Annotated in this window: 50 protein-coding genes, 8 tRNA genes and 1 pseudogene (2 of these 59 running past the window's edge); 19 read left to right on the top strand and 40 right to left on the bottom strand. The window is 29.6% G+C overall.

Annotated features, from left to right (window positions below; translation table 11 throughout):
• From FVE75_RS01430 to FVE75_RS11635, 4 genes are all read right to left on the bottom strand, one after another.
• Window positions 1-2,175 carry the 5' portion of a PP2C family protein-serine/threonine phosphatase gene (locus tag FVE75_RS01430; RefSeq protein ID WP_147004867.1) on the bottom strand. The gene continues 195 nt to the left of window position 1, outside the view, so the window shows 2,175 of its 2,370 coding nt (coding positions 1-2,175); the start codon lies at window positions 2,173-2,175; its stop codon lies beyond the left edge, outside the window.
• Window positions 2,176-2,566: 391 nt separating this feature from the next.
• On the bottom strand, window positions 2,567-3,211 hold the full coding sequence (locus FVE75_RS01425) for an FHA domain-containing protein (RefSeq protein ID WP_147004866.1): 645 nt from the start codon (window positions 3,209-3,211) through the stop codon (window positions 2,567-2,569).
• A 33-nt stretch (window positions 3,212-3,244) separates the two neighbouring features.
• Window positions 3,245-4,072 (bottom strand): FHA domain-containing protein, encoded by an 828-nt coding sequence (locus FVE75_RS01420; protein WP_147004865.1) that lies wholly within the window; start codon window positions 4,070-4,072, stop codon window positions 3,245-3,247.
• A gap of 16 nt (window positions 4,073-4,088) precedes the next feature.
• Entirely contained in the window at window positions 4,089-4,523 is a 435-nt protein-coding gene (locus FVE75_RS11635) for a DnaJ domain-containing protein (protein WP_147004864.1), read from the bottom strand.
• A gap of 219 nt (window positions 4,524-4,742) precedes the next feature.
• Here FVE75_RS11635 and FVE75_RS01410 point away from each other — a divergent pair, with 219 nt between their 5' ends.
• Window positions 4,743-4,955, top strand: a complete 213-nt coding sequence (locus FVE75_RS01410) for a hypothetical protein (protein ID WP_232052580.1) — start codon at window positions 4,743-4,745, stop codon at window positions 4,953-4,955.
• A gap of 316 nt (window positions 4,956-5,271) precedes the next feature.
• Here the strand turns inward: FVE75_RS01410 and ruvA are convergent, their stop codons facing one another.
• The 4 genes from ruvA to FVE75_RS01390 all read right to left on the bottom strand — a co-directional run bounded on the left by ruvA (window position 5,272) and on the right by FVE75_RS01390 (window position 9,062).
• Window positions 5,272-5,913 (bottom strand): Holliday junction branch migration protein RuvA, encoded by a 642-nt coding sequence (gene ruvA / locus FVE75_RS01405; protein WP_147004863.1) that lies wholly within the window; start codon window positions 5,911-5,913, stop codon window positions 5,272-5,274.
• 28 nt (window positions 5,914-5,941) lie between these two features.
• Complete coding sequence (gene murI / locus FVE75_RS01400; protein ID WP_147004862.1) at window positions 5,942-6,727, bottom strand: glutamate racemase; 786 nt, start codon at window positions 6,725-6,727, stop codon at window positions 5,942-5,944.
• A 71-nt stretch (window positions 6,728-6,798) separates the two neighbouring features.
• Window positions 6,799-8,052, bottom strand: coding sequence for a D-alanyl-D-alanine carboxypeptidase family protein (locus FVE75_RS01395; RefSeq protein WP_147004861.1), 1,254 nt, complete (start codon window positions 8,050-8,052; stop codon window positions 6,799-6,801).
• Between the two features lie 353 nt (window positions 8,053-8,405).
• Window positions 8,406-9,062, bottom strand: coding sequence for a metalloregulator ArsR/SmtB family transcription factor (locus FVE75_RS01390; protein WP_147004860.1), 657 nt, complete (start codon window positions 9,060-9,062; stop codon window positions 8,406-8,408).
• Between the two features lie 297 nt (window positions 9,063-9,359).
• Here FVE75_RS01390 and trxA point away from each other — a divergent pair, with 297 nt between their 5' ends.
• The 6 genes from trxA to FVE75_RS01360 all read left to right on the top strand — a co-directional run bounded on the left by trxA (window position 9,360) and on the right by FVE75_RS01360 (window position 14,421).
• Window positions 9,360-9,671, top strand: a complete 312-nt coding sequence (gene trxA / locus FVE75_RS01385; RefSeq protein ID WP_021743652.1) for a thioredoxin — start codon at window positions 9,360-9,362, stop codon at window positions 9,669-9,671.
• A 154-nt stretch (window positions 9,672-9,825) separates the two neighbouring features.
• Entirely contained in the window at window positions 9,826-10,761 is a 936-nt protein-coding gene (gene trxB, locus FVE75_RS01380) for a thioredoxin-disulfide reductase (RefSeq protein WP_147006425.1), read from the top strand.
• A gap of 348 nt (window positions 10,762-11,109) precedes the next feature.
• Complete coding sequence (locus FVE75_RS01375) at window positions 11,110-12,150, top strand: tetratricopeptide repeat protein (protein ID WP_147004859.1); 1,041 nt, start codon at window positions 11,110-11,112, stop codon at window positions 12,148-12,150.
• A 37-nt stretch (window positions 12,151-12,187) separates the two neighbouring features.
• Window positions 12,188-13,120, top strand: coding sequence for a dihydroorotate oxidase (locus FVE75_RS01370; RefSeq protein ID WP_147004858.1), 933 nt, complete (start codon window positions 12,188-12,190; stop codon window positions 13,118-13,120).
• An 80-nt stretch (window positions 13,121-13,200) separates the two neighbouring features.
• Window positions 13,201-13,935, top strand: coding sequence for an NAD-dependent protein deacylase (locus FVE75_RS01365; protein ID WP_147004857.1), 735 nt, complete (start codon window positions 13,201-13,203; stop codon window positions 13,933-13,935).
• Between the two features lie 21 nt (window positions 13,936-13,956).
• On the top strand, window positions 13,957-14,421 hold the full coding sequence (locus FVE75_RS01360; protein ID WP_147004856.1) for a low molecular weight protein-tyrosine-phosphatase: 465 nt from the start codon (window positions 13,957-13,959) through the stop codon (window positions 14,419-14,421).
• A 528-nt stretch (window positions 14,422-14,949) separates the two neighbouring features.
• On the opposite strand, the gene FVE75_RS01355 is transcribed toward FVE75_RS01360, so the two are convergent.
• From FVE75_RS01355 to FVE75_RS01290, 13 genes are all read right to left on the bottom strand, one after another.
• On the bottom strand, window positions 14,950-15,888 hold the full coding sequence (locus tag FVE75_RS01355) for a branched-chain amino acid transaminase (RefSeq protein ID WP_021743628.1): 939 nt from the start codon (window positions 15,886-15,888) through the stop codon (window positions 14,950-14,952).
• Window positions 15,889-16,055: 167 nt separating this feature from the next.
• A complete protein-coding gene (locus FVE75_RS01350; protein WP_147004855.1) occupies window positions 16,056-17,858 on the bottom strand; it encodes a S1 RNA-binding domain-containing protein in 1,803 nt (600 codons plus the stop codon).
• 61 nt (window positions 17,859-17,919) lie between these two features.
• Entirely contained in the window at window positions 17,920-18,213 is a 294-nt protein-coding gene (locus FVE75_RS01345) for an HPr family phosphocarrier protein (RefSeq protein ID WP_147004854.1), read from the bottom strand.
• 681 nt (window positions 18,214-18,894) lie between these two features.
• Window positions 18,895-19,980, bottom strand: coding sequence for an OmpA family protein (locus tag FVE75_RS01340; RefSeq protein WP_147004853.1), 1,086 nt, complete (start codon window positions 19,978-19,980; stop codon window positions 18,895-18,897).
• Window positions 19,981-20,418: 438 nt separating this feature from the next.
• On the bottom strand, window positions 20,419-22,362 hold the full coding sequence (glyS, locus tag FVE75_RS01335) for a glycine--tRNA ligase subunit beta (RefSeq protein WP_232052579.1): 1,944 nt from the start codon (window positions 22,360-22,362) through the stop codon (window positions 20,419-20,421).
• Window positions 22,363-22,393: 31 nt separating this feature from the next.
• Window positions 22,394-23,026, bottom strand: a complete 633-nt coding sequence (locus FVE75_RS01330; protein ID WP_147004852.1) for an MAE_28990/MAE_18760 family HEPN-like nuclease — start codon at window positions 23,024-23,026, stop codon at window positions 22,394-22,396.
• A 259-nt stretch (window positions 23,027-23,285) separates the two neighbouring features.
• Complete coding sequence (locus FVE75_RS01325; RefSeq protein WP_197735194.1) at window positions 23,286-24,110, bottom strand: DUF262 domain-containing protein; 825 nt, start codon at window positions 24,108-24,110, stop codon at window positions 23,286-23,288.
• 156 nt (window positions 24,111-24,266) lie between these two features.
• A complete protein-coding gene (locus tag FVE75_RS01320; RefSeq protein WP_147004851.1) occupies window positions 24,267-25,556 on the bottom strand; it encodes an Eco57I restriction-modification methylase domain-containing protein in 1,290 nt (429 codons plus the stop codon).
• Window positions 25,557-25,590: 34 nt separating this feature from the next.
• Complete coding sequence (gene glyQ / locus FVE75_RS01315) at window positions 25,591-26,460, bottom strand: glycine--tRNA ligase subunit alpha (RefSeq protein ID WP_021769413.1); 870 nt, start codon at window positions 26,458-26,460, stop codon at window positions 25,591-25,593.
• A gap of 648 nt (window positions 26,461-27,108) precedes the next feature.
• Window positions 27,109-27,600 carry a signal peptidase II gene (gene lspA / locus FVE75_RS01305; protein ID WP_269472170.1) on the bottom strand — a complete coding sequence of 164 codons (492 nt, stop codon included), beginning with the start codon at window positions 27,598-27,600 and terminating at the stop codon, window positions 27,109-27,111.
• A gap of 73 nt (window positions 27,601-27,673) precedes the next feature.
• Window positions 27,674-30,466, bottom strand: coding sequence for an isoleucine--tRNA ligase (ileS, locus tag FVE75_RS01300; protein ID WP_147004848.1), 2,793 nt, complete (start codon window positions 30,464-30,466; stop codon window positions 27,674-27,676).
• A gap of 216 nt (window positions 30,467-30,682) precedes the next feature.
• Window positions 30,683-32,251 (bottom strand): L-lactate permease, encoded by a 1,569-nt coding sequence (locus FVE75_RS01295; RefSeq protein ID WP_147004847.1) that lies wholly within the window; start codon window positions 32,249-32,251, stop codon window positions 30,683-30,685.
• A 184-nt stretch (window positions 32,252-32,435) separates the two neighbouring features.
• Window positions 32,436-34,601 carry a Tex family protein gene (locus FVE75_RS01290; RefSeq protein WP_147004846.1) on the bottom strand — a complete coding sequence of 722 codons (2,166 nt, stop codon included), beginning with the start codon at window positions 34,599-34,601 and terminating at the stop codon, window positions 32,436-32,438.
• A 256-nt stretch (window positions 34,602-34,857) separates the two neighbouring features.
• Between FVE75_RS01290 and FVE75_RS01285 the strand changes: the two genes are divergently transcribed.
• From FVE75_RS01285 to FVE75_RS01270, 4 genes are all read left to right on the top strand, one after another.
• Window positions 34,858-35,328, top strand: coding sequence for a pantothenate kinase (locus tag FVE75_RS01285; RefSeq protein WP_147004845.1), 471 nt, complete (start codon window positions 34,858-34,860; stop codon window positions 35,326-35,328).
• Between the two features lie 212 nt (window positions 35,329-35,540).
• Window positions 35,541-36,086 carry a pantothenate kinase gene (locus FVE75_RS01280; protein ID WP_147004844.1) on the top strand — a complete coding sequence of 182 codons (546 nt, stop codon included), beginning with the start codon at window positions 35,541-35,543 and terminating at the stop codon, window positions 36,084-36,086.
• A 162-nt stretch (window positions 36,087-36,248) separates the two neighbouring features.
• The gene (locus tag FVE75_RS01275) at window positions 36,249-36,836 is read left to right on the top strand and encodes an SGNH/GDSL hydrolase family protein (protein ID WP_147004843.1); all 588 of its coding nucleotides are present in this window, start codon (window positions 36,249-36,251) and stop codon (window positions 36,834-36,836) included.
• A 312-nt stretch (window positions 36,837-37,148) separates the two neighbouring features.
• Window positions 37,149-38,987: an acyltransferase family protein gene (locus FVE75_RS01270; protein ID WP_147004842.1), complete on the top strand. Its 1,839-nt coding sequence runs from the start codon at window positions 37,149-37,151 to the stop codon at window positions 38,985-38,987.
• A 9-nt stretch (window positions 38,988-38,996) separates the two neighbouring features.
• On the opposite strand, the gene msrA is transcribed toward FVE75_RS01270, so the two are convergent.
• Together msrA and FVE75_RS01260 are read right to left on the bottom strand one after the other, a co-directional pair.
• Entirely contained in the window at window positions 38,997-39,518 is a 522-nt protein-coding gene (gene msrA / locus FVE75_RS01265) for a peptide-methionine (S)-S-oxide reductase MsrA (RefSeq protein WP_147004841.1), read from the bottom strand.
• Window positions 39,519-39,710: 192 nt separating this feature from the next.
• Window positions 39,711-40,901, bottom strand: coding sequence for a MalY/PatB family protein (locus FVE75_RS01260; protein ID WP_147004840.1), 1,191 nt, complete (start codon window positions 40,899-40,901; stop codon window positions 39,711-39,713).
• A gap of 100 nt (window positions 40,902-41,001) precedes the next feature.
• On the opposite strand from FVE75_RS01260, the gene FVE75_RS01255 reads away from it, so the two are divergent.
• The gene (locus FVE75_RS01255; protein WP_147004839.1) at window positions 41,002-41,892 is read left to right on the top strand and encodes a TetR/AcrR family transcriptional regulator; all 891 of its coding nucleotides are present in this window, start codon (window positions 41,002-41,004) and stop codon (window positions 41,890-41,892) included.
• 64 nt (window positions 41,893-41,956) lie between these two features.
• Here FVE75_RS01255 and FVE75_RS01250 read toward each other — a convergent pair whose 3' ends face one another.
• The 16 genes from FVE75_RS01250 to FVE75_RS01175 all read right to left on the bottom strand — a co-directional run bounded on the left by FVE75_RS01250 (window position 41,957) and on the right by FVE75_RS01175 (window position 51,311).
• Window positions 41,957-42,259: a hypothetical protein gene (locus FVE75_RS01250; RefSeq protein ID WP_147004838.1), complete on the bottom strand. Its 303-nt coding sequence runs from the start codon at window positions 42,257-42,259 to the stop codon at window positions 41,957-41,959.
• A complete protein-coding gene (locus tag FVE75_RS01245; protein ID WP_147004837.1) occupies window positions 42,259-42,477 on the bottom strand; it encodes a hypothetical protein in 219 nt (72 codons plus the stop codon). Before FVE75_RS01245 ends, FVE75_RS01250 begins: the two co-directional genes overlap by 1 nt.
• 39 nt (window positions 42,478-42,516) lie before the next feature.
• Window positions 42,517-43,533 carry a DHH family phosphoesterase gene (locus tag FVE75_RS01240; protein ID WP_147004836.1) on the bottom strand — a complete coding sequence of 339 codons (1,017 nt, stop codon included), beginning with the start codon at window positions 43,531-43,533 and terminating at the stop codon, window positions 42,517-42,519.
• Window positions 43,534-43,580: 47 nt separating this feature from the next.
• On the bottom strand, window positions 43,581-44,432 hold the full coding sequence (locus tag FVE75_RS01235) for an SPOR domain-containing protein (RefSeq protein WP_147004835.1): 852 nt from the start codon (window positions 44,430-44,432) through the stop codon (window positions 43,581-43,583).
• Window positions 44,433-44,464: 32 nt separating this feature from the next.
• Window positions 44,465-45,139 carry a 5'-methylthioadenosine/adenosylhomocysteine nucleosidase gene (locus tag FVE75_RS01230; RefSeq protein WP_147004834.1) on the bottom strand — a complete coding sequence of 225 codons (675 nt, stop codon included), beginning with the start codon at window positions 45,137-45,139 and terminating at the stop codon, window positions 44,465-44,467.
• Window positions 45,140-45,155: 16 nt separating this feature from the next.
• Window positions 45,156-45,692: an FxLYD domain-containing protein gene (locus tag FVE75_RS01225; RefSeq protein WP_147004833.1), complete on the bottom strand. Its 537-nt coding sequence runs from the start codon at window positions 45,690-45,692 to the stop codon at window positions 45,156-45,158.
• A 405-nt stretch (window positions 45,693-46,097) separates the two neighbouring features.
• Window positions 46,098-47,075 (bottom strand): type I phosphomannose isomerase catalytic subunit, encoded by a 978-nt coding sequence (locus FVE75_RS01220; protein ID WP_147004832.1) that lies wholly within the window; start codon window positions 47,073-47,075, stop codon window positions 46,098-46,100.
• Between the two features lie 671 nt (window positions 47,076-47,746).
• Window positions 47,747-47,822: transfer RNA gene (locus FVE75_RS01215), tRNA-Phe, on the bottom strand.
• 4 nt (window positions 47,823-47,826) lie between these two features.
• Window positions 47,827-47,913, bottom strand: a tRNA-Ser gene (locus tag FVE75_RS01210).
• 82 nt (window positions 47,914-47,995) lie between these two features.
• A tRNA-Glu gene (locus tag FVE75_RS01205) sits at window positions 47,996-48,070 on the bottom strand.
• Window positions 48,071-48,083: 13 nt separating this feature from the next.
• Window positions 48,084-48,160, bottom strand: a tRNA-Ile gene (locus tag FVE75_RS01200).
• Window positions 48,161-48,163: 3 nt separating this feature from the next.
• Window positions 48,164-48,240 (bottom strand) — tRNA-Arg (locus FVE75_RS01195).
• Window positions 48,241-48,257: 17 nt separating this feature from the next.
• Window positions 48,258-48,333: transfer RNA gene (locus FVE75_RS01190), tRNA-Lys, on the bottom strand.
• A gap of 6 nt (window positions 48,334-48,339) precedes the next feature.
• Window positions 48,340-48,415: transfer RNA gene (locus tag FVE75_RS01185), tRNA-Gly, on the bottom strand.
• 12 nt (window positions 48,416-48,427) lie between these two features.
• Window positions 48,428-48,515 (bottom strand) — tRNA-Leu (locus FVE75_RS01180).
• Between the two features lie 315 nt (window positions 48,516-48,830).
• On the bottom strand, window positions 48,831-51,311 hold the full coding sequence (locus tag FVE75_RS01175; RefSeq protein ID WP_147004831.1) for an AMP-binding protein: 2,481 nt from the start codon (window positions 51,309-51,311) through the stop codon (window positions 48,831-48,833).
• A 240-nt stretch (window positions 51,312-51,551) separates the two neighbouring features.
• Between FVE75_RS01175 and FVE75_RS01170 the strand changes: the two genes are divergently transcribed.
• Entirely contained in the window at window positions 51,552-51,857 is a 306-nt protein-coding gene (locus FVE75_RS01170; RefSeq protein WP_147004830.1) for a YciI family protein, read from the top strand.
• Window positions 51,858-51,991: 134 nt separating this feature from the next.
• On the opposite strand, the gene FVE75_RS01165 is transcribed toward FVE75_RS01170, so the two are convergent.
• A complete protein-coding gene (locus FVE75_RS01165; protein ID WP_147004829.1) occupies window positions 51,992-53,245 on the bottom strand; it encodes a Glu/Leu/Phe/Val family dehydrogenase in 1,254 nt (417 codons plus the stop codon).
• Window positions 53,246-53,476: 231 nt separating this feature from the next.
• Between FVE75_RS01165 and FVE75_RS01160 the strand changes: the two are divergent.
• The 6 genes and pseudogenes from FVE75_RS01160 to FVE75_RS01140 all read left to right on the top strand — a co-directional run.
• Window positions 53,477-54,396 (top strand): annotated as a pseudogene (locus FVE75_RS01160) (DDE-type integrase/transposase/recombinase).
• Window positions 54,397-54,564: 168 nt separating this feature from the next.
• Complete coding sequence (locus FVE75_RS01155; RefSeq protein WP_147004828.1) at window positions 54,565-55,515, top strand: PASTA domain-containing protein; 951 nt, start codon at window positions 54,565-54,567, stop codon at window positions 55,513-55,515.
• 121 nt (window positions 55,516-55,636) lie between these two features.
• On the top strand, window positions 55,637-55,909 hold the full coding sequence (locus FVE75_RS11150; RefSeq protein ID WP_232052576.1) for a ribosome small subunit-dependent GTPase A: 273 nt from the start codon (window positions 55,637-55,639) through the stop codon (window positions 55,907-55,909).
• A complete protein-coding gene (rsgA, locus tag FVE75_RS01150; RefSeq protein ID WP_232052575.1) occupies window positions 55,902-56,492 on the top strand; it encodes a ribosome small subunit-dependent GTPase A in 591 nt (196 codons plus the stop codon). Before FVE75_RS11150 ends, rsgA begins: the two co-directional genes overlap by 8 nt.
• 52 nt (window positions 56,493-56,544) lie before the next feature.
• Window positions 56,545-57,177: a ribulose-phosphate 3-epimerase gene (gene rpe / locus FVE75_RS01145; RefSeq protein WP_147004827.1), complete on the top strand. Its 633-nt coding sequence runs from the start codon at window positions 56,545-56,547 to the stop codon at window positions 57,175-57,177.
• 157 nt (window positions 57,178-57,334) lie between these two features.
• Window positions 57,335-57,671, top strand: the 5' portion of a protein-coding gene (locus FVE75_RS01140; protein ID WP_147004826.1) for a MarR family winged helix-turn-helix transcriptional regulator. 326 nt of this gene lie beyond the right edge of the window; only the first 337 of its 663 coding nucleotides appear in the window; it begins with the start codon at window positions 57,335-57,337; its stop codon lies off the right edge, out of view.

Genomic DNA, 57,671 nt, shown 5'->3' with positions numbered 1-57,671 from the left:
ATATCCCTCACTTTTTTCAATTTTTTTATTCAAATTTTCAATTTTATACATTTGATTTCCAAAATTCCCATCTGCATTTACTTCTTCAAGAAATTTCTTCGTTTCCTCATATTTTGAAATACTTTCTTCAAATCTTTCGTTTATAGCCAACTGATCAGCCTGCATTTCCAGATTTGATGCATTTTCCATTTTCCTTGTTATTTCTTCACGCCTTTGCCTCTCCCGCTCCATTTCTTCCTGCTGTGCCTTGATCTCAGCCTCTTTTATTTGCAGTTGCTGTTGCATCTGAATTTCCTGCTGTCTTAACTTTTCCGAATATTCCATTTCCTGTGTTTTCAACTTTTCAGCATTCTGGCTTTCAAATTTAATAAATTCCTGTGCCTGATTTATGTATTTACTCACAACATTTGCATTATTCGTATCCTTCATTTTCTGATAAATATTTTTAGCCTGTGTTAGAATATTTATTGCTTGTGCTGGATTATTAGCAGTTATTTGCGAAAGCCCTTCCTGAACGAGATTGTTAGCAGTCTGCAAATCAGCATTTTGCTGGGAATTAAGTTCCTGTATCTTATTGTCAATTTCTCCCACTTTCACAGTATCTCCAAGCGTCTGATACATCTGTCGTGCCTGATAATATGCCTCTTTTGAAGAATTAATATTGCTTTGTGCTAGCGAATCCCCTTTATTTTCAGCAAACATTGCCCCATTATATGCTGTTTTTTCCTTATCCGTTATTTCCTCCAGCTTTTTCTCAACTTGCGAAACATAATCTGCCCTTCCGTTTGCCAAATACATATCAGCCGCATTTTTATAACTAACCTTTGCCAAATTGTAGCTTCCTTCATTAACCGCTGTATCTCCAGCCGTTTCCAAAGCCTTAGCTTCCTTTAATTTCACAGTTGAATTTATTCGTGAATCCAATGTAGTTAAAATCTCTTCCGTGTTCAGTTCATCCCGTTTATAACTGTTGTCATTCAGATTATACTTAGCCTGCTGATACTTTACGTTTGCTTCGTCATAATTTCCGCTGTTAAACATCTCATTTCCCTCATTAATATCCGAAAATGCCTTTTTAATCTTCTCAGTTTCTCCAATTTTCTTATTTATTTCATCAATTTTCTTACTTGCATCAGCTCTTTTTTTCTCAGCATTTGTAAGAAATCCTATTATACCCCTGCTTTTTGGCTTTAATTTTTCGTATTCTCCTATTTCAAGTTTCAAATTATCAATTGAATTATTAAAATTTTTCTTTAAAATCTCCTCATCCGCCAACTTTTCATACTGTGTTGCCGCTTGCAAAATACCGTTTCGCCTTTTCACATTCCAAATTACAACAAACAAAATAATTACAACAATAATCAGCATTACAAGTATTATTTTTTTAATAAGTTTCCTTTTGTCCTTTTCCATCGGCTCTGGACTTGCTACAGCACCTACTTCTACCTGTGCAATCGTATAATTTTCGATATTATCCCTAAGTGAAGCAAGTATCCGTTTTTCCAATGAATTTAACCATTGCTTCTTATCCTCAAATCTGGAAAAGTCGTTTTCCATATCATGCTCATCAATATTTTCCCAGAATCCTACAGTCGTCAAGCAAAAAACATCTTTTTCCATAAGTTCTACAGGTTTTTTTATAATATTTGGCTTAATTTTCCCAAAATCCCCAATTGCCTGCAGCAAATCATTTCTTTGCCTGTGAAATCTCATATCCGATACATTCAATGCCTCTTCGTCCACCAAAAGCTGTGCTATCGTGTCATCTCTGCTTTGAGAAATGATATATCCACCTCTAATATGATAAAACCTTGTATTTCCGATATTTCCATATAAAATTGAATTATAGTTGCTTATTACGATTAAAAGGGAAGTGTGCATAAGAGAATATTTCTGAGTTTCTTCCTGTTTTTCCTTAACTTTCAGATTGGCATAATCCAACATTTCCTTTATTACATCATAATTAAATCGTGGACGTAGCATAAAATATTCAATCGCAGATTCCACAGCAATCCTTGCCGCAACTTTTGCCCCTTCTTCCTCATCAAATCCATCCGCCACAGCCCAAATCGCATAATTATCCAGCAAAACATACCCAAAATAATCGTTATTTTCAGCCTTCGTCCCAGCCTCACTCAAAAATTCCGTAATAAATTTTGCCTCATCTTTCCTCATTTCTCAATTTCTCCCTCTATTTTTGATTAATTCAACTTTATAAAATATATTTTTATACTATTCCCCATTAAAAAGGTTAATATCTAGTAAATTTTGAATTGTATTCTATTTTCTAATAAGATTTAGTATTAGATTATTTTGTTTAATAACAGTTTTTCCTATTTTATATTATATTTTTTCTTTTATTTTCGTAGGATTGCTCATCGCCGCAAATCCTACAACCTATGGCTAGTCTACGACATTTTTCTACACTGACAAAAAACTCGCTATGCTCAGACAGTTTTGCCAGCACATAAAAATGCTCCGACGGATTAATTTATATTCAATCCTGTTTAAAAAATAAAAATTATATCTTAAATCATTTGAAAATATTGGGTTTAGTATAAATTTATTAAATTTCTTCATAATCTTCGATTTTTACTTCTAAATCATTATTTTTATTCTGAAAATTCGTATTTTTCACAATTTTTTCATCATTTAAATTTTCGTATTTTCTTTTCACGCTTTCCTCTCTTGATTTTTCCTTTTCCCAGTCAAAATAATCTCCGCACAAATTCACAAATACAAACTTACTTTCCCCCATTTCCACTACTGAATAAGCTCGTAATTCTACTGTGTTGTAAACTGCTTCTCCATTCAGATAAATTAATCCATTAGAATCTCCGGGAGTTAGCATAAATTTTCGCTGTTTTGGATTATAACTTATTGAACAATGGTTTTTTCTGGAAATCATAGTATCTCCTAAAATTTGTATATCCATATTTTCTCCACGCCCAACAAAGTTGCGTTCACTCACAATTCTGTAGTCTTTTCCCTTATCATGCCCTTCAATGCACGTAAGCCAGCCTACGACTGGATCTACGGTGCTGTCTTTAGACCAGTAGGCTGTTGTTCTATCTTCATCTTTCATTTCTTCAACTAGATTAATTTTATCATCCAGATTTTCTGTTTCCAGTCCTTCTGATTTGCAGTAAGGACACGAACTGTATCTTGAAACATCGTATATATGCCCATTTTTACATCTATCCAATTTCATTTTAAAATTTTCCTTTCTTTTTTATTTATAGATTTATTTTAATAATATTTTTGTAGTCGCTAAATAAATTATGTCTCCCGATTCCACTTTTACTGGTATATTTTTTTTCAGCTTTATTTTCCGTTTATCTAAACTTCTTTCAATTCCACTTCCATTTTGTGAGCCTAAATCCTCATAATACCAGATTCCGTTGACACGATTTAATATTCCATGAGCCCTGCTGACTAAATTTGAATAAATCCCTTCACTTACATCTATATCCACCCTGTTTCTTGGCGATTGCTTACCAATAAGAAGCGATGTTGCCCTCCCAATTTTCCAAATTTTCATATCATAATCTTCTGAATCCTTCAAAAATATATGCTCAATCTGCTTTTTCTCCAAATCCTCAATTTCCTTTACCCTTTCTAAAAATACGTTATGCTCCCTTTCTCTCTCATGCTTTATATTTTTGATTTCCTCCTCAACTTCCACCTTTTCAAAAAATCTTTCCACAATAAGCAGGTAAAGTGTAACTCCAATATAAATAAAAATTGAAAAATAAAGACTTTTTGTAGAATACCCTGAAAAATGTACAAAAATAAATGTAAATATTAAAACTGTCATTATCAAAATATTTTTTATATTTAAAAATTTGTAACTTTTTTGATTTTTTGCATTCAATTTCCGTTTTTCATATTTTTTAATTCCCTTTTCTACACTAATTTTACTCATTTCATCGTCAATTTTTCCATTTTCTCTATTTTTTCCAAGCCGTGCCACGCTTCTAAGTCTTTCCAGCCTATAAATGCTCCCACGCCCAAATGGACGCCTAAAAATATTTCCCAAATTTGTAAAACTTCTTCTAATTCCCCACAACATTTCTAATTTCCCCCTCTTACTTTTTCTCTTTCATATCAAAAAAACTCTCAAATCTACTTTTCACACTTTCCTTCTCAGCTTTTGCTTTATTTTTCCCAATTTTATCTAGCCCAAAACTGTTTTCAAACATTCCTTTCATTTCAGCTGCACTCTTAAAAAATTCTTTTCCAAAAGTAAAATTATTTTGAGAAGATTTACTTTTAAAATTTTCCTTATTATTTTTATTTTTTGGCTGATTGTTCCCATTTTTCCTTTTACAATCATACTCTTTTCTTTTTTTCTCATTTGAAAGAACTTCATAAGCCTCCGTTATTTCTCGAAATTTCTTTGCAGCTTTTTCATCTCCTGCATTTCTGTCAGGATGATATTTCATTGCCATTTTTCTATATTTCTTTTTTATTTCAGAAATATCTGCATTTTCAGGTACTTCCAGTATTTTGTAATAATCCATTTCTCTTCCTTCTTTATTAACTTTTCTTTAATTTTAATTAAATAATACTATATTATTATATTTTTGTCAATATATTTTTAATTTTTAATTAATGTTTTTGGTTTTAAATTTCACAAAAAAGACATAAAATTTACATATTTTTGTCAAAACTAAATGGTATTATGTATTTGTTCAAAAGGTAAGAGCATAAAAATAAAAATTGAAATGGAGATGATTAATATGAATATGAAAAATACTTTTAAGAAAATGGTTGCATTTCTAGGAATAACAGGAGTGTCAATTGTATCTTTTGCCATTCCGCCTAAAGAGCAAAGACCAAAGCCAAAAACAATGATTGTTCAACCAAAAAGAAAATCGATAAACAAAAAGCCAACAAGAAAACAAGCAACAAAACCTCAAGAAAAAAGAATTAATAAAAGACATCCCAAATAAAATTAAATTTATAAAATTATTATTCATAAAAATTTATATAAATTATACTCAAACCTATTTTGAATTAAACTGCTAAAATTATATAAATTTATGGTTTGAGTAAAATAGTCAGAGCTTTTGAGTTTAGTTTTAAATAAATTTTACTATAAAATTATGTAAATTAAAAAAATATGTACCTGTAGACAAAGCAATAAAAATTGCAATGTTTAAAGGTACATTTTTGTAATTATAGTCAATCTAAAAAAATTAGAGTGAAAATATGTAAAAAGTAATTAACTAATATTCCACTCTTATTTTAAAATAAAGTTTATATTTTTTATTTTTTATTTTGAATTTTCTGCAAAACTATTTTTATAGCTTCACTAATATCTTTTATTTGAACTAACTCACTATCTTTTATCCATTTAGAAACATCTGTATTTACATATCCCAAAGATTCTAAAGCCAATTTCAAATCTTCCTTCATTAACAAAACTCTAGAATCTGATACTTCTGAAGTTATCAGTTTTCCACTTAATATATTGCTATTTTCTTCAATTACTTCTACTACATCCAGTTTTTTCACTTTATCTTTCAAATCCAGTATTATCTTTTGAGCTTTTTTTATTCCAAGTCCTGGAACTCTTGTAAAGATTTTTGATTCGTTCTCTGTAACAATATCAATAATTTCTCTCATATTAAAAGTAGAAAGTATTGCAATTGCAAGTTTTGGTCCTACTCCACTTATACTTATTAGCGCTTTAAAAAGTTCCCTTTCATTTTGTGTTTTAAATCCGTAAAGAGAAATATCATCTTCTTTTACATTTGTATAAATGTATAATTTTTCGTTGCTTCCAATATTATCTATTTTTTCAAATGTTTTTAGGGATATATGAATTTTATATGCCAAGCCATTTATCTCTAAAGCAACATAATCAACTTTCTTCACTGCTAATTTTCCTAAAATATATTCAAACATTTATACCCTTTCTTTTTAAATTTGTAATTTATAATTTTACTAATTCAACTTTTGAAATATTTTCTTCCAAAAACATAATTCCAATTTCTTTAAATTTTTCTTGCCCATCTGTTACATAATATTTTACTTCTTCATTTTTCTTAGCATCATTTTTTAAAAATTCATTTTTTTGTAAAATTTTTTTCAAATCTAACGCTGTTTCCCTTGCCGGATCCACTATTTTTATATCTGGATAAATTTTTCCAATTGCCTCTTTTAAAAGCGGATAATGAGTACATCCTAGTATTAATGTATCAACTTTCCCTTCAAAATCATCTAAATATGTCTTTATTATCTGATTAACAAGCTTACCGCTTAAAATTCCTTCTTCTACAGCTGGAACAAAAAGTGGACATGCCTTCTGAAATACTTCTGCCTTTGTATTAAAAAGTTTTATTTCTTCTTCGTATTTCCCCGATTTTATAGTTGCTTTCGTTCCAATTACACCAATTTTATTACTTTTTGTAGTATTTATTGCTGTTCTTGCTCCAGCCTCTATTACCCCTATAATTGGTATTTTAAAAGTTTCTTTCAATTCCTTTAGTGCAAGTGCAGTAGCTGTATTGCAAGCCACTACAATAGCACTTACTTCTTTTTCCAGCAAAAACTCAACAATTTCTTTTGAGTACCTTACAATCAGTTCTTTTGTTTTTTCTCCATAAGGAACTCTTGCTGTATCTCCGAGATAATATATTTTTTCATTTGGCAATACTTTTCTAATCTCTTTTAATACCGTAAGTCCCCCAATTCCCGAATCAAATACTCCAATAGACATTTTATTTCCTTCCTGTTATTATATTTTAAAAAATAAAATTGAGCCGTTAAAAAACAACAGCTCTTTTTACATTATTTCATAATCAGTTCCCCACTATAAGTCAATGTCCCGTCAGTTGCGATATATGTTCCTACAATTTTTCCCCTGCTATTTTTAGTTACTCCTGAATTCAAGTTTACTGTGTAAGTTAGATTTGGCCTTTGAGTTGCAGTTATTTCTACATCTTTTATAGGGTATAAATTATATTTATTATTTCCAATTGTTGCTACTGCTACTACATCATTTTTACTTATAATTTTCATTTTCTTAGCTGAATTATTATTGTTATTTTTTCCAAAAATTGTATTAAAAAATTGTTCTATCTTGTTTCCCTTTGGAGCATTATTATTTTCAGTTTTATTACTTTCATTAACTTTTACAGTATTACCAGTGTTAGCAGAACTGCTTGCATAATTATTATTTCCACGAGTCTTTCTAGCATAGCCATTTGCATAATAATCATTTATCTCTTTTGCACCTATTGCATTTCTATCTCTCGCTCTGTCTGAACCTAAAATAACTGCTATCATTCTATCATTGCCTCTGTTTGCTGTCAAAACTATATTTGAACCTGCCGCTTCATGATAGCCTGTTTTTATTCCATCTACTCCCAAAACATTTCCTAAAAGTGAATTTGTAGAACTTACTTTTGTATTTCCGTTATCTACATAGTCTGTTTTATTTTTTGAGAAATTTAAGTATTCACTATAATCCTTTAATGTTATTTGAGCCAATTTATACAAATCCTTAGCATTCCCCTGATCCATACAAGAACCTGTATACTTAGGCGGTAATCCGTGCGGAGAGCAATATCGAAGAGAATTTAGCCCATAACTTCTTGCTTTCTGATTCATTAAATTTACAAAACTTGGAACATCACCCGCAACATATTCAGCAAGTGCATAAGCCGCATTATTTGATGATTTTATAATAGTTGCCTTTAATAAATCCCTTACTGTATATTGCTTTCCAGCAGTTAATTTTATTCCATAAGGAACAGAAGCCGCTTTTGATGAAACTGTTACCTTGTCCTCATACGAAATTGAACCTTGCTTAATTTTATCTAATGTCAATATTGATGTCATAATTTTTGTAACAGAGGCTAATGGCCGAACTGCTGAACTGTTATCTTCCTTTATAATATTTCCATTAACATCTCCTATTAATAAAGCTTTATAGTCATGATAATTCTCCCCTTCAGCAAATGAAAATGCTGATGTAATCATAAATGCTATGGATAATATTATTTTTTTACTTTTATTTCTATTTTTTATTTTCTTTCCCATTTTCCTTTCTTTCCTCTTTTCTATCTGATAAATTTCCTAAAGAGTAATATAACATTTTCATATTAGTTTTTCATTTGTAAATTTATTGATAAAACTTGTTTGATTTGACTGTTATCTGCCTGAATGTATTTAAAAATTCTCAATAATTATATATAAAAAATTTCAATTTATACTCCAAATTATTTCAAAAATAAATCCTGAAGTTAAATTTATTTTATCTGTTTACAATTTTATTTTAATTTTAATGCCTATATATTAAAAAAAATTAATCATATTTATATTTTTATTTTAGTTTTTATTTAAAAAAATTTCTATATTTATAAAATATTTTCTCCTTTTTTACAATATATGAACTAAAAATTATCATACTTTTGCCAGTCATAATAACTCTGATTCAAGCTGTAGGCATGGAATCCATTATCATTCAAAAGTTTGGAAGCTAAATTTGCATAGGCACAGTTTCGTCCTCTGCAATAAACAATTATTTCTTTATTTTGGGGTAAATTCTTCAAATTTTCTTCCAGATTCTTCATTGGAATATTTATTGCATTTTCTATATGGCTTGAATTAAACTCATCTGCCGGACGTAAATCTATTATTAAAGTTTCTTTGTTTTTTGCCATTTCATAAGCCTGTTCCAAAGTAATCGGACGGATTTTCATGCAGCTGTCATTAAACTCGCTATGTATCCGTTGAATGTCTGCCAGTTGCTGCTCTCCTACTCCAATCAGAAGATACACTAAATCTATTATCTGTGTATTTGCAATCTCATAAACAACATAGTTTCCCTTTTTTTCACAGACAACTAGATTACCATCCTTTAAAATCTGCAAATGTCTTGAAGTATTAGCAATACTCATTCCTGTTTCATTCGAAATACTTTCCACAGTTTTTGATCCTTGCACAAGTAAATCCAGTATTTCGATTCTTTTTTCACTGGATAAGCATTTTCCAATTTTTGATAATCCCAAATACAGGCTATTTTTGTAATTTTGACATATCTTATCCATTTAATTCAGCTCCTTTCTACTTTTACATTTATACCAAATCTCATAAAATCTAAATTTAAAAATTATTATTAAGCTCCCATTTCATTTAGCCCTAAATAACTGAATTTTAAAGTAAATTTGAGTACACTTTTAAAAATTATAATAAAAGTGTTGACAATTTATTTTAAATATGATACTATTCAATTACTTGATTGAATAGTTGATTTTATAAAAACAGTATAACACAATTTTTTTAAAAAATAAACTATAAATTATAAAACTTAACAAAAATGATTTTAAGAAAGAGGTTGATGTAAAATGGCATTAAGTTTAAACAAAGATAATTTTGAAAAAAGCATTGCAAATGGAGTTGCTCTAGTAGATTTTTGGGCAGAATGGTGTGGACCTTGTAAAATGCAACTTCCTATTATTGAAGAATTTTCAGGAGAAATGGAAGGAAAAGCTACAATAGGAAAAGTAAATGTAGATGAAGAACTAGAATTAGCACAATCTTTCGGAATTCAAAGCATCCCTACATTAATTTTATTCAAGGATGGAAAACCTGTAAAAAAATTAGTTGGATTACATTCAAAAGAAGCACTTTATGAAGAAGTAAACCAAGTATTATAGAATTTGGGCCAAATATATTATTTAAAGAAATATTTATTTATAAAAAAGTCTAGCGGTTATTTTTCAATTCTGCTAGGCTTTAATATTAAAAAATAAATTTAACTAAGTTATAGTTTATAAAACGAAAAATCGTAAAAAAGGAATGGTGAAAAATATGTATGATTCAGTAATTATAGGATCAGGACCAGCAGGACTAACAGCCGCAATTTATCTAAGCCGTGCTGGATTAAAAAATATAATAATAAATGGAATGGAACCAGGCGGACAATTGACAACTACAACAGAAGTTGAAAATTTTCCTGGATTTCCACAAGGAATTTCAGGTCCGCAGCTAATAGAAGACATAAAGGCTCAATCAAAAAATTTTGGAACTGAATTTCTACAGGCAGTTGTAAAAGATATTGAAAATGTAGAAAATAATGGTAAGAAAACATTTAAATTACATTTGGATAACGGAAATATCATAGAAGCAAAAACAGTAATTTTATCAACAGGGGCAAGTGCAAAATACCTTGGAATTGAAAATGAAAAAGAAAATATAGGAAAAGGTGTTAGTGCATGTGCGACTTGTGACGGATTTTTCTACCGTGAAAAAGATGTTGTTGTAATTGGTGGTGGAGATACTGCGATGGAAGAAGCTATATTTTTAACAAAATTTGTAAACAAAGTTACTATCATTAACAGAAGAGATATATTACGTGCCTCTGCAATTATGCAACAAAGAGCAAGAGATAACGAAAAAATTGAGTGGAAATTAGATTATACTCCAAAAAAAGTGCTAGCTGATGAAAAAGTTACAGGAATAGAGCTTTTAAATAACAAAACAGGCGAAATCGAAACTTTAGCAACAGATGGAATTTTTGTAGCGATTGGAAGAACTCCAAATACAAAATTCCTTGAAGGAAAAGTCGAAATTGACGATAGAGGCTACATTATAACAAAAGGAAAATCCTCTAAAACAAGTACTGTTGGAATCTTTGCAGCAGGAGATGTCCAAGACAGCAAATATCAGCAGGCAATAATTGCAGCTGGAAGTGGTGCTATTGCGGGACTTGATGTAGAAGAATATTTAAGAGAAAATAATTTATAATTCTAAAACTTAAAGAAATAAAATATTAAATATGTACCAATAAACTGGATAATAACAATTAGAAAGTTTTAAGGTACATTTTTTGTTTTATATTTTACTTTATAATAAAATATACTCTAAATCTATTTTTTAACTTAATTATCCAACTGTTCCAAATAAAATTGATTAATCGAAAAAATAAAATTATAAAAAATTAATTAAATTTTTTTATTTTTCTGAAATAATATGACAAATATAAAAAAATATAGTATAATATAATAATGTAATAATTTTAAATTAAAACTCCAAATTTTGAATAATAAATTTGGAGACAAAAAATAAAACATTGAAAACAGGAGGTTACTTTTTATGGAAAATATCGAATTTGAAAGTTTCGATAATATTGAAAATGATGATTCAGGACGATTGTATGAAATGGGAAAAAGTTACTATGACAGCGGTTCTGACATACTTGCTGAAAAATATTTGAAAGAAGCAGCTAAAGGGGGAAATAGAAAGGCTTTTCTTTTACTTGCTGATATTTATCTAAAATATGACAAATTAAATTTAGCAGAAAAATATTTAAAAAAAATTGCTGATGGCGGAGATTTTGAACTGCAAGATAAACTTGGAACAGTTTATAAAAGAAAATCAAATTTTGAATTAGCTGAGTATTACTATAAACAAGCTATAAGCAATGGAAATCAAAGAGCACAGTATCACTTAGGGAAATTGTATTATTTATTCAAAAAGAAAAATTTAGCAATAGATTATTTAAAACCTGTAGCTGATGAAAGAGATCAAGAAGCTCAAGTACTGCTTGCAAAAATTTACTATGACAATGGTCAAGTTGATTTGGCTGAAGAATATTTACACAAGGCAAAAGATAATGGTGAAGCATATTATCTTCTTGGAAAACTGTATGGCGAAAAACAGGACATTGAAACTGCTGAAAAACATTTAAAAACAGCGGCAGATGACTATGACAATAAAAGAGCACAGGAAGTTCTTTCAAACCTTTATACAGACAAAAACAATCTTACTCTTGCAAAGCACTATTTAACATTGCTTGCAGATGAAAATCATTTAGAAGCCTTTGCACTGCTTGGAAACATTTTTGCTGATGAAAAGAACTATAATCTTGCCTACACAAATTATGGACATTTTTTTGAAGGAAAAAAACGAGAAAATGCAAAAGTTGATATGAAAAAAATTGACGATGCAAAACTTAAATTTAATTTTGGAAAATGCTGTATAAAACTTGGAAAATTTGACATTGCTGAACAAAATTTAAAAGACAGTGAATATCTGAAAATTTCTGACAATGTAATTGAAGTTGCAAAACTTTACGAAGAAGCAGATCAGTTGAAATTGGCTATCCAATACTACAAGTTAGCTTTACATTTGTAATTTAAATAAAAATAAATATTAACTTTTAGGAGGAAAAATGGCAACTACAAAAACAAAAATAGGTGATTTTGAGTTTGAAAACTGCTTTATGAATGCTGCTGGAGTTTACTGTTATGACAAAAACGAATTGGAACAAGTTATAAATTCACAAGCTGGAACATTTGTTACCAAAACTGCGACATTACAGTCACGTCCTGGAAATCCTGAACCTAGATACCACGACACAAATTTAGGAAGTATAAATTCAATGGGTCTCCCAAATTTGGGATTTGATTACTATTTAGAATATTTATTAGAATTACAGAAAACACATCCTGATAGAACTTTCTTTTTCTCGCTTGTAGGAATGTCGACAGAAGACACTCACGCATTACTTAAAAAAGTTCAGGAAAGTGATTTTAAAGGAATAACAGAACTTAACCTGTCTTGTCCAAATGTGCCAGGAAAACCTCAAATTGCCTACGATTTGGAAACTACTGAAAAATTATTAACAGATATTTTTTCATATTTCAAAAAACCACTTGGAGTAAAATTGCCTCCTTACTTTGATATTGTCCACTTCGATCAGGCAGCTGCAGTATTTAATAAATTTCCACTAACATTTATAAACTGTATAAACAGTATTGGAAATGGACTTGTGATTAAAGACGAAAGCGTTGTAATAAAGCCTAAAAATGGATTTGGCGGAATTGGGGGAGAATATATAAAACCAACTGCCCTTGCTAATGTTCACGCATTTTATAAAAGATTAAATCCTTCTATCAAAATTATTGGAACGGGAGGAGTTCTTACAGGACAAGATGCTTTTGAACATATTCTTTGTGGAGCGAGCATGGTGCAAATCGGTACGACTTTACATAAGGAAGGTCCTAGCGCTTTTGAAAGAATAACTAACGAATTAAAGTCTATTATGGACAAAAAAGGATATAAAACTATCGAAGATTTCAGAGGAAAATTGAAATATTTATAATTTTTTCAACCCACTATTTTAATGGTGGGTTTAATAATAAAAAATAAAAAGTAAAGTAAACAATGAAATAAGGTGATAAAATGGATAAAATAAGTTTACTTCAAAAAATAATTGATGAAAGTAAAAGAATCATCTTTTTTGGAGGTGCGGGAGTTTCTACAGAATCTGGCATCCCTGATTTTAGAAGTGCAAATGGAGTCTACAATTTAAAACTTAATAGAAATTTTTCTCCAGAAGAACTTGTTTCCCACACAATGTATGAAAAATATCCTGAAGAATTTTACAATTTTTATAAAAAACATCTTGTTTATCCAAATGCAAAACCAAATTTTGCTCATAAATACTTGGCAAGGCTAGAACAAGATGGAAAATTAGCTACTGTAATTACCCAAAATATCGACTGTCTACATGAAATGGCTGGAAGTAAAAATGTCCTAAAGCTTCACGGAACTGTTGACAGCAATACTTGTATTATTTGCAACAAAAAATACAATATGGAAGAATTTTTAGAAATCTGTGAAACTGAAAATATCCCGCATTGTTCAAAATGTGGCGGAATTATAAAACCAGATGTTACTTTATATGAAGAAGTACCTGATCCAGATACTTTTAGAAAAGCAATAAACGAAATATCTAGAGCCGATACATTAATTATAGGCGGAACTTCCCTTATCGTGTATCCAGCAGCTTCTCTTGTGCAATATTTTCAAGGAAAAAATCTTGTTTTAATAAATAAATCCAAGACTGAGCAGGATAATTTTGCAAATTTAGTTATACACGAAAGTATAGGAGAAATTTTTAAAAATTTAAAATAAAAATTAAATAAAGAGGTGAAAATGATAAAAGTATTATTTGTCTGTCTAGGAAATATATGCCGTTCTCCAATGGCAGAAGCAGTCTTTCGAGAAATGGTAAAAAAAGAAGGGCTATCTGACAAAATCATAATTGATTCAGCAGCCACAAGTTCCTGGGAACATGGAAATCCAGTTCACCACGGTACTAAAACTAGGCTTGCCAAAGAAGGAATCGGTGTTGAGGGAATGTATTCCAGAATTTTAAATAATGATGATTTGGATGCCGATTATATTATTGGAATGGACGAAAGCAATATAGAAAATATAAAACTTTTTACAAATGGAAAAAATAAAGGTGAAATAAAAATGCTGTTAGAATACGCAGGAGAAAACCGAGAAATAAAAGATCCGTGGTTTACTGGCGATTTTGATACAACTTATGATGATGTTGTAAAAGGTTGTAATGCATTACTAGAGTTTATTAAAAAAAATGATTTGAATATTTAAATTTATAAATAAAACTTTTGAGAATTTAATTTTCTTGAAAGTTTTTTAGTTTGTCCAATATATTTTACAATCTATGTTCTATAAAAATTAAATTTATACTAAGCCCAATTTAAATAACGAATTTATTACAAACCTTTCTAATTAAAGTATATTAAACTAATATTTTCAGATAATTAAAATATAATTTTCATTTTTATAAATTAATCAGAATAAACCTTTACTACATAATAAGAATGTAATCCTGCAAAAATAAAAAAGAAGAAACATAATAAAAAGAGAGAGAATCATAACTAACCATCTCTCTTCCAAAATTTTACACTATTATTTAATTTCCCAAGAAACATCAATCTTATTCTTATCTTTATGCACTTTTCAACAATTCTCAATTGTTTTTTTTTTCATATTTCGTTATATTTTACTCTCAATTTTCTTCAAATACAAATTTTTTAAAATCATAAAAAAACTATTTTAACAATATAAAAAGCACACCTTCAATGCTCTTTTAAAACACTTCCAGTGTACTTACCCTTATTCTACAATAAATAACCATTCAGAAGACAATTCGTGTTCTCCATTGATTACTTTTTCATATTCTGATTTTAACAATTTATGAAATTTACCTGCTTGTGGTTTTGCATTAAAGTCTAACTGCCCAATAGGACGTTTGTCCAATGATTCTGCATAAGTAATTTTCATTGCTGTTCCTGTTACTAACAGCTCATCTGCTGTGAATACCATTGATCTGTCAATTTTTCCACGATTTATTTTATATCCATTGTGTTCTAATAATTCCAATGCTGATCTTACTGTAATTCCTTCAAGAGCTGCGTTTCCAGTGTCAGGGATTATTATTTGTCCTCTGTAAACCAGTATTATATTTGCAACTGACACTTCTACCACATTTCCAGCATCATCAAACATTAATGCATCGTCGTAACCATTTCTTTGTGCATCACTTGTTGCAAGGAACGAGTTAATATATGAACCTCCCGCTTTTGCCTTTGTAGGAATTGCAGAATCATTATATTTTCTATAAGTCGAACTCATTAAGTTCAGTCCGCCTTCTGTACTTACATAATCTGCAAGCGGCAACATGTAAATTGCTAAATCAAAGTCTAATCCTGCCTTTTTAGGTGACAATCTAGGCTCTTTACAAAAAACAAATGGTCGCATGTAAAAGTCTTCTTTTACGTCATTTTTCTTAACTAATTCTGTAACAATATCTTTAAATTCATCCCAAGTTATAAAATATTCAAATCCTAACATTTTTGACGCATTCATTAATCTAATATAGTGATCTTTCAGTCTAAAAATCGCTACTTTCCCATTTCTATAATATCCTCTGATACCACCAAAACAAGTTGTCCCATATTGTAAACTATGTGTAGCGATACTAACTGTCGCTTTTTCAAATTCCACTATTTCTTTATCGAAATATGCAAATTTCATAAATTCTGCCTTTGCCATCTAATTTTACCTCCATATTTTCAGTATTCTATTTTTACTTTTATATTTTAACACTTTTTTTTAATTATGTAAAATTTATTTTTTTTACTCAATCATATATATTATATATGTTTAAATGTTAAAATTATAACTCTTTCTTAATTTTATTATATTTTGAAATTGTAAAATTAGACTCCATAAACTTTCATAAGCTCATCAAGCTCTTTTTTCTCTTCCATTTCCTGAACTTTTTTTACAGATAATGCAATTGATTTTCTTTTTTCATTAATATCTGTAACTACAGCCTCAACTTTATCTCCAACTGAGAATTTTTCAGAAATATCCTTCAAAAATTCCTCTGTTAACTCACGTTTTGGTATAATTCCGTTAAATCTGTCTGTTAATTTAACAAGCACAAAATTTTCCTGAATTTCGACAATCTCAGTATTTACAATATTTCCTTTCTTATATTGTTCAATTGCTTCCTTCCAAGGTGATTTTTCTAATTGCTTGATACTTCCAGACAGTTTTTTATCAAGTTTATCAACTACAATTACTTTAAATTCGACTTCATCGCCAACTTTGTATTCTTTATGTTCTTTTTTATCCCACGAAAATTCGTTTTTATGAATAAACACTTCTATTCCTTTTTCTAATTCCACAAAAATTCCATAATCCTGAACATTCATGACCTTTCCTTTAAATGCATTATCAAAGTCATAAGTTTCCTCAAGAACTTTCCATCTGTCATCAAGCAACGCTTTGGCACTTAGAGTAATTCTATTTTTTTCGTCATTAAAGTCAACGATTTTAAATTTGATTATGTCTCCTGCTTTATATTTTGAAGTTAAATTTGTTTCTCTCTTGTACGACAAGTCAGACACATGCAAAAGTCCGTCAATATCTTTTTCCAGTGAAATTAATAATCCAAAGTCAAATACTTCTGTTATTGGTTTTTCAATAATATCTCCAATGTGGTATTTTTCCTTAACTGTATCCCAAGGGTTTTCTGACAATTGTTTTACACTTAACTTAACGTTTTTCTTTTCATCTTCAATTTGAATAATCTTCGCAGAAAATTTATCCCCTTCCTTGTAGTTTTTAAGCTCTTTAGCCCCATTATGCCAAGCCAGCTCTGAAACATGTACAAATCCAGAATTACCGTCAACTGTCACAACTATCCCAAAATCAAGTACATCCTTTACGACTGCTTCGACTACATCTCCTACATTATGGCTTGCCGCAAATGCAACCCAAGGATCTTCTGACAATTGTTTTATACTTAATTTTAATCTACTTTTCTCAGCGTCCTTTTCAATAATTTTAGCATTTATTTCATCACCAATTTTATATTTTTCAGTCAAATTATCCACTTGATCCCAAGAAATTTCAGATATATGAATAAATCCACTAGTTGCTCCCAAGTCCAAAATAATTCCAAAGTCAAATATCTCTTTAATTTTACCAGTAACAACATCTCCAATATTTACATTTTCTAAATATTTTTCTTCTTCAATTTTTATTAAATCGCTTCTTGAAATAGTTATGTTGCTCTTATTTTTTTCCTTTATTAAAAATTTAAATTTTTGTCCTGTGTAATCTTTATTTTTGTCAAATCTGGCAAGTGAAAATGGTAGAAATGCTTCATTTTTTCCAATTCTTACAGTGTATCCACCTTTAATTTTCTTAATAATTTCTCCTGTTACAATGTCATCTACATTAAATGATGCTAGTTCTTTTGCCTTATCCAATACAAATTTTGAAACAATGATATTCTCATCATCTTCTCTTAAAACTTTTACTTCAATTTTATCTCCTATTTCAAAATCTTTAACTTCGCTTACATAAATTCTTCCTTCTTTCTTTGCATTCAAATCAAGAAAACCATAATCCAGTTCTTTTCTAGTAATAACTCCTTCTACTACATCTCCAGATTTTTTTTCTTCTGGTAAATAATCTTCCAATAATAATTCAAATTCTTTTTCGTTCATTTTGCACTCTAGAACTGCTATTAAAAGCCAGTTCTTCTCCCTTCTTTTTTATTTATAAAAATTATTCTTCAAAAAATTTATCAACTTCAATTATTTTTTTTAATTCTTCTAATAATTTCTTTTCATCTTCAATATTTTCTTCATTTTTTGAAATTGCTCTAAACTTTAATTTTTCTCCCTTAGCTGCTCCAAGCATCATTACTCCAAATACATTCTTTGCATTTACAATTTCATTTTCTCCAACTTTTTCTATTTCCAAAGTCAAATTATATTTCTTTGCGATATTGACAATTTGTCCAGATGGTCTTGCATGAAGCCCTTGCTCATTTTTTATTTCCACAATAATTTCTGTCATAATTTACCTTTCCTGTCTTTACCCACTCTCAAATTTATGTGAAATAATACTACAGAATTAAATAAATTTTGATTCAAGTAAATCAATTATAATTATTTATTTTAGTTTTTACACAATTATACTATACTTTAATTGTAAATCTATGTAAATAATATCATTTATTCAGTTAAAAATCAATGTCTATCTTCTTATTTTTATAAATTTTTTAATAAATTACACCACAGTAATTATATTTATGTTATTCTCATTTAAATAACGAAATTATTACAAACTTTTCTAATAAAAGGTATAAACCTAATATTTTTAAATAATTAAAATACAATTTTTCTTTTTCAAACAAAGTCTACATCAGAGTATTTTTATATTTGAACATAGCAAATTTTTGTTACTACAGGAAAATGTAATAGACTAGCCATAAGTTACTACGTAGCAGTCTTACCACAATTTTAATTCTTAAGATAATATAGTAAAACTGCTTTAAAACTAAACTCAAAAGGCTATGACTATTTTACTCAAACCCTAAATCTATATAATTTTTAGTAGTTTAATTTAAAATAGGTTTGAGTATACCTTTACCTCAATATAAAGATTTTATACAATAAGTAACTTTCTTAAAATAAACAAAAAAAGAGAGCCATATAAAATGACTCTCCAAATTTATTTTAAAAATTTTAAATTCAATTATTGATTAATGAATCTTACATTACTAAAGTCAACGTTTTGGAAGAATAATTCAACTCTTCTGTTGTTGTATCTTCCTTCAACTGTGTCATTAGTATCAGCTGGGTTGCTTTCTCCTTGTCCAGTAATTGATCCATAAGAGATTGTATTTTTTAATCCATAATCTTTCAATAATCTAGCAACGTTTTGTGCTCTTGCTACTGATAATTTTTGGTTATAAGCAGCTGATCCAGTTGAATCTGTATGTCCAACGAAATCAATTGATCCACCTTCAGCGAATTGGTTAATTACTCCAGCAATAGTTCTCAAGTCTGAAGCTTCATTTTCGTTAGGTACTCTTCCATCTACTTTAAATCCTCTGATTACACATTTTTTCTCATTTGCTGAACAGCTAAATGGTAATACAGCAGTATTTGGTTGATTAACCTCTTTTTGTTGTGGTTCTGGTGTAGGTACTGGAGTTGGCACAGGTACTTGCACAGTTTGAGTTATGATTTTAGGTGCTCTGTCATTTTTCAATTGTCCAAATCTATATCCTACTCTAACTCCTGCTGAATCAATATGATCTCTTTCTCTAAGGTTTCCTAATTTATATTTAACGTTTGATCTTTCATAGATAGCTTCTAATGAAACTGGTCCAAACTCAGTTCCTAATCCTGCAGCTACATATAATCCACCTGATAAATCTCCATTAAATTGTTTAGATTCTTTAGCAAAGTTATATCCTGCTCTTCCTAATACATATAATGCATCATTACCACTGTTAGTAGTAACTAAGTTAAATTTACCTAAAGCATAAACTGGTACACTTCTACCAATTCTTGTATTAGTTTCTTTAACTTTTAATTTTCCAGAATTAGATGACAATTTGTATTCTGCCCCTAATCCCCATTCAAATTCACCTTGGTTATCAACGATATATTCTGCACCAACTGTTGGTCCATGTTTTAACATAAAGTCTTTACCAAGATCATTACTTCCATTTTTGTATTTTCTGTAGAAATCGTATCCACCTTTAATTTGGAATTCAGATGCTACAGCATTTAAAGCTAATAAAGCTGTTCCTAAAATTACTAATTTTTTCATTTCAATTCCTCCTGAATTTCATTTTGTTTTCTCTAACTTTTTAAGTTGTTACTATTTTCTTCTAATCCTCTATTAAAATTATACAACATTTTAGAAGAAAATGCAACACTTTAGCATACAATTATATTCTTTAGCTAAAACTTCTTGTTTACAAATTATAATATCATTTTTTTTATAAAAAGTCAACAAAAAAATTAAGCAATACACTATTTTAACCTTTATTTTAGTATATTTATCTATTAAAATATCCTAATTTTATTGACTTATAAGTCATTAATTTTTTTGTTTTTTTTATAATATTTTATAATTATAATCACTGGTTATTTTTAACGTTATCAAAAAATTTTCTATATACTTATTAATTTATCAATAGAAGTTTCTAATTTTTTCAATAATGCAATACGGTTTTTTTCAATTTTTCGTTATCAGTATTAATAATTACATTATCAAAAATTGATTAATCGTAGATGCATTATTTAACAATGTTTCAATATAATTTGAAAATTCTGTATTTTCAATACTTTCCAATTGATTTGCTAAATTATACAATGTCTTTTCTTCTTCCAATTCAAATAAAGTACTGTCAATATTTAGATTTTCATTTTTTTCATCTTTCACAATATTTTTTACACGTTTCAAAAGATTTATCAAAATTTCAAAATTTTCAGTTTGTGATAATTTCAGAAGTTCAGATAATTTTTTATCAAGTTCCACAATATTACTTTCAAGGTTTATCTCATAATTTATAAGATCTTTTTTATATTTTTCTGAAAGCACGTTAATTATTCTTTGTTTAAAGAACTCTGTCACATCCTTCAAAACATCTTTTTCCAGTACTTTTTTATCAGCTGAAAAAATTTCATAAGCCTTTTCAATTAATTTTTTGTAGTCAAACGATAATTTTGAATTTAATGTAACTTGGATAATTCCTTGTGTAGCACGTCTTAATGCGTAAGGGTCTTTAGAACTTGTTGGTTTTAGTCCAACTGCAAAACATCCAATTATTGTATCCATCTTGTCAGCAATTCCAGCGATAGCACCTTCCACGGTTGTAGGTAGTTCATCTCCTTGATAACGAGGCAAGTAATGTTCAAAAATTCCAAGTGCCACATTTTTATCTTCTCCCTGCTTTTCAGCATAAACGGAACCCATAAACCCTTGTAATTTTGTAAATTCCTTTTCTCCAATTACATTTGAAACAAGATCCGCTTTTGCTAAATCCACCGTTCTTATAATATTTTCCTTCTTATCATTCAAATTCAATTCTGAAATCAGATATTCAGCGATTTTTTCACTTCTTTTAACTTTTTCAAAAATTGTTCCCATATCCTTTTGGAAAGTAACTTCTTTCAGTTTTTCCACATTATCCGCAAATTTATTTTTCAAATCCTCATCAAAGAAAAATTTCGCATCAGCAAGCCTTGGCTCTACAACCTTTTCATTCCCTTTTTTCACAGTTTCGGAATATTCGGGTGCATTTCTTATAACAATAAATTTATTTGATAATTTTCCGTCTTTATCTTTTACTGGAAAATATCTTTGATGAGTTTCCAATGTAATCGTGATAATATCTTCAGGAAGCTGCAAATAATCCTTACTAAATTCACCTTTTATTGCATAAGGATATTCTACTACATTAACTACTTCATCCAATAAATATTTATTGATTATCGCTGTATCGCCATCATTTTCACCATTTTCCCTTATACTTTTCAAAATTTCTTCTCTTCTCTTTTCGCCATCTACGATAACAAAGTTTTCAAGCAATATTTTTTCATAGTCAAGCGGATTATTAATCTCAATGTCCTGAGAAGCAAAATATCTCATTCCACGAGTCTTATTCCCGCCTTTTAGACCTTCAAACTCAAAAGGTAAAATTTCTCCATTATCAAACAAAGTTACAAACCATTTAATTGGCCTTACAAATCTAAATGTTCTGTCCGCCCATTTCATTGACTTTTCAAACTCTATTTTCTTTATCGCATTTTTCAATATTTCAGGTAAAATCTCCTTAGTATTTTTTCCTGCAATAAATTTTTCAACCGAAATATATTTTCCTTTTTCATTTTCAATAATCTTTATATCATCAATCGTAGCACCTTGCGACTTCACAAACCCTTCCCCAGCTTTCGTAAGCTGCCCATCCTTATAAGCAATCTCAACCGAAGGCCCTACACTTTTTTTATCCAAATCATCCTGTTTTTCAGCCAAATCCTTTATAATTGCTGTAACCCTTCTAGGCGTACTAAACGATTCAATCCCTGAAAACTTGATTCTTTCAACCTTTAATTCATTTTCTATTATTTTTTTCAGATCTTTTTCCGCCTTATCCACATATTGTGCAGGCAATTCTTCCAATCCTATTTCAAAAAGAAAATTCAATTTTCTCACTCCCTTCACTCTTTTCAATCTTTTATCTTAAATATTTTTCATTAATCGCATAATCCATTATTGTATTACAAAATATTTCAATAGTATTTAATACTTTATTCGAAATTTCCATAAATCTTTTTGCATCTATATCTAAACCATCAAATCTTTCACCATGTGCTATTTTATTTCGTTTTTTTAACAAAACTTCATCAATTAGTTTTTTGTCTAACTCAATTTTTTCAATCGACACACCTATCAAATTTAAAATATTTTCAAATACATCTGATTTTAAATTTGATTCTGCAGGAATTACTTTATAATAGTCATAAACTTTTTCTTTTTCCAATTCTAAAACACATAAATTAAAATCTTTAAACTGTTTTGATGTTCCAATTTTCTTATATTTTTGAAATAATAAAATACCAAAAAAATTATGATTTAAGTCTTCATATTTTAAATTTTGACATTTTATATAGCACAAATAATATTCTCCAACTTTTTTTATACTTCCTTCCCAATGAGAATATAAAATAAGAATTGCTGCTCTTAATAGATATTTATTATCATCATTCTTATTAAAAAGTTGTTCTCTTTGCCATAATATTTCTTTTTTTCGCCAAGCTATTTCTAAGTCTATATGATCTTGTAGTGAATTTAAATCATTTATCCTCATTTCTAAAATATTCCTCTCCAAATAATGATAAATCTCTAAATCTCAATACTGGCTTAACTCCTTTGCCTAAATTTTTGTTAAAATTTTCATTATCATACATTTCTATAATCTTATTTTCTAAATAACTATAATGTTTAATATTTTCTAAATTTTTATATACTCCGACTGCTATTGCTTGAAAAGAAGCATTTAAAATAGCACCACTAAACTTATTTTTTCTTTACTATATTTTTGAATACATCTTCACCTAATGTTTTGTTTAAAATTTCAAACGTTTTAAAAAATTTTCTTTAAACTTCTCTTTATTAAAATCTTCATTTTCAGAAATTCTGCTAATTTCTTTATCTAACATCTCGCTTAAATCTTTATACTTAAATTCTGATACATCAGAATTTACACCTATTAATAAACGTAAAACTAATTCTTTTTTATACTGTTCTAATTCTTTCCTATCACTAACTGGAACACATTCAGAAAAATTTTCATCACTTTCACACTCACAAATCAATTCAAATATACTCTTATTTACCATTATAATCAAGCAATTCCGTACTTCTTGAGGTTCTAAATTAGCACCTCCTGTATTCAAACGTTGAAATAATTCATATTTTGCTTTAGGATCACTTCCTTTTTTTACTATAATTACATCCATTCTAGCTCTTTTAAAATCCAATTGTTGCGTTTTTGTAAAATTTTTTTCACCTGTTGACCATCCATAACCTTCCAACGATGGTAAATAATCTGTTGCATTTAAAATTAATGGTTCTATTTTTTTATCATTTTCATCTTTTAAAATTCCCATAAATTGAAATATTGTTGATAATCTTTGAACACCATCAATTACATCCCAAACTCCTTTTTCATTTTGATTGACAAAAATAGATGGAATAGGTATATTTAATAATATTGATTCTATTAATCTTGTTTTTTGGTAACTATTCCATCTAAACAATCTTTGAAATTCAGGATGTATATCAATTTCATCATCCCTATATAAATTGGCTAATTCTCCTATTGACATTTGATACGATTCCCTATAAATTTGACTTGATTCTTTTTCTATTTCTTTCTCTAAATTGCTCATAATCGCTCTCCTCAATATTATAATTTAAAATATCCTTAGGTGAAATTCTAACAGATTTACCATTTGTTGATATTCCTACTGAGTAAATATACTCTAAAAACTTATTAGATTTCAATATATGATATACTATTTCCAAATTCTCCTTCGTATTACTTGTTATGCAAATACCTGAATATGGAATTTCCTCTTCTGATAAAAATATATTTTAACTTTTTGGGTAATAATCGTTGATAATAATATTTTTGGTTGATAACTATTATATATTCCTTGATTCCTTCCATATTCAAACCATTTAGAATTTTTATCTGATTTTCTTTTATTTAATATTTGAATTTTATCTTGTAAATATTTTTCTGCCATTGGAAAATGTTGTTGAAATTCTTTTTCTTCATATTTTTCAAATTTATTTTTTTTATTTTTTTTGTATGGAAATATTATAAACTCCTCTTTTTTTCTTTCGGCAGACCTTGGACTTACTGCTTTTCTAATTATTTTTTTCTCAACAGAAAAATTATTAATTACAAAATGATCATCCTTTATTTCATAGTTATCCTTTATTAAAAAAACATTATTTGATAAAGTTGCTATACTCATATGAGCATCTATAAATTCTTTTAATTTAGGACCTTTATTAGAAATATATGTTTCAAAAATCCACTTTTTTTTTAACTCTTTTTTTTCTATATTTTTTTCTATTTTATTTTTTACATCTATATATTTTATATAACTTGTTACTTCTTCATGATTTTCACAACAAACTATAGAGATAGGAAGTTTCACTTTTTTAAATATTTTCAAACCCGTATAATCCACAATTTTCAAATTATATTTTAGAATTTCATCTCTAATTATCTTACCTGATACATTTTTAAATAGACTATTTGGCAATATATATGCCAATTTCCCCTTATTATTTAATAACTTCAATCCTTTCTCAATAAAAGGAAAATAATAATCAAACTTACCCTTTTGACAACTTTTAAAATTTTCACATAATATTTTTCTCAAATCTAAATTAATCTCAGAATATTTTATAAAAGGAGGATTTCCTATTACATAATCAAATTTTTCTTTTTCATTTGAAAATAAAAAATCTTTGTTATAAATTTTCCAATTTACAGGTTTTAAATTATATCTTTCAAGTATTTTATTTAAATTTTCTATACAATGTTTATAGTGTGATTCGTCTATTTCATAAGCTATAATATTCCTTTCTAATCCATCTCGTATTTCTTTTAGAGAATACTTTTCATTTAGACTTATTTCAATATACATTTTTACTATTTCTACTAAAATATTTCCATCTCCACAAGAATTTTCTAAAACTTTTTTATTATAGACATTTTCTTTATATCGTATTTCATCTAATAAATTTTTAACTTGTTCTTTTTCAGTAAATATTTTACACTTATCAAAAACTTGAGATATATTTCTAATAGTAAACACCTCCTTTTCCTAGTAACAATTTATTTATCATGTATTATTTATTCAACAACGGGAATCCTAATCTCTCCCTTGCCTCCACAAATTTCTCTGCACATTTCTTAGCCAAATCCCTGATTCTTAAAATGTAGGACATTCTTTCTGTTGTACTGATTGCACCTCTTGCATCAAGATTGTTGAATGTGTGTGAACATTTTAGAACGTATTCATAGGCTGGGAATACTAAGTCGTTGTTTAGGCAATTTTGAGCTTCCTTTTCGTACATATCAAAAAGTTGGAAGTGCATTGGAACGTCTGCCACTTCAAAGCTGTATTTTGATAATTCATACTCAAACTGGAATCTTCTTTCTCCGTATTTTACACCTTTTGTCCATTCTAAATCTTTTACATCGTCCTTATTTTGCAAATAAAGTGCAATTCTTTCAAGTCCGTAAGTTATTTCAGATGGAACAATGTCAACTTCGAGTCCTCCAACTTGCTGGAAGTATGTAAACTGTGTAATTTCCATCCCATCAAGCCAAACTTCCCATCCTAATCCCCACGCTCCAAGTGTAGGGCTTTCCCAGTTGTCTTCCACAAATCTTATATCGTGTTCCTTAGGATTAATTCCTAATGCCACTAAACTTTCTAAGTAAAGTTCCTGAATATTTTCTGGCGATGGTTTCATAATTACCTGAAACTGATGATGCTGATACACTCTGTTGGGATTTTCACCGTATCTTCCATCTTTTGGACGACGTGATGGCTCAACATAGGCAACATTCCAAGGCTCAGGACCTAACGACATTAAAAAAGTGTCTGGATTAAAAGTTCCCGCACCTGTTTCAATATCGTACGGATTTGATATTATACACCCTTTATCTCCCCAGAACTTTTGAAGAGTTAATATAATTTCCTGAAAAGTCATTTCTCTCTATCCTTTCTCTATTTTTCCTATTTTTCTATCTAAAATATCTTTACTAAATTAAATCTGCTCATAATACATTAATCTTACTAAATTTTCATTTTAGATTATTTTGATTAATAATTATTACTCTTATTTTATTTATTTTAGTTTTTTGATGCAGAGGTATCGAACGCCATACCTCCCTTTTCGCAATAACAATTATTTAACATCTTTAACTGATTATCACTTAAAAGTTATGGCGAAAGTTCTACGAACTACTCCGGCTTTACGCAAAACTTTCTTATAAAAGAAAAATAGAACTCGCTTTTGAATAAAAGTTATTTTAATCTAAATAACTTTGTTTAATTTAAAGTGTTTTCCAAAAGCTCAAACAACTATTTTTCTTCTAACGAAATTTTGCTTGGAAATTCATTTAACCAAATTGCCTTTGTATAATTAAATAAAAATTGTCGTGATTTTTTGGAAATGAAAACGACTGTTTGAGCGAAGTTTTACGTAGCGAGTTTCGTTTTTGTTTTCAAAAAATGCTTAGACAAGCCAGGGTTGCAAGGGAAATGGCGATTGATTTCCCTTGCTTTCAAAAAAATAAAAAATACAAAAATAAAGGAATAACATTTATTAACAAAATTCATTTTATAAAATTACTTTTTATTTTTTAAAATATTTTCTCGCCAAATAATCAATTATAATAATATAAATACCAATATGTACATACATATCTGCCACATTGAATACGAAAGCCCAGATTCCTCGAAAATCTATCATGTCAATTACATATCCACGAAGAATTCTGTCAATCATATTTCCTGTGGCTCCAGCGGCAATTACTGCTACTCCCACTTTCGTCCATTTGCTGTAATTCTTAAAGTTTTTGTACTCTACAGCGATTACGTATACAATCAGAACTGCACTTGCTATTGTAAATAAATTGATTTTTCCTTGCAATAGACCGAAAACTCCGCCGTGATTTTCAACATAAGTCAAGTGAAAAAATTTATCTATTATTGGTATAGAAAAACCTTGCACTCCACCTGATACGTTGTACATTAACTGCTTTGTAATCTGATCTAATGCAGCTAAAACCAAAATAATAATTATATAAGGCATTCTTTTCTCCTCACATTTTTTATTAACACATATTTGTAAAAAACGAACTAAATAAGTTATTTTTATTTAGCTGTATTTAGTCCTATTTTACAAAATAAATTTTATGTTACATTTTTTCCAAAACGCTTGCACATCTTGGGCATACATCTGGATGATTATGATTATGTCCAACTTCCTCATCGTATTTCCAGCATCTTTCACATTTTTCTCCAGACGCTTTTTCCACAGCGATGTTTATTCTTTCGATTTCGCTTTCTGCTAAATTATCACTTACAAATTTAACTTGAGATACGATAAACAAGTCAGAAACTTCATTTTCTGTATAATCTTTTATAAATGAATATTCATCATTGGCAATATTTAAAAGAACTCTTGCATCAAGAGAATGTCCTATTAATCCAGTCTGTCTTTCTGCTTCCAGCTTTTTGTTCACTTCTCTTCTTAGACGTGCAATTTTATCCCATTTTTGTGCTAATTCTTTATTTAAGTATTCAGGTCTTGCTTCAATCCATTTTGATAAATGTACACTTTCTTCTTCTTTTAGCGTTTCTGGAATTCTTTCCCAAATTTCATCAGCTGTGAATGACAATACTGGAGAAATTATTCTTACTAGCACTTTCAGAACTTCTGTCAATACAGTCTGTGTGCTTCTTCTTTCAATTGAAGTTGTTCCTTCGCAGTAAAGTCTGTCTTTTACTATGTCTAGATAGAATGAAGACATTTCCATTGAGCAGAAATATGTAATTTCCTGGAATAGACTGTAAAATTCGTATTTATCATAAAATTCTGTTGTTTTAGCCTTCAATTCTTCCAGTTTGTGCATTGCCCACTTGTCAATTTCAAACATATCCTTATAGTCAACTTTATCATTTGCATAATCAAAGTCATTTAAGTTACCCATCAAAAATCTAGCTGTATTTCTGATTCTTCTATAAGCGTCAGACATTTGCTGCAAGATATTTTCCGAAATTCTTACATCTTCTCTGTAATCTACTGAAGATACCCACAGTCTTAAAATATCTGCTCCGTATTTTTCTGTAATATCTTTTGGAAGTATTGTGTTTCCTAAAGATTTAGACATTTTTCTTCCTTGTCCGTCCATTGTGAATCCGTGAGTTAGGATTCTTTTGTAAGGTGCATCTTTTGTACTTGCAATCGATGTCAACAATGAAGATTGGAACCACCCTCTATGCTGGTCACTTCCTTCAAGGTACAAGTCTGCTGGTCTTGGCAAATTTCTTGGCACCAGCACACTTCTATGTGAAACTCCTGAATCAAACCAGACGTCCATTATACTTCTTTCTTTTCTAATATCCACATCTTTCAAGTTATATTTTTCCAAAAGTTCATCCCCGATAATTTCTTTGGCTTCATATTTCCACCAAATGTCAGTTCCTTCTTTTTTTACCATTTCAATTACTCTGTCCATAATTTCTGGCTCATAGATAACTTCATCAGTCGCTCTGTTGTAGAACAATGGTATTGGTACTCCCCATACTCTTTGTCTTGAAATAGTCCAGTCTGGACGAGTTTCTAACATTGAACCAATTCTATTTTTACCCCAAGATGGTACAAATTCTACATCATCTAGCGCTTTTATAGCATTTTCCCTAATATCGCTTTCATCAACGCTAATGAACCATTGCTCAGTTGCTCTGAAAATTACAGGTTTTTTACTTCTCCAGTCATGCGGATACGAGTGAACAAATTTGCTGTGATGCAGTAAATTTCCACTTTCTGTCAAGTCCTGCACAATTACGTTGCTTGCTTTTGCATAAAACATTCCTTCGTATTTTCCAGCTTCCTTTGTCATATGCCCTCTGTCATCAACTGGCGACAATACTCCAAGTTCGTATTTTCGTGAATAATTGTAATCGTCCGCCCCATGTCCAGGTGCCGAGTGTACTGCTCCAGTCCCTGCATCAGCCGTAACATAATCTCCAAGCATTACTAACCCTTCTCTATCCAAGAACGGATGTCTATAATGAGTTTTCTCAAGTTTAGTTCCTTTAAATTCCTTCAATAATTCATAAGAAATTCCAAGTGTGTTAAATACAGTTTCAGCTAGTTCTTTTGCTAAAACTAAATTCCCTTTTTCTGTTTTGTATAATCCGTAGTCAAATTCAGGATGTAAAAATACTCCCAAGTTTGCAGGCAATGTCCAAGGCGTTGTTGTCCAAATAAGAATACTTGCTTCTTCCACACCTAATTTATCTAATAAGTCCTGTGTCCCTTCAAATTTTACATAAATTGAATGAGATTCTACATCCTTGTACTCAATTTCCGCTTCAGCCAAAGCTGTTTCAGTCGTAGGCGACCAGTAAACTGGTTTTAGCCCTTTATAAACATAACCGTTTTCATAAATTTCCTTAAATACTTTTAACTGTTCCGCTTCATACTCAGGCATTAAAGTGATATAAGGATTATCCCAGTTTCCTAAAATTCCAAGCCTTTTGAATCCTTCTTTTTGTTTTTCTACCCATTTCAAAGCATATTTTTTACATTCTTGTCTAATTTGCAGTGGAGTCATATTTTTTGCCTTTTCTCCAAGTTCTTCCATTATTTTCCACTCGATAGGAAGACCATGTGTATCCCATCCTGGAATATATGGTGCGTTATAACCTCTTAATCTTTTGTATTTTAAGATAATATCCTTCAATATTTTATTTAACGCATGCCCAATGTGAATATCTCCATTTGCATACGGAGGTCCATCGTGCAATACAAAAAATGGTGCCCCTTCGTTTAATGATTTTTCATAAATTTCAGCTTTTTTCCAGTCCCTTAATGTTAAAGGTTCTTTTTGTGCCAAATTAGCTTTCATTTTAAAGCTCGTCTTTGGTAAATTTAGCGTTTTTGCATAATCTACCTTGTCTTCCACATTATTATTTTCCGACATTTTTCCTCCTATATTTTTCTTTTAAATTATTCTCTTTATTTATATTTTTTATTATATCACAATTTTATACATTTTAAAATAACTCGCTTTATATATTATTTTTCTCTTAGTTATTATCCTTAAATATACAAATAAGGAGATACCAAATTTTTAGTATTCTCCTTTTTCTTTAATTATTATATCTAAATTTTTAAATTTTATTAAAATTTTTAGTTACTAATGTATCATTCCACTTCCAACAAAAGTTAAGATACCTAAGATTATAGCATATACTACAGAATATTTAATAGTAAATTTAAGCATATCCCCTTCTTTTCCAACTAATCCAACTGTAGAAGCCGCTATTGCTATATTTTGTGGTGAAATCATCTTACCACCTGTAGCTCCCGCAGTATTTGCAGCGATAAATAATTCTTTCAATACATCACTGCCTGGTTTTAGTCCATTAGCAACACTTGCCTGCAAATCTCCGAATAACAAGTTAGACGACAAGTCACTTCCTGTAACAAATGTTCCAATTGTTCCTAAGAATGGCGAGATTAAAGGAAATCCTTTACCAGTAAGGCTTACAAATCCATCTGCAATGCTTTGAATCATTCCACTATGCTTCATAACTACTGATAACGCAACAATTCCCATAATTACCACAAGTGATGGTATTTTATGAACTGTTGTGTGCCATAGAACTTCTCCCATATCTTTAATTTTAGCTCTTTGGATAAATCCTGCGATAACCGTTGCTACAAATAATGGTGCCGCTGGTGCTAAAATCCATTTGAATGTTACTGACGGATCTGCTCCATTTTCGTTGAACCATTTAGCCTGATTTCCTAAAGCAAAGTTAAATTTAGTTGTTGTAGGTTCTAGTAAAGAATGAATGTGTTCCACAACTGGACTTGTTCCGATTATTAATATTATCATTAATATGTATGGTAACCATGCCAAAAATGCTTCCTTACCTGTAACTGGCTCTTTTTCAAACCCTTCTTCTTCCTTAATAAAGAATTTAATTGCAAGAATCATTAAAACCATCGCAAATAAACTTGATAAGATTGTTGTTAATTCAGCTCCCATTGTCCCAGCTATAATCGGTTGAATCATGTATCCCAAAACTGAAGCTATGATTACTGCCAAAATCCCTTTTCCAAAAGCTGGATTTTTCCCTTCTTCTATTTCCTTGTTAGCCATTTGAACAATGATAAACGGTATAATACATGTTAATAATAACAGTAACAATGATGTGAACAATGCTGTCTGAGTAGGATTTAGCCCTAATTTAGAAACCATTGTTGTTACTGGCAATCCAACTGTACCAAATGCTGTTGGTGTAGAGTTAGCAATCAGACAGATTAATGCCGCATTTAATGGATTAAACCCAAGTGAAACCATTATTGCTGCTGGAATTGCAACTGCTGTTCCATATCCTGCAATACCTTCTATAAATCCACCAAATCCCCAAGCAAGTATTAATGCTTGTGCTCTTTTATCTGACGAAATATTTCCAAGCATTTTTTTTACTGTCTCAATTTTCCCAGTTTTTACAGATAAATCATAAGCAAATAACGCTGCAATTACTACAAATCCAATTGGCATCCATGCTACCGCAAATCCTTCAAATATTGAAGCAATAATCCCCGGTATTGGCATATTCCATTTTTTTATAACAAATGTTAAAATAATAGCCACCACTAAACTTGTATAAGCACTAAACATAGCTGATTTTTTTAATACAGCCAATAATACCAAAAATAAAATTATTGGTATTAAACCTACTAAAAATTCCATTTTTTCTAAACCTTCTTTCTATAATTTTGTTAAAATAATTAACATTTTATAATATATCTTATCAAATTTTTTTAAAAAGTACAAATTTTTTTCTAAATTAAATTTTAGCCTATTCCAAAACTAAACAAATAAAATTAAACAATTCTAACTTTAAACAAATTAAATCTAATTTTCAAACTCTTATTTAAAGCCCTTTTCTTGTAAGTCCAACTCTTCCTCTTTCCTTATCCAGCGACAATATTTTAACTTTTATAATTTGTCCCACAGAAAGTTCCTTTGTAGCGTCTGAAACAAATTTTTCTGCTATTTCAGAAATATGAATCAAAGCATCATTTTTTAACCCTATGTCAACAAATGCTCCAAATTTTGCCACATTTCTTACAGTCCCTTCCAGAACCATCCCTTCTGTCAAGTCATCCATGTTCAAAATATCCGAACGTAAAAGCGGTTTTTCAAATTCATCACGGGGATCACGTCTGTCCTTTAACAGCGCCTCGTATACATCCTTTGCCGTTTCTCTTCCAAAATCATTTTCCTTAATAATTTTTTCCAAATCTATTTTCTGCAATTTTTGTCTTACAACATCCAAATCTTCTTTTAAGTCCTCAACTTTACAGCCAGCTTCCTTCAAGATAATTTCTGCAATATGATATGATTCTGGATGGATAATCGTATTATCAAGCGGATTTTCACTATCAGGCACAACAACAAATCCTGCCATCTGCTCAAATGCCTTATCTCCCAAACCTTTTACCTTTTTAAGCTGTTTTCTGTCTTTAAAATCACCATTTTCATGTCTATAGTCCACAAGATTTTTTGCCACATTCTTCTTGATTCCAGAAACAAAACTTAATAATGCCCACGAAGCTGTATTAATATTTACTCCTACGTTATTTACCACATGCTCAATTGTTTGTTCCAAAGTTTCATTTAGCTTTTTCTGATTTACATCATGCTGATACATTCCCACTCCAATTGATTTTGGATCAATTTTTACAAGTTCTGCCATCGGATCCTGAATCCTTCTCGCAATAGAAATCGCACCTCTTGCCGTAACATCCAAATCAGGAAACTCCTCAATAGCAATTTTGGAAGCAGAATAAATTGAAGCCCCAGCCTCATTTGCAATCAGATATGAAACTTTTTTCTTAGAATCCTTTATTACATCGGCAACAAAAGCCTCCGTTTCCCTCGAAGCTGTTCCATTTCCAATTGCGATAATATCCACATCATATTTTGCTATATAGTCCAATATTTTTTTCTTTGCAGCAGCAAGCTGTCTTTCGTTATGTACTCCATCTACAAGAAAAAGTACGTCATTTGTTTCGTAAAATCCATCTTTATTAATAATTACCATCTTGCAGCCTGTTCTATATCCTGGATCCAATCCCATAAGTGTTTTTTTCGATAAAGGCGGTTGTAACAATAGTTTTTCCAAATTTTCAGAAAAAATGTTGATTGCTTCTTCTTCCGCTTTTTCTGTATAAATATTTCTCACTTCATTCTTTATAGACGGATAAGCCAGTCTGTCCAGTGAATCTTTTATAACTTCCTTAAAAAATTCAGTTAAATTTTTATTTTCAAAAGTATTCAGAATAAAGTTTGTTATAACTTCTTCTGTTTTTTCGTCAATATCAATGTCGACTTTCAATATTTTTTCCTTTTCTCCACGATTTAACGCAAGAATCCTATTTGAAGCACTTCTACCAATCTGCTCCGAATATTCATAATAATCCTGATAAACACCTTTTTCATCATTTTCTTTATTTTTCTCAATAACTTTAGAAGTCAAAATACCAAATTTTGCAATTCTATCCCTTAAAAATTCTCTGATTTTAATATTTTCCGAAATACCCTGAGCAATTATCAAATGCACTCCTTCAATTGCAGCCTTAACATCCGCCACTTCTTCCGTAACATATTTCTCAGCTTCTTTCTCCAGTTGCTCCATTGTAGTCCCTTTGGCTAATGCAAACTCTGAAAGAGGTTCCAACCCTTGATCTTTTGCAATATCCGCTTTTGTTTTCTTCTTTTTCTTATAAGGCAGGTACAGATCTTCCACTTCCTGCAATTTCATCGCATTTACAATACTTTTATGCAATTCCTCAGTTAGTTTTCCTTGCTCCTCAATCAGCCTTATAACTTCCTCTTTCCTCTTTTCCAGATTCCTGTAATACGTAATTTTCTCAATTACATCCCGAATCTGCTCCTCATCCAGATTCCCCGTAACTTCCTTCCGATACCGAGCAATAAACGGTACAGTCGCCCCTTCATCAAAAAGTTTTATCGTATTTTCCACTTGCGACACTTTAAAGTTCAGTTCTTTTGCCACACTAGCTACAATATCCAATGTCTTTCCTCCATTTACAGTTTGATTTTTTTATTTAAATTTACCAACATCTATTTTAGCATAATTTATAAAAAATAACCAGTTGAATAATTTTACAAATTAAAAAGCAAGTTTATATTTTGTCTAAAATTCTCTTTTTCTCTAAAAAAAATTAAAATATGTATTGACTTACGGTAAATTATATTATATAATTATTTTAATCAAAAAAAAGTATAAAATTTGTTTTTCTGAAAATAAATAAAAAGGAGAATTTACCATGAATAAAAATTTAAAGAAATTATGTCTGCTAATGGGAATATTAGCAATGGCAGCAGCAGCTTATGCAAATGGAAGTGTTGTTGCTGAAAATAATACACAAAGCATTCAGCAAGACCAAGAATTTCCAGGTGGATTAGCAAAAGGAATAGATCAGAAATTTACTACAGATGGAAAATTACACGAAGAAAAATTTTTAAATAAAACATTTGGTTATACAGATACGTCAGACAGTTTCAAAATTCAAAAAGATAGTAAAGGATACTTTGTAACACAGTACATCGATGATTCAGAAGAAAAAGATGGTTCTGGACCAATAAAAGAGGAAAAGCTTAGGCTAAAATTAGTAAAAAATGTTTTTCTGACAGAAGTAGATGGTGATGGTTTAACTTATGCTTATGACACAAAACTAAAAAAAGTAGTGCTTATAAATCCAGCTAACAACTATAGAATAATATTCGTCGTTGATTAAAAATTATAATTTAAGAATAAGGAGAAAATTGATTTTAAAGCAAATTTGTTTATAAAATTGATTTTCTCTTTTTAGTAAACAATTTTAATTTAATACAGTATTTTTATTACCGCAAAAAACATTGACAAACAAAAAGAAATATAGTATAATATTTTTGTGATTTAAAAACAGAAAATAATTTACTTTTAAAACAATGATTGGAGGAAATATCTATGAAAAAAATATTTATTCTTATAACAATATTGGCCATTGGAATATTATCTTGCAAAAATAAGCAAAATGAAAATACTGAAGTTGGTGTTTCTCAAAATAATACATCAAATATTACAGAGCAATCACAGAAAAATAATTATAACAAGACTGAAAATACTAATGATTTTCCTGACGAAAGTAATGAAGAATACCCAGGAGGAATGTCGAAAGGAGAAAATGAGCAATTTACAACAGATGGAAACTTGCATGAAGAACAGTTTTTAAATAAAACATTTAGTTATACAGATACAGCAGATTCTTTTAAAATACAAAAAGACAGTAAAGGATATTTTTTAACAAAATATATTGATGAATCAGCTGAAGAAGGAAAAGAAGTACCTGTAAAAGAAGAAACAGTAAGATTAAAACTAATAAATGGAACATTTCTTGTAGAAGATGTTAGTAAAAACGACGGAAATTTAGCTTATGCTTATGATACAAAATTGCAAAAAGTCGTATTTATAAATCCATATAATAAATTCAAAATAATGCTTATAGCTAACTAAATTAGTTATTTCCCAATATATTTTTTACTTAAAAATCTGATTTCTTAAAAATTTGACAAAAGAAAAATAATGTCTTATAATGATTTGTTTAAAATATTTTTTTGATAAATAAAAAATTTTTTAGGCAAAAATTTAGTAAAAAATAAAAAGGGAGAAAGATTTATGAAAAAATTTTTATTTGTTTTAGTAGTATTAATTTTTGGCTCTGGAATTATCATTGCCAAAGAGATGTTTAGTGGAAAAGTGCCTGAAGATATTGTGTTTGTAGGTGATTCAATAATGAACAGCAGCAAGCAGTATATCGGTCCTAATTTTAAAAATCCGTATTTTGATACAAAAATATCACGTCAATTTTCAACACTTCCAGGAATTGTTACAAAATTAGTTGAAAACAACAAGTTAAAGACTGCATTAGTTGTCCATCTTGGAACAAACGGAAAATTTACAGACAAGGACTTTGATTATGTTATGGAAATGGCAAATGGAAAAGATGTATTCTTTATGAATACTGCTCACAAAGATCCTTGGGAACAAGAAGTAAACAGAAAACTTAAAGAAAAAGTAGCTCAGTATCCAAACGCTTATTTAATAGACTGGTATTCTTACGCAAAAGGTAAAAATCAGTATTTCTACAAAGATAGAACTCATCCGAATGACAAAGGGCAAAGATATTATGCAGACTTCTTGACTAACGAAATTAAAAAACACTATCTTGGAGAAAATAATAAAAATAATACTCTAGAAAGATAATTCTTCAAGTACACAAAACACAAACATACATACAATAAACAAAACAATTGATTAAAAAATAATAGTTTCATAAAACTACTTTAATTTCAAACTAAGAAAGTTAAGCTGTATCATAAAACATAGTATTCTATGTAATTTAAGCTGTTTGTTTTAAAGTAGTTTTTTTATTAAATTTTTATCTCAAATATACTCAAATTTTTTCAAAATCACACTAACAAAATTAGATAATCTTTAAATTTTAAATAAAAAACAAATTATATAGTTAAATTATTATAAAAATATATTTTTGACAGAAAGGAATTTTTTTATTTTATGAAAAAGGAAAGAATACAGAGCCTTGACATATTAAGAACTATTGCACTTGTTCTTATATGTGTTTATCACTGGTTTTCCTATAAAGGAACTTATATTGGTGTTGTTATATTTTTTGCATTGAGTGGTTATTTAGTTACAAGCGGACTTCTTTCGAAAAATTTTTCAATCTTTACAGTAATTGACAAAAGATTAAGAAAAATTTATCCAAGTCTTCTGATTGTAATTTTAGCCTCAACTATTGCATTATATTTTGTAAACAATGGACTTGAAATGAAATATAAATATAGTGCTTTATTTTCAGTACTTGGACTAAATAATATTTATCAAATTTTTTCAAAAATGTCGTATTTTGATAATTTTGGGATTATTTTGCCATTAACACACATCTGGGCATTGTCTTTTTTGATACAGATGTACGTATTTTTCCCTATTTTAATACAAGGCTTAAAAAAACTTAAATTAAAAAATAACACAATTGGTATCATATTTTTAGTACTGGGAACAATTTCAGCTTTGATGATGGCTTATATATTTTATACAACTTCAAAATCTCCAGAAGGAGCCGATTTTTCAAGAATATATTATGGAACTGACACAAGAGCTTTTGCTTTCTTTATTCCAGCAGGGATAGCATGTTTTTATACAAATAGAGATATAAAAAAAGATATTGAGAAAAAAATCATATTTATTTTAGGTATTCTAGGATTAATTGTACTAGTTTTCTTTTGCTTCGGTATAGACTATAGAAGCGCCTACAATTATTATGGATTAATGTTCTTATCAAGTATTTTAATTGGATTTACAATTGTTTTATTTTCAAAGCCTGCATTGAGAAAGTTTAATCTTTCAAAATATCCTAAAATATTTAATCCTATTATAAGATTAGGACAGCATCAATATCAATACTATTTATGGCAATACCCAGTTATGATATTTGCACGTGAATATTTTAAATGGACAAAACTTTCAAATACGCAACAATTTTTTATGCAAATTATTGTTTTAGTGGCAGTTTCTGAGCTAAGTTACCTTTTATTCGAGAAAAAAAGTATAAAATATATAAGTTATCCCCTTTTAATTTCTATTTTTGCAATTTTAATATATTCTCCAGTCTATGAAAATAAAGACTTGGAGGAAATGAAAGCAGCACAAGCAGCAGCTACTGTAGAAGAGCCTGAACCTGCCCAATCTACAACGCCAGCACCAACAACAAATACACAAAATGGCAATCTTACAATGGATGAACTTCTCAATGCTATAAATGCTCCATCAAAAGGTATCGAAGAAGAATCAAAAATACAAAATGAAATTTTGAAAAAGTATCCAAATGACGAGAGAGATATATTGTTTATCGGAGATTCTGTGCTAGATATGACAAAAATTGATTTAAGAAAAAAATATCCAAATGCAATTATTGAAACAAAAGTTGGACGTCAATTTTATGAATTGCCAAATATGTTAAAAAACTATGCTCAAAATGGTAAATTAAGAAAAATAATTGTAATTGCACTTGGAACAAATGGTACAATTTACGAAAAGGATATGAAATCTGTTTTGGAAACATTGAAAGGACATGAACTTTACTTTATAAACACAGTTATGCCTGATCCATGGCAAGACAGCGTTAATGCTGAAATTAAGAAGGCAAGCGCTGAGAATCCAAATATAAAGGTAATTGACTGGTATTCATACTCAAAAGGTAAACAGGAGTACTTCTACAAAGATGGAACACATCCAAAACCTCATGCTGCCAAAAGATATATTAATCTATTATATTCTGTTTTAAGTAAAGATATTTTAAATTCAAACAATAATAAACAACAAAAGTCGGAATAATCCGACTTTTTAACTTTGTCTAATATCTTTATTTTTCCCAAAAATTTTTACTGCACTTTCTAAATCAATGTGACAATAACCATTAGGATTTTTATCCAAGTAGTTTTGATGATATTCTTCCGCTAAAATATAATGTTTTAATGGTCTCACTTCCACTTGGATTTCTCTTGAATATTTATTTTGTTCATTTTCTATTTTTTCTTTTATTGTATGTGATTCTTCCTTATCAACATAATAAATTCCAGTTCGATATTGTCGCCCCTCATCAAGTCCCTGTCTATTGATACTTGTTGGATCAATTATCGAAAAATAATAATCAAGAAGTTGATTTAAAGAAATTATATCTTCATCATATTTTATATACACTACTTCGACATGATCAGTCATTTTTAAAATATCATAATTAGTGTCAAGAGTTTGTCCATTTGCGTAACCAACTGATGTTTCTATAACGCCTGGAGCCATTTTAAAAAACTTTTCCACTCCCCAGAAACAGCCTCCTGCCAAATAAATTTCTTTAAAATTTCCCATACATTACACCTCCTTTTATTTTCACTCTTAAATTGAATTAGTAAAGTTAATTATTTAGTTCAATTTAAAAAGTTACCATATAATTTATTATGTCATTATACAAGTTGATAAATAGAAATTATTTAACAATAACTTTTAATTATATTATTTTTTTGTTGGTTTTTGTATAAGCAACATTGAAATGTAATTTTTTTACTTTTCCTTTGAAATAGCCTCTTTTAACTGATTAACAGCCTTTTCCAGAACTGCTCTTGGACAAGCAGCATTCAGCCTCATAAATCCTTCCAGCCCCTTCTGATATACACGTCCTTCATTTAGTCCAAGTTTTGCTTTTGTAAGCATAAATTTTTCCAGCTGTTCTTGATTAAATCCAAATTTTTCACATAATTTTCGACAATCTAGCCATACTAGATATGTTGCCTGTGGAATGTTTGGGGTAATTTCTGGAATATATTCCTTGAAAAAACTATTTAAAAATAAAATATTGTTTTCCAGATATTCCTTTAACTGCTTCAAATATTCTTCACCACCATCAGAATATGCAGCAATTGTGGCAACCAAATTAAAAGGATTGTTTCTATGAACTTCCAGATCTTTCCAGAATCTGTCAAATTTTGATTTTACATCTAAATTATTGAAAATAATTGTTGCACTTTGAAGTCCTGCAAGATTAAAAGCTTTTCCAGTAGAAGTGCAAGTTATTGTATTTTGTCTAATTTCTTCTGAAACGCTTGCCATCGGAATGTGTTTATTGTCCCACAATGTCAAATCAGCATGAATTTCATCGGAAATCACAGGAACTTTATATTTTATGCATAAATTTCCAATTGCTTCCAGTTCATCACGAGTCCATACGTGTCCCAGCGGATTGTGAGGATTGCACAAAATAAACAATTTTGGCTTTTCCTTTAATTTATTTTCCAAATCTTCCAAATCAAGTGAATATTCTCCGTTTTTTTCAATAAACCTATTTTCTATGACAACTCTTGCATTGTCTTCGTTAATATCATAAAATTCTGAATAAACAGGTGTCTGAATTAATATTTTATCACCTTTTTCAGAAAAAATCTGAACCAATGCTCCAAGACTCGGTACAATTCCAATACTAAAACTAAGCAGTTCCTTTTTTGGCTCCCATCCAAATCTTCTTTTCTGCCAGTTTATAAATGACTCAAAATATTCATCTGGACGGTACACGTAACCAAAAATCCCATGCTGAACTTTTTTTTCAAGAGCGTCAATTATAGGCTGTGCTGTCCTAAAATCCATATCTGCAATCCAAAGCGGAATAACATCATCCACTCCAAATTTTCTTAAAAGTTCATTGTATTTCACAGAATGATTATTCTTTCTATCAATAATTTCATCAAAATTGTACTTCATAAAATCACATCCTTTTATTTATTTTTTAATTATTTTTTGTTGACAATCCTCAAATTAAATTATAAAATATATCTAAAATACTATAAAGAGGTAAATTTAAATGACTAAAGAATATAATAAAAATTTTATAATACAGCAAAGTGCAAAGCTTTTTTATTATAAAGGCTATAAAAACACCGAATTAACGGATATTTTTAAGGCTTGCGAAATGCCTAACGATATTTTTTACAAGTTTTTTTCTAGCAAGGAAGAATTGCTTATTGCTGTTATAAAGTATCATACTGAAAATCTTATAAACTTCTTTAACAGCAATGTAGATGACTTATCAATCCATAAATTTCATTATTTTTTTGAAAAATATTTTGAAAATATTGTAAATAACAAGTTTCATGGTGGAAGCCCGCTTGGAAATTTGGCTTTAGAGCTGGCAGATTTAAAAAATAATATACGTGAAGAACTTGTAAAATCCTATAAAAAAATAGAACTTAGATTTTCTTTTTTTATAACTACTTTAAAATATTCTTTTCCTGAAAAATACGATGATATTGTTCCAGAAACAACTGCAAGACTTCTGATAGCTCTACTCGAAGGAACTATTCTTATGTTAAAAACTGAAAAAGAAAGTTCTGCAATTAACGACTTCTTTGTCTTCTTTAATAATCTCTTCAAACTTGATAACAATAAAGAAGTAGAAGAACAGGATAGCGAAACAGAACCAAAAACTTCTGAAACAAAACAAATATACATTCCTGATTCTATCCAAAACGAAACAATTGAAACAGATATAAATGAGTCAAATATTAATAACCAAGATTCTAATGAAAATTTTCAAACAATACCAAATATTAATATTGACGAAATTCATCAAGAAAAGGAAATCTATACTGCTTCTGAATCTAAAATTAATAGCGATGATGATATTTATTATGAACTCGATTCAAACAGTTTAATTAATGTTTTCGATGATTTAGACAATTACCAAAAAAAATGAAGAAGAGAATAATGAATAAAAAATTTAGGGAGAATAAAAAACTCCCTTTTTTCTTATTTTTATTCTATTTATAGTCAAGTCTTTCGCTTGAAACAATTTTTCCATCTTCTGAAACAATTACCTGATAATATGCTTCTGAACCATACAAAATAACTTTCCAATTTCTAAATCCTTTTTTATACAATCCAACATGCTGAGCTTCAACTGCCTCATTAAATTTTTTCTTTACCTCTTCAATGCTATTGCTAACAACAGTATCCCTCGATACAACCGCCGAATCTGGTACAACTCTTTTTCCAACTGATGAACAACTTATTAACATTCCAAAACATAAAATTATTATTATTTTTCGTATTTTCTTTTCCATTAACTATTCACTACCTCTATTTTAATATCAAATTGTAAATCCTTTTTTTCCTTATCTAAATAAGTATATTTTATTTTTTTCAAAACAGCATTTGGATTATTATCAAGAATTTCATTAATATTTTGATTTGCCTTTTCTATTTTATGAAAATTTTCCGCAAGCTGAGCATTTGAAAATCCCTTTATTTTAAGATAATTAAACATATTAAAGTCATACATAAAATTCTCCTTTCTTAAATAAAGATTTTTTATTTAAATTTATTTTTCAAGTTCTTGATATGTTTTTTCCAAAATTTCCTCAAAAGATAAATTTGTCTTGAAACCAGCGGCTTTTATATGTCCTCCACCGCCAAAAATTGAAGCTATTTTATTTACGTTATATTTATCATTTGCACGAAAACTTCCTTTTAATGAGCCATCAACATCTTCCCTTACAAATAGTGAAAGTTCCATTCCTTCAACTTTTAAAAGCATTTCTGCCGCACCATCCGTATCATCTTTTTCAATACTTAGCTCTTTCATTTTTTCCTGTGTCAAATAGTAGCTTATGAACTTATAACGCTCATCAATTTTTTTATTTTTATAAAGCTCACCAATAAATCCAACTTTTTTTTCACTAACTTCAAAAATAATATTAGCAATCTTGTGATTATTAACACCTGCACCAATCAACTTGGAACACACAAAAAAAGTATGTTCTGTAACATTGTCATGCCTAAAGTTACCAGTATCATTAATTATTCCAAGATACATATATTTAGCGATTTTCTCTCTCAACTCAATCTCAAAAATCTCTAAAAACTGATACAAAAGCTCTCCTGTACTGCAAATGTCTTCCACATAATTAAAATCTGCATGTTCAGTATTACTAATGTGATGATCGATATTTATAGACTTTTTACTAAGTTTTTTTATTTCTATAGCCTTTCCATATCTTTCCTCATTTGCACAATCTAAACTTATAAACAAGTCAAATTTTTCATTATTTTGAAAATTATGCTTAAATTCATCACTAAATTTTTCATAACTCCAAATCAATTCTGTATCTTGAAAATGTCGCATATACTTAGGCAGCTTATCATCAACAACGATTTTTATCATTTTTTCCATATTATTTTTTTTACAAAAATCATCTATCATAAAATAAAATGCCAAAAGCGAGCCTAATGCATCTCCATCGGGATTAATATGTGCTGTTAAAATAATGCTTTTAGATAGTTTTATTTCATTTACGATTTCTTTTGGAAAAATATTTCCTTTGTAATTTTTTTTCATATATTTTTATTTTATTCCTGTTCTTAAATTTTTATAATTCTTAGCTATTATTTTCCAACAGAACGAATCATATAGCCACTTCCTGCTTTCTTAGCTTGATTTTCCATAGTTTTTAAAGTATTCGGGTTGTCTGTCATATTTGACATTACTACATAAACTGTTTTCCCATTTACTGAAGTTCTTTTATAGTAAAAATTTCCACCTAATTTTTTAGCTATTTCTCTTGCTGAAGATTCTGAATTTACCGAAGCTACCTGAATATACTTTTTAGAACTACTTTTCACTTGTTTTTTCTTTGCTTCTTCTCTAGCTTTTCTTGCCGCTTCCTCTTTTGATTTTCTTGCCGCCTCTTCTCTAGCATGCTGTTTTGCGGCTTCTGCTCTTGCCTGTTCCTTTCTAGCCTCCTCTTGTTGCTGTTTTCGTATTTCAGCCTGATGTGCTTCTGCCCTTGCCTCTTCCTTACGTTTTTGTTCGATTAGCCTAGCTTCTTCCTTTTTTTTCTGTTCCAATTTTTTAGCTTCCTGCTTAGCATGCTCTTTTTTCTTTTTTACATCCCCTGTTGTTTTTTCATTTGTTTGTAGTTGTGATGATGTATTTTTCTGATTAATTTCTGCTTGATCTTGCTGTAAATTAATTGGTTGTGAACTTTTTGTCTGCTCAAGTTCTTTTGTAACTGTTTCGTTATTATTTTCTACAACCTGATTTGGTAAAGTCAGATTATTCTTATAATCTTTGGAATTATAAAAATCCTTATTTCTAATTTTCATTTCTTTTGTAATACTTTCAGTTGTAGTTTCTTTTGATTTTTTATAGCCTGTTGCAAGCACCACACCATAAGTAACAACTGCAACAATTCCAGCTGCTCTCATTACTTTAAACGGATTTAATCGAAAACTCATTTTTTCTCCCTTCTTTTACCTTTTTATTTTTATTAAATAATCTCTTTTAATATTTTTTTAGAATTTTCTGCTGCAAGTTTTACAAAACTTGTGTATTCCATTCCAGAATCATCTGTAATCGAATCTGAAATTGAACGGATTATTAAGAATTTTATACCTAGTCTTGTACAAACCTGAGCTACAGCTCCACTTTCCATATCCACACAAAGTGCTTCAAAATCCTTTCCAAGTTGAAGTTTTACATCTTTTTGACTCACAAACTGATCCCCAGTCAAAATTCTTCCAAGCAATATCTGATGTTCAAAATTAGTTATAGTTCCAGTTTTTTCAATAAGTCCCTTATCTGACTCAAATGCCCATTCCTTCATTTGAGGAATCTGTCCCATTCTATATCCAAATGCTGTGGCATCAACATCGTGTTGAACAACATCTCGTCCAATAACAACATCTCCAACTTTCAGTCTTTCATCCAGAGAACCTGCAACTCCTGAAAAAATAACCTCACTTACACCAAATTTTTCAATTAATAAAGTAGCAGTAATCGCAGCATTTACCTTCCCAATTCCAGATTGTACAAAAACAACATCTTTATCATTAAATTTTCCAGTAAAAAACGATATTCCGTTTATAATGTTTTCTTTAATATCCTTAATTTCCTTTTTTATAGCCTCAGCCTCTTCAATTACTGCCCCAATAATTCCTATCATTTATTTCCTCCCGTTTTTATTTTTCATTTTCAATATTATTACTTTCATGATTAACATTTTCAGTATCACTATCTTTGTTTTCAATAGTTGTATTTATATTTCCCTCATAAATATATGTATCTTTAAGTTTACAAGTTTTTGTTTCGTTTGTATTAAGAACTGCCTGGAATTCCCATTTTTCATTTTTTCCAAGAGCGCTTATACTGTCAACTGCATCTCCTATTTTTGCTCCATTTTCATCAAAACATGGAATTTCTATTGTCAGATTTCTTTTTCCTACTCCATTATGCATCAAAATTCCTGTAACAATAGTTTTTCCTCCAGTCACTTCTACTTCTGCATTCGAAAACTTATATTTTGTATTTTTAGCCTTTATTTCTCCGTCATTTCCACCAATAATACCCCCAATCAATTTTCCAGTTGTCCCAATAACTGCCCCAGTAACTCCACCAGCAGCTTTTATAGTCCCTCCAACTACACTTCCAACTCCACCAATAATTCCGCAAGATGAAGTCAAAACCATTATTCCAATCAACAAAATTCTTCTTTTCACTGTTCTTAATCCTTATTCCTTTTTTATTTTTTATAAAATTTTCCCTAGCTATATTTATTTAATAACCTAGCTTTTTCATTTTAATTAATAAATCTGCTTATTTTATATCTTTAATTTATTTTAATATCCGAGTTCACTATGCCTTATTTTTGCATATCTAATTGATTACTACTTGAAGATAAAAGTGAAATATACCAAGGAAATGGTAATTGTTCCTCTTTAATTTAATAATATAAAAAATATTTACTAATAATAACATGTTTTTCGAAAATTCTATATATTATACAATATACGATTATAAAACGATATTAGTATAACATTAGAATATCATATTCCTACTAAAAAAACAAGGCAAATCATCCAATTTTACCTAAAAAGTAAACTAGAATTCTTGCCTTCATCTACTTAAATTACAGTTCTTAAAATTTCAAAGTTTCCGATAGTTTTTGTATTAATTCCAACAGGGATTAAAACTGTTTCTCCTTTTTTAATTGAAAGCTCTTCATTTTCTCCCCATACAATTTTTCCTTCTCCTTCCAATATAGAATAAATTGTCATGCTTTCATTGTTCACATCTTCAAAAGAATCAGAAAATTTTAATTTATCAATTGAGTAATATTCTTTTTTTATAATATGTTTTCTCAAAATACTTTTTCTGTTTTCAGAATCATTAAAATCAGTATTTCTAATCTCCACTTCTTTTCCAAAATCAATTACATCAGCCGAATCCTGTAAATGCAGTTCTCTTTTTTTACCATTTTCATCAATTCTATCAAAATCATAGATTCTATAAGTTACATCTGAGTTTTGCTGAACTTCTGCGAAAAGTACGCTTCCTTTTAATGAGGCATGGACTGTTCCTGGTGTGATATCAATAAAATCACCTTTTTTAACAGTTTTTTCTTCAAATAGTCCGTCGAAATCATTTTTTTCTACTTTTTCCAAGAATTTTTCTTTTGTGATACCAGGCTTCATTCCCATAATTAAAGTTGCATCATCGCTTGCCTCCATTATATACCAAGATTCACTTTTCCCAAATTCATTGTGTTTTTTTAGGGCAACTTCATCACTTGGATGCACTTGGATAGAAAGTCTGTCATTTACATCCAAATATTTTATAAGAAGTGGAAATTTATCTGGATATTTTTCATAAACTTTTTTTCCAACAAGCTCCCCTTTATATTTCTTATAAATATCATCTAGCCTTTGTCCAGTTAAAGCACCATTTTCGACAATTCCCATTCCATGCGGATGTGCCGACACTTCCCAAGATTCTCCAATTTTTTTACCTTCAGGCAGTTTCATTCCTAACTTTGTTTCAAATTCACGTCCGCCCCACACTTTTTCCACAAAAAATTTTTTAAACTTCATTGGATATAACATAAAAAATCTCTCCTTTATTTATAGAATTAATTTCCAATAACTTATTTATTCTATAATAACATTTTGAATTAAATTTTACAATAATCTTAATATTAATATTTTACTACACTGTGTTTAAATATACTTCAATAACCTTCATGTTTAGAATAAGATTTTTGTACTAAAATCTACTTGAAAATAATTTTTATACAGAGCTTTAAAAGAATCAAACTAATTCCCAATGTAATTTCCTTTACTGCTCTTTTTTGCCATTATCCCTACTTCCTCCTGTCTTGATATAAGTACATTATACATTTATATATGTATGTGTGTCAACAAATCAATACATATTTTAAAAATATATAAAATAGATTTTTACAAAAATTTATTTAAAAATATCTCTATTAAAACAATATCAAACTTAATAAAAATAGATATTTCTTACTATTTAAATAATTAGTATACATACTCATTGAACTATTAAAGAATTAAGAAACGTTATAAATAAATTAGTTTATTAGAATAGTTGCCAATAAGTTGCCAGTAAGTTGCCAATAAATTTTTAATGTATTGAAATAAATAGAAACAGATTAAGACAGGATAAAACCGCAAAATACCATAAATAAAAGAAAAAAGTGCATTTCAGCATAAATACTGATTTGCACTATATATCACATTTTTAGCTATTCTAATGGTGCCCAGACGCGGAATCGAACCACGGACACAGGGATTTTCAGTCCCTTGCTCTACCGACTGAGCTATCTGGGCATAATGGCGGGTGAACTGGGATTCGAACCCAGACATCTTGCGATTTCGCCGGTTTTCAAGACCGGTCCCTTAGCCGTTCGGACATCCACCCACAACTTTAATCAAATAATTAAATATTATAAATTTTCTAAAAAAAATACCACAATTTTAAATTATGGTTCTAAAAAAATAAATGGTACGGCCTAGGGGGATCGAACCCCTGTTACCGGGATGAAAACCCGAGGTCCTAACCACTAGACGAAGGCCGCACAAGTTTTTCAATGGTGGATCCAGCTGGACTTGAACCAGCGACCGCTCGGTTATGAGCCGAGTGCTCTAACCAGCTGAGCTATGGATCCATATGGCGTGCCTGAAGAGATTCGAACTCCTGGCCCACGGCTTAGAAGGCCGTTGCTCTATCCAACTGAGCTACAGGCACATATGGTTAAATTTAAATGGTGAGCCATACTGGGATCGAACCAGTGACACCTTGATTAAAAGTCAAGTGCTCTACCGACTGAGCTAATGGCTCATATTTTGGAGCGGGAGACGAGGGTCGAACTCGCGACATTCAGCTTGGAAGGCTGACGCTCTACCAACTGAGCTACTCCCGCATAATATGATTGTGGTGCCTCGGGCCGGACTTGAACCGGCACGGGATAAATTCCCACAGGATTTTAAGTCCTGTGCGTCTACCGATTTCGCCACCAAGGCATTTATAAGTATTTGTTATTGTTTTTTAACTCACAAGTACTCAATTAGTATATCACAATTAATTTTTATTGTCAACACCTTTTTTAAAATTTTTCTTATTTTCTCATTTGGGTATATCGAATACTCAAATATAATGCTAAAATACATAATAAAAACTAAGATTTTCCATTTCTTTCTCTTAATTTTTGTAACAAAAGAATGTCTCTTAGTTAGAAATAATCTTACTATTATTATATATTTTATGAAATAGTAAGTATATAAATTTTATAATTAGATTTTTCTATTTTTCAAGACATTCTCTTGTATTAAATTCTATTAATTCTCAACATATTCTCTTATAATTTTTTCTGCTTTTTGCGTAATTTCATCATAGCTTCCTTCTGGCGAGAATTTTTCCAGCACTGCTACTTCGATTTTTTTTGGTTTTGGGAACTTCATGTATCTTGAATATGCTTCAAATGCACCTTTTATTCCCAGACATTGGACATCTACATTCAGTTCCTTTGCAATTATAGCAAATACTTTTTTAAATTGAGCAACTTTTCCATCTTTTGTCCTTGCTCCTTCTGGGAAAATTACGATGCTTTTACCACTTTTTAGATAGCCAACTATTTCTTCTACACTTTTTCTAATATTTTTATTAATATCAATTAAAACGACATTTCCATTTGAAACAAGAAGTTTCATTACACCTTTTTTAAAATACCAGTCAATTGCTAAAAATAATGTATTAAAAACAATTTTATTTGGAAAAAGTGATCCTAAAATCAATGGATCTATAAAACTTTGATGGTTTGATACAAAGATTTGTGGATTGTCTGTTAATTTTTTTCTGTCAACTTTTTTTACTCTGAAATATAAGTCAACTATTGGCTGAAATACTTTTAACAGTTTTGTTACCCATCGGTTTTTATCATCTTGTATAGGTTTTGTTTCATTTATAATCTGTTTCCAGTCTACATCACTATCTTCAAATTTTGTTGCTTTTTGATTAATGTACTCTGATAATAGTTTCAGATTTGGCATTTCAGCAAATTTTTCTTCATCCAGCTGAATTCCAAAACTATTTTCTATAAATGCAAAAAATTCTACAATGTCAAGTGAATCCATTCCGATTTCAAGCTCCAGATTTTCTTCGGGCTGTGGTTCAATCCCTTTATTTTTCTTGACATATTCTTTTAAAATCTTATATGCTTCGTCTGTAGGTTCAGGTGTTTTTTCTTTTTTTACAATTTCATTTTTTTCGTATAAATCTGGCAACATAAATCTACGTGTCTTCCCAACACGTGTTTTTGGCAGTTCTTCTTCAAACAACTTGTAATCAAGTACTTTCTCATAGTTATGTGCCTTTAAATTATAGTCCTCTACAATATTTTTGATGTAGGCTTTTGTATTTGTAATTCCACGTTTTCTAAGCTCTAATAAATCTGGAACAATTATTGCAGCTAACTTATTCTTGTAATTAAAAATACCAATTTCCTTGATTAATCCATTACTTTGTGCAATTACTCTATTTTCAAGTGTTTCAGGGTCAATATTCTTACCATTTGAAAGGACAATCATTGTATTTTTTCTTCCACGAATTGTAACATATCCTTCTTCATCAATTGTCGCTAAATCTCCTGTCTTGAACCATCCGTCTTCAGTAATAACTTCCGCCGTCTTATCAGGTTTATTATAGTAACCTTTCATAACAATTGGTCCTTTAACCCATAATTCTTCATCTACAATTTTTACATCCACATTGTATAATTTTTTCCCAACTGTTCCAATTTTTCTTTCTTTTTTTGAATTTACAGCAATAACTGGTGAAGTCTCTGTAAGTCCGTAACCTTCAAGAGCATAAAATCCCAATGTTTCATAAAACTTTGAAATTTCAGGATCCATTTTTGCTCCACCGACAACAATGAAGTCAAGATGTCCACCGAATTTTTTATGGACTTTTGCAAAGACTTTTCTTTTTATCTTCAATGATTTGACATTGCTCATCATTTTGTAAATAAATCGTGTAATAAATTTTGCGTCAATTTGCTGTTTTATTCCATCATAAAATAGCTTGAATACTCTTGGAACACCTATTATTGCAGTTACTCTATTTTTTTCAAGAGCGTCAAATATTTCCTTGCTTGCAATTTTTTCTACAAATACAATTGAAGTTTGATACTTTAACATCAAAAGTACAGTTGCTGTCAATGGCAGAACATGGTGAAACGGCAATATTGCCAAGATCTGATCTCTATGATCAAATATTCCCTTTTCATAAAGTCCTTCCATTTCAGTATTTAAATTATTAAAAGACAGCATTACACCTTTTGGACTTCCAGTTGTCCCTGAAGTATAAAGCATAGCCGCTGTTTCATCTCCAGTTGGATTTTCAAGCTCAAACTGCATATTTTTTATAACATTCATTTTTTCCTGTTCAACTGTAATTTTATCCACATTTATTACTTTTACAGTATTTTTTGAACTATATTTTTCAACTGCTTCAAAAATAGTTCCTTCTGTTTCATTTGAGCAAAAAATTACATTTGGATGTGAGTCTTCTAAAACGTATAAAATTTCATCTGAATTACTATTAGCATCAAGGGCTATTCCAGCTGATTTTTTATCCCATACTGCAAAAAAACTGTAAATCCATTCTGGACGATTTTCCATAACAATCAGCCCAAATTTTTCTTTTTCCAATTCAACTACATATTCAGAAAAATACTTTATATTATTTATCAAATCAATATAATTAATATGTTTATTGTCAAAGTCAACTAATGCCAGTCGCTCCGTTCTCTCTAAAAACATAATTTGCCTCCTCTTTTTATTGGCATATCCAAAATTCAATTTAGTATACCATAATCATAAATAAAATTCAATTTCACATTACTTTGTATATAAAAAATTTTGTTTATAAAATATAATTTTGGAAGCTTTTTACTATAGTTTTATTAACAAATTAAATATTTTTATTGATTATTTTGAAATATACTGTAAAATATAATTATAATAGCGTGAAAAAAATAATTTAAGAAAGGAAAATAAACTATGAAACCAATTTTTGTTATATCTACAACTTATACAAAACCGCTTGAAGAAGTGGGAAAATTTAGACAGGAACATTTTAATTTTATTCAAAAAAACATTGATGCTGGAAAATTTATGGCTGGAGGGAGACAAAATCCACCAACTGGCGGACTTATTTTAGCATACAATGTAACAAAATCAGAACTTGAGGAAATATTAAAAGAAGATCCATATTACAAGAATAATTTGATAGAAACTGTAATAACTGAATTTACACCTGCACTATTTGATGAGGATTTAAAAAATTACAAGAAAAATAATTATTAATTTAGATTGTCAATTATAGAATTTAAATTATCTAATATGCTTTAATTTAATAAAAAAGAACCTACTCTATAATCAAATAAAATAGAAATAGGTTCTTTATTTTTGTATTTAACTTAAATCAAGAATTTAAAAAATTAATACCATCCTCTTAATTTCATTGCTTTTGAAATTCTTTCGATGCTCTTCATATAAGCAGCATTTCTTAAATCTACTTTGTATTCATCCGCTAAGTTCCATACATCTTCAAATGCTGTTGACAATAATACATCTTCTTTTTGTTGAACTTCTTCAAATGGCCAGTAGTAACTTTGTAAGTTTTGTACCCATTCAAAGTATGAAACTACAACTCCACCTGAATTTGCTAGAATGTCAGGAATAACTATAATTCCTTTTTTGAATAAGATTTCATCAGCTTCTGGAGTAGTTGGTCCATTTGCTCCTTCTGTTATTACTTTTGCTTTTATTCTGTCAGCGTTTTCAGAAGTAATTTGATTTTCTAAAGCACATGGTGCTAAAACGTCAACTTCTAATTCTAACAATTCATTATTTGTAATATCTTTTCCATATCCTTTGTTTGCTGCAATACGTCCATTTTCTTCAAAATCTTTTATTACAGCTTCCATGTCGATTCCGTTTTCATTGTAAACTGCAACATCTGAATTTGAAAATGCTACAATTTTTGCACCATCTTTATATGCATAGTAAGCTGTATAGAATCCAACATTTCCAAATCCTTGTACAGCATATGTTGCTCCTTTAACATCAATGTTTAATTTTGCTAATGCTTTTTTAGCTGTTAAATGAACTCCGTATCCAGTGGCTTCTGTTCTTGCAAGAGATCCTCCAAATTCTAAAGGTTTTCCTGTGAATACACCTTTTGTTGATTTTCCTGCAACTTCTTCATAAGCGTCAACCATCCAGGACATAATTTGTCCATTTGTGTTAACGTCTGGAGCTGGTATGTCAACTTTTTCTCCAATAATTGGTGAAATTGCTTTTGCAAAACCTTTAGAGATTCTTTCTAACTCAGCTTTAGAATATTCTTTAGGATTAATTGCCATTCCACCTTTTCCACCACCATAAGGGATTCCTGCTACTGAACATTTAAATGTCATCCAAGTAGATAGTGCCTTTACTTCATCTCTTGTTACACCTGGATGAAATCTAAGTCCACCTTTAAAAGGACCTACTGCATTGTTGTGCTGCGATCTGTATCCTACAAATGTTTTAACTGTTCCGTCGTCTAATTTTACTGGGAACGATACTTCCAATACTCTCATTGGATTTTTTAAAATTTCATAAACAGCTGGATCTGCATTTAATTTATCACAAGCTGATTTGATTTGTTTTTGAGCAATCTCAAATGGATTTAATGTTTCTTTTGCCATTGTTTCTACCTCACTTTTCTCTAGTCTGTTCTGATTTTTAAACTCTGTTAAAAATCTTCTCTACTGTTACATCATACTACAATTCTATATAAAATTGCAAGTGTTTTTTGTTAGTAAGATAAAGAAAAATAATGTTGTGAGATAATACATATGTGACAAGAATATACAAAAAAAGAAAGGTTTCTGATATAATGTAAATCTACCAAACCACATTAAGGAGAAACCTTTCATATGAGTAGTATATCAGAAATATACCGTGTTCGTCAACGGGCAATTGAGTATGCAATAAAACATAATAATAATTCAAAGGCAGCAGTGAAGTATAAGACATCACGTCAGCAGATAAAACGTTGGAGAGACAGATACGACGGAACAGTCCAGTCTCTTCTGCCAAAAAGCAGAAGACCTAAAGCCACCCAAACCAGCACACGCAAGAAGAAATAGAGCTGGTTATGAAAAAGTACAGGAAATTTGGCTATGAAGGGCTGGCAGAAGTCTATGTTAAAGCAAGAAAGGAAGGCTACAGCCGTACATACGATTCAATGTGCAAGATAATAAGGAAAATGAAGGGCAATGCCAAAGAAAAGCCTAAAAAGCAGCATAAAAGAAAAAAGAAAGTTGAACAGGCGAAGTACCCTGGGGAAAGAGTGCAGATAGACATAAAATATGTTCCAGAAGAATGCATACAGTTTGGAACACGTGACCAGAAGTATTATCAAATAACAGCATTAGATGAATATACAAGAAAAAGAGTGTTAAGGATAGCAGATGAAAAAAGCACCTATCAGACTGCAAAGTTTCTAGAGAACTTGGAAAGGGAGCTGGGATTTGACATAAAGAAAGTTCAGACAGATAATGGGAAAGAGTTCACAAATTCTGAAAGTGATAAGAAAACACTGTTTGAGCTGAAACTGGAGGAGAAGGGGATAGAGTACGTGACAACCCGTCCATATTCGCCATGGGAGAATGGAAAAGTGGAAAGAAGCCACAGGCTTGACAGCAAGTACTATGCAGACAAGAAATTTAAAAGCAAGGAAGAACTGTTAAGGGCAATAAGGAAATACAATACAAGATACAACAACATATCAAGAAAAGTACTGGGCTTTAAGAGTCCAAATGAAGTATTAAAAGAGTACAAGGAAAATCAGTAGGTTAAAGATACATTAGGAAAGAAATATTTTTTTAATATATTTTTGTAACAAATGTTTGACATCTATACATTTGTTAGTAAGATAAAGAAAAATAATTTATATCATTTTTTCAATATTTATGATATTATATAGAGTAAAGAATTAACAATAAAAATAATGAGGTGAAAAATGACCACAAAATATAAATTTAATTATGGAAAATTTTTTAGAACTATTATTGTACTGCTTTGTTTAGTGGCATTAATAAGATTTGGAAAAGATGTTTTTGAACGTCATTTTTTTAACACTAGGCTTACAGTTATTCCTGATGTTATGAACCTTGACAAGAAGGATGCTGTAAAATATTTGAAAAAAGCTGGGTTAAAAGTCAAAGTTATTAATTCCAAAACAGAAAAAGTACCGCTGGATACGGTTTATAACCAAGATCCACGTCCAGGTAAGGAAGTTAAAGTAAACAGAGTTATAAGAATCTGGGTAAATAATGGAGAAGATGTAAAAGTCCCTAATATTATCGGATTAGAACTGCTTGAAGCAAGATCTCGGTTAAAAGGGCAAAATATTCAAATAGAAACAATTGATTATTATCCATCTAACCAGAAATATAATACAATTTTAGGAGTTTATCCAAAACCAGGTACAAAACTTGAAATTAACCAAAAAATTTCAATACTGGTTTCTTCACAGCAAATGGTAGATCCGTCAGTTATGCCAAATATAACAGGACTTGACTTAAACGATGCGAGAGAATTGTTAAAACAAATTGGACTTGATATTGGAAATATTTCACGTACAAGTGACCCAACATTGCCTGTAAATACGATTATTTCTACAGATCCTGCAGCTGGAACGAAGATTCAGAGAGGACAGAAGATATCAATTGTGTTAAATACTGGAGCTGCTCCGAAAAAACGTGAAAAATCAACTGAGGAAATTATCAACCAGTCTCAAGAAGAAATAGATAATCAGGAAATTGAGAAAATCATTGATAACACAATTAACAAAATTGATCAGCAAGGTTCTGAACAGAAGAATAATGGAAACACACAATCTCCTCCACGTAATAATACACAAGGTGGCGGAAATAACAATTCCAGCGGTGGAGATAATGGTGACGAATAGCTAAAACAAGAAAAATTTAGAAAGGAGATGGGAGTTATTTTGAATTTTTATTTTAAAATTTCTCCCAAATATTTTTATTAAAGGAAAAGTTATTAGAAAAATAAAAGGATTTTACTATGTTTTGGATGAAAATTCCAAAAATTTGAATGAAGAAAATATTTATGAATGTAAATTACGTGGAACTTTAAAAGTAAAAAATGATAAAATGAATTGTATTATCGGAGACTGTGTAGAATTTGACGAAAAGGAAAAAGTTATTGAAAAAATTGAAAAAAGAAAAAACTTTTTGTATCGTCCACTTATTGCAAATATTGATTTTATCGGTATTCTTTTTGCAATAAAAAGCCCAAATTTTGATTTTATAAATTTTCAGAAAATGCTCTTAAATGCATAACTCTCAAAACATTCCAGTTATACTAATCTTATCCAAGATTGATTTAGTTTCAGAAGAAGAGCTGGAAGAATTTTTAAATAAATTTAGAAAAATTTTTAGAGATACAATTTCTGTTTTTCCAATTTCTACACAAACAAATAATGGTCTTACAAAATTGAAGCAATATATAAATAAAAAATCTGTTGTAATTTCAGGACCGTCGGGAGCTGGAAAATCTACGCTTATTAATACTTTGATTGGAGAAGAAATACTAACTACAAACGATATTAGCGAGAAAACTAAAAAAGGACGACATACTACGATAGAAAGTCGATTCTTTATGCCGGCTCCACATTCATACATAATAGATACGCCAGGATTTTCAACACTTGATTTTCCTAAGCTGGAAGAAAAAAAAGAACTGGAAAAATTATTTCCAGAGTTTCTCGAATTTATTCCTGACTGTAAATTTCGAGACTGTATTCACGTAAATGAGCCAAATTGTGCAATTAAAGAAAATGTAGAAAATGGCAATATTTCAAAAGAACGGTATGATTTTTATTTATACTCGCTTGAAAATATACGGTTTTCAAAGTATACTTAAAACCTAACACTTGATTTAAGAATATTTAATTAAAGAAAAGAGTTGATTTTTTATGGATAAAAAAATTATCATAGCACCTTCGCTGCTTGCCGCAGACTTTAGTAAGCTAAAGGAAGAAATCACAGAAGTGGAAAAACTCGGAGCAGAATACCTGCATTTAGATGTTATGGATGGAAATTTTGTTCCAAATATAAGCTTTGGAGCTCCTGTCATTTCATCTTTACGAAAACATAGCAATCTTGTATTTGATGTACACCTGATGGTAAACGAACCAGATTACTTAATAGAAGATTTTGCACAATTCTCAGACATAATCACAGTCCATGCTGAAGCTTCAAAGCACTTGAACAGAACAATACAATTAATAAAATCTTTCGGAAAAAAAGTAGGTGTCGCATTAAATCCTTCTACTCCGCTGGATGTTATAAAATATGACCTGGATAACATTGATATGGTTCTAATAATGACTGTGAATCCCGGTTTTGGCGGGCAAAAATTCATTCCTGAAATGATACAGAAAATAAAAGATTTACGAAAGATTAACAAAAACATTGATATTGAAGTGGATGGCGGAATAAACGACAAAACTGCTAAGCTGGTAAAAGAAGCTGGGGCAAATGTGCTAGTTGCAGGTTCCTATATTTTTAGTGGAAATTATAAAGAAAAAATTGATTCCCTGAAATAATGTAAAAGTATCTTAAATTAAACTCAAAAATTATGTCTACTTTATTCAAATCCTGAAATTATCTATCTATTAGATATTAAAAGAGGTTAAATGCAAAAAATATGAAAAAACAGATAAAATAAAAAATTGTAAATAAAAGAAGAAAGGAACAGTTAAAATGTATGAAAAAATAGAAAATCTATTAGATAAATTTTATAAAACATATTACAAAATTGAAGAAATAAATTTAAATCAGGTAATTAAATGTTTAACTACATCTGAACTTCATATTATTGAAGCTATTGGAGAAAATGAAATTACAATGAATGAATTATCTGATAAATTGGGCATTACAATGGGAACTGCCTCAGTTGCAGTGAACAAGCTGACTGATAAGCAATTTTTAGAACGCTATCGTTCAGATATTGACAGACGTAAAGTTTTTGTAAAACTAACTTCAAAAGGAAAAGTTGCATTAAACTATCACGGAGATTTTCACTCAAACATTCTAGAAA

Source organism: Leptotrichia hongkongensis (assembly GCF_007990635.1).
GTDB classification, from domain to species: domain Bacteria; phylum Fusobacteriota; class Fusobacteriia; order Fusobacteriales; family Leptotrichiaceae; genus Leptotrichia; species Leptotrichia hongkongensis.
This window is presented reverse-complemented; position numbering and strand designations above follow the sequence as displayed.

Excerpts from the sequence above, each read along its gene's own strand:
- FVE75_RS01340 (WP_147004853.1), bottom strand. The coding sequence starts at position 19,980 with ATGAAAAAATTAGTAATTTTAGGAACAGCTTTATTAGCTTTAAATGCT.
- FVE75_RS01260 (WP_147004840.1), bottom strand. The coding sequence starts at position 40,901 with ATGAAGTACAATTTTGATGAAATTATTGATAGAAAGAATAATCATTCT.
- murI (WP_147004862.1), bottom strand. The coding sequence starts at position 6,727 with ATGTCTATTGGAGTATTTGATTCGGGAATTGGGGGACTTACGGTATTA.
- FVE75_RS11635 (WP_147004864.1), bottom strand. The coding sequence starts at position 4,523 with ATGGATTATTACAAAATACTGGAAGTACCTGAAAATGCAGATATTTCT.
- FVE75_RS01425 (WP_147004866.1), bottom strand. The coding sequence starts at position 3,211 with ATGAAATTGGATAGATGTAAAAATGGGCATATATACGATGTTTCAAGA.
- FVE75_RS01245 (WP_147004837.1), bottom strand. The coding sequence starts at position 42,477 with ATGTATGACTTTAATATGTTTAATTATCTTAAAATAAAGGGATTTTCA.
- FVE75_RS01345 (WP_147004854.1), bottom strand. The coding sequence starts at position 18,213 with ATGACAGAAATTATTGTGGAAATAAAAAATGAGCAAGGGCTTCATGCA.
- FVE75_RS01230 (WP_147004834.1), bottom strand. The coding sequence starts at position 45,139 with ATGATAGGAATTATTGGGGCAGTAATTGAAGAGGCTGAGGCTATAAAA.
- FVE75_RS01170 (WP_147004830.1), top strand. The coding sequence starts at position 51,552 with ATGAAACCAATTTTTGTTATATCTACAACTTATACAAAACCGCTTGAA.
- FVE75_RS01355 (WP_021743628.1), bottom strand. The coding sequence starts at position 15,888 with ATGGCAAAGGCAGAATTTATGAAATTTGCATATTTCGATAAAGAAATA.
- FVE75_RS01250 (WP_147004838.1), bottom strand. The coding sequence starts at position 42,259 with ATGGAAAAGAAAATACGAAAAATAATAATAATTTTATGTTTTGGAATG.
- FVE75_RS01295 (WP_147004847.1), bottom strand. The coding sequence starts at position 32,251 with ATGGAATTTTTAGTAGGTTTAATACCAATAATTTTATTTTTGGTATTA.
- FVE75_RS01175 (WP_147004831.1), bottom strand. The coding sequence starts at position 51,311 with ATGTTTTTAGAGAGAACGGAGCGACTGGCATTAGTTGACTTTGACAAT.
- FVE75_RS01420 (WP_147004865.1), bottom strand. The coding sequence starts at position 4,072 with ATGTTGTGGGGAATTAGAAGAAGTTTTACAAATTTGGGAAATATTTTT.
- rsgA (WP_232052575.1), top strand. The coding sequence starts at position 55,902 with ATGCATAACTCTCAAAACATTCCAGTTATACTAATCTTATCCAAGATT.
- FVE75_RS01285 (WP_147004845.1), top strand. The coding sequence starts at position 34,858 with ATGAATAAAAATTTAAAGAAATTATGTCTGCTAATGGGAATATTAGCA.
- FVE75_RS01370 (WP_147004858.1), top strand. The coding sequence starts at position 12,188 with ATGGCAACTACAAAAACAAAAATAGGTGATTTTGAGTTTGAAAACTGC.
- FVE75_RS01155 (WP_147004828.1), top strand. The coding sequence starts at position 54,565 with ATGACCACAAAATATAAATTTAATTATGGAAAATTTTTTAGAACTATT.
- FVE75_RS01255 (WP_147004839.1), top strand. The coding sequence starts at position 41,002 with ATGACTAAAGAATATAATAAAAATTTTATAATACAGCAAAGTGCAAAG.
- FVE75_RS01325 (WP_197735194.1), bottom strand. The coding sequence starts at position 24,110 with ATGAGCAATTTAGAGAAAGAAATAGAAAAAGAATCAAGTCAAATTTAT.
- FVE75_RS01395 (WP_147004861.1), bottom strand. The coding sequence starts at position 8,052 with ATGGGAAAGAAAATAAAAAATAGAAATAAAAGTAAAAAAATAATATTA.
- FVE75_RS01330 (WP_147004852.1), bottom strand. The coding sequence starts at position 23,026 with ATGAGGATAAATGATTTAAATTCACTACAAGATCATATAGACTTAGAA.
- ileS (WP_147004848.1), bottom strand. The coding sequence starts at position 30,466 with ATGTCGGAAAATAATAATGTGGAAGACAAGGTAGATTATGCAAAAACG.
- glyQ (WP_021769413.1), bottom strand. The coding sequence starts at position 26,460 with ATGACTTTTCAGGAAATTATATTAACTCTTCAAAAGTTCTGGGGAGAT.
- FVE75_RS01280 (WP_147004844.1), top strand. The coding sequence starts at position 35,541 with ATGAAAAAAATATTTATTCTTATAACAATATTGGCCATTGGAATATTA.
- rpe (WP_147004827.1), top strand. The coding sequence starts at position 56,545 with ATGGATAAAAAAATTATCATAGCACCTTCGCTGCTTGCCGCAGACTTT.
- FVE75_RS01410 (WP_232052580.1), top strand. The coding sequence starts at position 4,743 with ATGAATATGAAAAATACTTTTAAGAAAATGGTTGCATTTCTAGGAATA.
- FVE75_RS01270 (WP_147004842.1), top strand. The coding sequence starts at position 37,149 with ATGAAAAAGGAAAGAATACAGAGCCTTGACATATTAAGAACTATTGCA.
- FVE75_RS01375 (WP_147004859.1), top strand. The coding sequence starts at position 11,110 with ATGGAAAATATCGAATTTGAAAGTTTCGATAATATTGAAAATGATGAT.
- trxB (WP_147006425.1), top strand. The coding sequence starts at position 9,826 with ATGTATGATTCAGTAATTATAGGATCAGGACCAGCAGGACTAACAGCC.
- FVE75_RS01390 (WP_147004860.1), bottom strand. The coding sequence starts at position 9,062 with ATGGATAAGATATGTCAAAATTACAAAAATAGCCTGTATTTGGGATTA.
- FVE75_RS01235 (WP_147004835.1), bottom strand. The coding sequence starts at position 44,432 with ATGAGTTTTCGATTAAATCCGTTTAAAGTAATGAGAGCAGCTGGAATT.
- FVE75_RS01220 (WP_147004832.1), bottom strand. The coding sequence starts at position 47,075 with ATGTTATATCCAATGAAGTTTAAAAAATTTTTTGTGGAAAAAGTGTGG.
- trxA (WP_021743652.1), top strand. The coding sequence starts at position 9,360 with ATGGCATTAAGTTTAAACAAAGATAATTTTGAAAAAAGCATTGCAAAT.
- msrA (WP_147004841.1), bottom strand. The coding sequence starts at position 39,518 with ATGGGAAATTTTAAAGAAATTTATTTGGCAGGAGGCTGTTTCTGGGGA.
- FVE75_RS01275 (WP_147004843.1), top strand. The coding sequence starts at position 36,249 with ATGAAAAAATTTTTATTTGTTTTAGTAGTATTAATTTTTGGCTCTGGA.
- FVE75_RS01360 (WP_147004856.1), top strand. The coding sequence starts at position 13,957 with ATGATAAAAGTATTATTTGTCTGTCTAGGAAATATATGCCGTTCTCCA.
- FVE75_RS01365 (WP_147004857.1), top strand. The coding sequence starts at position 13,201 with ATGGATAAAATAAGTTTACTTCAAAAAATAATTGATGAAAGTAAAAGA.
- FVE75_RS01165 (WP_147004829.1), bottom strand. The coding sequence starts at position 53,245 with ATGGCAAAAGAAACATTAAATCCATTTGAGATTGCTCAAAAACAAATC.
- FVE75_RS01350 (WP_147004855.1), bottom strand. The coding sequence starts at position 17,858 with ATGAACGAAAAAGAATTTGAATTATTATTGGAAGATTATTTACCAGAA.
- FVE75_RS01240 (WP_147004836.1), bottom strand. The coding sequence starts at position 43,533 with ATGAAAAAAAATTACAAAGGAAATATTTTTCCAAAAGAAATCGTAAAT.
- ruvA (WP_147004863.1), bottom strand. The coding sequence starts at position 5,913 with ATGTTTGAATATATTTTAGGAAAATTAGCAGTGAAGAAAGTTGATTAT.